Origin of the sequence: Clostridium sp. J1101437_171009_A5, from assembly GCF_015547905.1 — a bacterium.
In the GTDB taxonomy this organism is placed as follows: Bacteria; Bacillota; Clostridia; order Oscillospirales; family Oscillospiraceae; genus Pseudoflavonifractor_A; species Pseudoflavonifractor_A gallinarum.
In genome coordinates, this window is sequence record NZ_JADMVY010000002.1 from 283,240 (window position 1) to 339,013 (window position 55,774).

Consider the following 55,774-nt stretch of genomic DNA (forward strand, 5'->3'; position numbering starts at 1 on the left):
ATGAGGAACTGCACCTCGTCCATGCCGGTCTCATCCATGCCAAACTCCCCGCCCTTGGGGGAAAAGTCCACCTGAAAGCGGACCTTGGGCATGTCCAGCTGGCGCAGCTCGGACTGGATGCGCTCCCGCAGGGCCCCGGCCGCCTCCCGCCGCCGGGCCGAGAGGGCCTCGGCCTGGGTCTTGGCCTTGGCCAGGACGGCCGCCTTCCGCTGCTCCAGCTTGGCGATGGTGTCGCTGGAGTACTCGATCTCGGAGAGCTCGGCCCGGCATTTCTCCAGATAGGCCAGCATCTCGCCCACGCTGTTGCCGTACTTCTTCTTGAGCCGGTAGAGCACGTCCAGACGGCTCTCGATCTCGTCCAGCTCCCCCGGCTCAAAGGAAAAGGACTCCCGCAGGTCCCGGACCAGCTCGGCCGCGTCCTCGGCAGCGGAGCGCAGCTCCACCAGGCGCTCGGTCACCCCGGCGATCTCCTCGCTCATCCCGGACACACTGGAGAGGGAGCCCTCGGCAGCGGCGATGAGGGAGGCCGCTCCCTCCCGCTCGTCGTCCCCGGAGAGGGCGAAATGGGCCCCCTCCACGGCGGAGATGAGCCGCTCGGCGTTGCGCAGCAGGGTGCGCCGCTCGGTGAGGCTCTCCTCCTCGCCCTCCTTCAGGTCGGCCCGCTCCAGCTCGCCGATCTGGAAGTGGAGGCTGTCCATCCGCCGGGACTTGACCGCGTCGTCCATCTGGAGGGAGGCGATCTCCCGGCGGATGGCGGTCAGCTCCCGAAAGGTCTCCTGATAGGGGGTCAGAAGGGCTTCGGTCTCCCCGAAGCTGTCCAGATAGGACAGGTGGCAGCTCTCATCCAGCAGCTGCTGTCCGTCGTGCTGGCCGTGGATGTTGACCAGCTGCTGCCCCAGCTCCCGCAGCTGGCTCACATTGAGGAGCCGCCCGTTGACCCGGCAGATATTCTTTCCGTCGCTCTGGATCTCCCGCTGGATGACAAGGCTCCCGCTCCCATCCAGGGAGAGGCCGTTCTCCTCCAGCCAGGGCATGGGCTGGACCTGGGTGAACTGGGCCTCCACCCGGGCGCTCTTGGCCCCGGTGCGGATGAGATCCCGGCTGGTCCGGGCGCCGATGATGGCGCTGATGGCGTCGATCACAATGGATTTACCCGCGCCGGTCTCGCCGGTGAGGACATTGAAGCCGGAATCGAACTGGATATCCACCGACTCAATGACCGCAATATTCTCGATGTGAAGCAGAGAGAGCATGGCATACCTCCAAAGGGATGGCGGCGGATTTATTTCAGCATCTTGTGGATCTCGTCGCAGAATTCGATGGCCGACTCGTTGGTGCGCATGATGAGGATGGCGGTGTCGTCGCCCGCCAGGCTGCCCACCAGATCGGCGATCTCCATTCCGTCGATGGCCGCCGCCGCCGCCGAGGCGAGACCCGGCATAGTCTTGAGCACCACGATGTTCTGCGCCACATCAAAGGAGGTCACGCCCTCCTTGAAGATGGTGCGCAGGCGTCCGGCCAGGTTCAGGGACACCTTGCGCTCGGACACGGCATAGCGGTAAGTACCAAAGCCGGTCAGCTCCTTGATGAGATGGAGCTCCTTGATGTCCCGGGAGATGGTGGCCTGGGTGGACTGCACCCCCCGCGCCCTCAGCTCGGCCAGAAGCTGGTCCTGGGTCTCTACGTCGTGCTCTTCAATGATACGAAGGATCTCCTGTTGACGCTTTCCCTTCATATTACATCCTCCCCAGTTTCTGCGTGATGATTTCGTAAAAGCTCCGGCCGGTCAGCCGGACCAGGTTGGTCTTGGTGTCAGCCTGCCGGATGTGCATGATGTCGCCCCCGTTGAGCTTGAAGGCCTTTCCGCCGTCCACCGAGAGATAGGCGGTCTTGCGGCTCATGCAGCGCATCCGGACGGTCACGGCCCGGCGGTGGTCCAGCACGAAGGAGCGGGCGTTGACCACGTGGGGGCAGATGGGCGTGACGATGATGTTTTCCGCCGTGGGCTCCACGATGGGTCCCCCAGCGGACATGGAGTAAGCGGTGGAGCCGGTAGGCGTGCTGATGATGACGCCGTCCCCCGAGAAGGCGGTGATGGGCACCTTGTCGCTGCGCACCTCCATCTCCACCACCCGGGCCACCGCGCCTTTGGTGATGACCGCGTCGTTGAGGGCCAGGTCGGAGAAGACGGTCTTTCCGTCCCGGCGGATCTCCACCGTGAGCATCATACGGGACTCCACGGTGTATTTTCCCACCGCCAGTTTGGAAAGAAGGGAGAGCTCGCTCTGCTCCACCTCGGCCATGAAGCCCACGCTTCCCATGTTGACCCCCAGGATGGGGATGCCGAAGGCGTTGGCGTCCTTGGCGGCGTGGAGGATGGTCCCGTCCCCGCCGAAGCAGATGAGGATATCGGCGTCGGGCAGCTCCTTCTGCATGTCGCAGCACTCCACCTGCCGGGGAAATTTGATGTCGGTCCCCTCGGTGGAGAAGGGCAGGCAGATCCGGGTATCCACCCCGGCGTTGTTGAGAATGCGGGCGGCAGACTGGGCCGCTTTCAATCCCTTATCCCGGAATGGATTGGGGCTGAGTACAATCTTCACGGCGTATGCTCCTCCAATGTCTCATGAGATTCGGCCACCAGAGCCTTCAGATCTCCGCTCCAGTCCTCACCCGCGCCCACCGTCAGATAGCCCAGATATTCGATGTTCCCCTCCGGTCCCTTGATGGGAGAGTAGGTCATGTCCCGCACGGTGAAATCCGCCTCTCTGGCGTGCTCCAGAAAGTGCTCCAGGACCTCCAGGTGGACCTTGGGGTCCCGGACGACCCCCTTCTTGCCCACCTTGTCCCGGCCGGCCTCAAACTGGGGCTTGACCAGGCAGACCACGGAGCCGTCCTCCTTCAGGACCCCCCGCAGGGCGGGCAGGATCAGGCGCAGGGAGATGAAGGACACATCCACCGAGGCAAAGTCCAGCTCGTCGGGCACCTGCTCATGAGTCAGATACCGGGCGTTGGTCCGCTCCAGCGCCACCACCCTGGGGTCGCTGCGGATCTTCCAGTCCAGCTTTCCATACCCGGTGTCCACCGCATAGACCTTGGCCGCGCCGTTTTGCAGCATACAGTCGGAAAAGCCGCCGGTGGACGCGCCGATGTCGGCACAGATCTTGCCGTCCAGGCGGACGGGAAAGACCTTCATGGCCTTCTCCAGCTTCAGCCCGCCCCGGCTCACATAGGGGATGGCCTTCCCCCGCACTTCGATCTGGGCATCCTCCGCAATGGAGGCCCCCGCCTTGTCCACCCGCTGGCCGTTGACAAAGACCAGGCCGCTCATGATGGTGGCCTGCGCCTTCTGCCGGCTCTCAAAATATCCCTGTTCCGTCAGCAGCACATCAAGTCTCTTTTTTGCCATGCCGCAGAACCTCCTCCGCACGTTTTGTCAGTTGTTCCGCCCGCAGTCCGCACAGCTCGCGCAGCTGTTCCACGGTGCCGTGGGGAATGAATCGGTTGCCAAGATTCTGCAAAGCAATTCCCTTTACAGGTATGTTTTGCAGCAGCAGATCGGCCGCCAGACGCTGGCCGATGCAGTTGGAGGCATTGCTCTCCTCCGCCACCAGAAGGTAGCCGGTTTTCCGGACGGAATCCAGGATGGGAGTGGGGTCAAACGGTGTAATGCGTCCTACCTTTACAACCTCTGCTTCTATGCCCAATTCCGCCAGCTGCGCGGCGCTCTGGAGCACCTCGTTGATGAGGGTGCCGTACCCCACCAGCGTGAGGTCCCCGCCGGTGCGCAGGATCGCGGTCTCTGGTCCGGCGTCGCCCCGGTACTCCCCTTCGCCGCCCCGGGGATAGCGCAGAGCCACCGGGCCGGTACACTGGAAGAGGGCGTAGCGGAGCATGGAAGAGACCTCCGCAAAGCTGGCCGGGCACAGTACCGTCATCCCGGGGATGGTGTCCAGGAAGGCGGGGTCCAGAGTGCCGTGGTGGGTCTCGCCGTCGGCGCCCACCAGGCCGGCCCGGTCCACCCCAAAGACCACATGGAGGCCCTGGATGCCCACATCGTGGACCAGCATGTCATAGGCCCGCTGCAGGAAGGAGGAGTAGACGGCAAAGACCGGAAGCATCCCCTGCTTGGCCATGCCGGCCGCCATGGAGACCGCATGTCCCTCCGCGATCCCCACGTCAAAGGAGCGCTCCGGAAAACGTTCAAAGAAGTCGTGGAGCCCGGTCCCGGGGACCATGGCGGCCGAGATGGCGCATACCCGCTCATCCTCTTCCGCCAGGGCGCACATGGCCTCCCCAAAGGCCTTGGAGAAGTCACGTTTGGAGGGCTGGACCGGCTCACCGGTCTCCAGACAGAACCGGCTCACGCCGTGGAACCGGTCCGGATTGCGCTCGGCAGGTGCATAGCCTTTCCCCTTTACAGTTCTGATGTGGAGCAGGACTGGACCGTCGATGTCCTTGGCGTACTGGAGCAGACGGGTGAGCCTGCGCACATCGTGGCCGTCCACCGGCCCCAGATAGGTGAAGCCCATCTCCTCGAACATACTGCACGGGAGGAGGGTGCCCTTGATGGCCGTCTTGAGCTTGTGGGTGAACCGGTAGATATGCCCTCCGCCGGGCAGCTTCCCCATCAGCTTCCGGTACCCCTTTTTAAAGCGCAGGTACTGAGGCTTGAGCCGCTGGCGGGCCAGGTGCTCGGCCACGCCGCCCACGTTTTTCGTGATGGACATGCCGTTGTCGTTGAGGATCACGATGAGGGGCTCCTTGCTGTCCCCGGCGTTGGAGAGGCCCTCATAGGCCAGTCCTCCCGTGAGCGCGCCGTCGCCGATGAGGGCCAGGACATGGTACTTCTCCCCCATCCGCGTCCGGGCATGGGCCATGCCCACCGCCACCGACACGGAGTCGGAGGCATGTCCCGCGATGAATGCGTCGTGGACGCTCTCCGACGGCTTGGGAAAACCGGCCAGACCGCCAAAGGTACGCAGGGTCTTCATGGCCTCCCTGCGGCCGGTCAGCATCTTATGGATGTAGCACTGGTGTCCCACATCGAACAGGATGCGGTCCCGGCTGGTGTCAAAGACCCGGTGGATGGCCACTGTGATCTCCACTGCACCCAGGTTGGAGCCCAGGTGTCCTCCGGTCTGTGAGACGATTTGCAGCAGATCCCCCCGAAGACGGGCGCACAGCGCCTCGGCCTCGGCATCGCTGATATGATGCAGATCGGGAATGTTATCCTCGAATGTAATGATACTACCGCCTCCATATGCTCGGTGTGAGATCCACCGCGCTCTATTACTCAACAAAAATTTTCTTTTGTGGAGTAATTCGGTCAACCCCACAGCCAGACGCCGCCCAGACCGATGGCAATGCCCAGCAATCCGCCCATCAGTACCTGGAACGGCGTATGTCCCAGCAGCTCCTTGAGTTCTTTACCGAAAAACTCCGGCCGCATTTCCTTCCAATGATCCATCATGTAGTTGAGGATCTTGGCCTGCTCTCCCGCGGCCCGCCGGACGTTGGACGCGTCATACATCACGACGATGGCCACCACCGCGGCAATGGCAAAGGTGACGGTGCTGAAGCCCTCCACCATGCCCACCGAGGCCGCGCAGGAACAGACAAAGGCCGAATGGGAGCTGGGCATCCCTCCGCTGGAGAGGATGTGGCGCCAGTCCCAGCGGTGCTTGGTAATGAGCACCGTCAGGACCTTCAGCACCTGCGCCATCGCCCAGGCCAGGATGGAGAGATTCAGGATCAGATTTCCGGTCAGAACATCGGTCACATTCTTTACGTTCATGGACAGCGCCCCGTTTCTCAGTTCTTGCGTCCCACCAGGGACTCCGCCAGCCAGCACAGGAAAGACGGATCGGGGAAGGCAGAGAGCGCCTCCATCGCCTCCTGTGTCAGCTTTGCCACCAGCTCCCGGCAGGTCTCGACTCCCTTGAGGGTGACAAAGGTGGTCTTTTCATTCTCCTGATCGGAACCGAGGGGCTTGCCCATCAGGGTCTCGTCCCCCTCCACGTCCAGAATGTCGTCCTGGATCTGGAAAGCAAGGCCCAGCTTCTGGGCGTAGCGGCGGACCGCGGCGCGCTGGTCCTCGCTGCCACCGGCCAGGATGCAGCCCATCTCGGCGGCCGCGGAGATGAGCGCGCCCGTCTTGAGCTGCTGCAGCTCCTCCACTTCCGCCAGGGCCAGGGCATGTCCCTCGCCGGCCATGTCCAGCACCTGTCCGCCCACCATGCCCCGGGCACCTGCGGCGCGGGCCAGACAGCCCGCGGCGGCCACGATACGCTCGGCAGGCAGGTCCACCTGGGCCTCCAGCATGGTCTCAAAGCAGGCGGTGAGGAGCCCGTCTCCGGCCAGCACCGCCGTGGCCTCACCGTAGACCTTGTGGTTGGTGGGCCGGCCCCGGCGCAGATCGTCATTGTCCATGCAGGGCAGGTCGTCGTGAATGAGAGAATAGGTGTGAAGCATTTCCACTGCACAGGCAAAGGGCAGCACCGCTTCCGCGTCGCCGCCGCACATCCGGCAGGTCTCCAGAAGCAGGATGGGGCGCAGCCGCTTCCCGCCCGCCAGGAGACTGTACTCCATGGCGTCGTAAATATCTCCATGGGGCTCTCGTCCCGCAAAGCACTGCCGGAGCCAACGCTCCACCTGTTCCCGGTCCTGCTGCATTCTCTCTGCGTGGGTCATACCGTCCCCTCCTTGTCCATAGGCTCCTCCACCGGAGCGCCGTCCGGCCCGGCGGTCAGCTTGCGGACCTTCTGCTCCGCCCGGTCCAGCATGGTGGTACATTTTTTCATGAGCGCCGTTCCCTCTTCAAAGAGGGTCATGGATTCCTCCAGCGGCGCGTCGCCCTGCTCCAGCTGGCGGACGATCTCCTCCAGCCGGGCGGCAGCCTGTTCAAAGGTCAGCTTTTTTTCCGCCATTGCGATACTCCTTTTGTATGCGTCGTCTGCTCTACCCGGCAGTCGATGGAACCGTCCGCCACCGTCAGCGACAGCCGCTGCCCGGGCTCTACCGCCCGGCTGGAGCGCAGGATATGCCCGTCCTCCGTCTTGGGGATGGCATAGCCCCGGCCCAGCACCTTCAGCGGGCTCATGGCGTCCAGGGCGGCGGCCAGCCGGGCCAGGCGCTCCCGCTCCCCACTCAGGGCGGCAGAGAGACCGTGCCCCAGCCGCTCTCCCTGATAGCTAAGCCAGGTCCGGCGGTCCATAATCTGCGCCATGGGATCCCGGAGGACCCGGCGTTCAGCCATGCGCTCCAGCCGGGTGCGGGAGAGCTCCAGCTTGCGCTCCATGGCGCGGTTCATGCGCCGCTCCAGCTGAAAGAGGGCGGCGTACACGTCGTTTTGATCGGGGACGGCCAGCTCCGCCCCGTTGGAGGGCGTGGCTGCCCGCACATCGGCCACAAAGTCGGCGATGGTCACGTCGGGCTCATGCCCCACGGCAGAGATCACCGGAATCTCCGAGGCGAAAATGCTCCGGGCCACGTCCTCGTCGTTGAAGGCCCACAGGTCCTCCATGGACCCGCCGCCCCGTCCGGTGATGATGAGGTCGGCCACCCGGTGGCGGTTGGCCCAGGCCAGGGCGGCGCAGAGCTCGCCTGGGGCCTCGCTCCCCTGCACCCGCACCGGGATGACCACCACCTCGGCCATGGGCCAGCGGGCGTTCAGGATGCGCAGCATATCCCGCACCGCCGCCCCGGCAGGCGAGGTGATGAGGGCGATTTTCCCGGGAAATTTGGGCAGCGGCTTTTTCCGGGCAGGGTCAAAGAGTCCCTCCCGGTAGAGCTTTTCCTTGCACTGCTCAAAGGCCAGATGGAGGTCGCCGATGCCGTCGGCCGTCAGCTGGCTGCAATAGAGCTGGTACTGCCCGTCCCGGGGGAATACCGTGATGCGGCCGTAGGCGATGACCTTCATGCCGTTCTGGGGGCGGAAGCGCAGGTTGACCGCCTCCCGCCGGAAGAGGACGCACCGGATGGCTCCCTCCGCGTCCTTCATGGAAAAATAGTGGTGTCCCGAGGGGTAGAGCTTGTAGTTGGAGATCTCCCCCCGAATAAAAACGCCGGACAAAAGCTTGTCGCCGTCCAGCATGCTCTTGATATACTGGTTGACCTGGGTCACGGTATAGACCGGCGTCCCGCTCACGGCGTATCCCCTCCGTTCCGCAGCCGGTGGGCCAGGATGGCCACGCCCATGGCGTTGTCGGTGGAATAGCGGGGCTCAGCAAAGGCGGCCTGGCAGGCGCGGGTCATCACGTCCCGCAGGATGCGGTTGGAGGCCACCCCGCCCGAGCAGAGCACGGGCAGGCCGGGATAGGCCTTCTGGGCCTCCAGCGTTGCCCGGCGCACCACGTCGGAGACGGTGTTCAGGACAAAGCGGGCGATGTCGGCCCCCTCTCTCCCCTGCTCCGCCATGGCGCGGCTCTTGTTCTCCATCCCCGAGAGGGAGAAGGTCAGGCCGTTCAGGCGCACGGGGAACCGCTCCTTGCTCTCCGAGGCGGCGGCCAGGGCGTCCAGCCCCTTCCCCGCCGGGAAGGGAATGCCCAGCAGGACCCCGGTCCGGTCAATGAGCTGTCCGGCCGAGATGTCGCTGGTGCCCCCCAGCTTTTCCGCGTGGACGTTCACCCCATCGGGGGTCACATGGAGCAGCTCCGTGGTGCCGCCCGACAGGTGCCACGCCAGGAAGGGCTTGTCCAGCAGCTCCATCCGCCCGGCCGACCACGCGGCGGCCGCCAGGTGCCCCTGCTGGTGGGAGACGGCATAGAACGGGACCCCCAGCGTATCCGCCAGGGCCCGCCCCTGTCCCTCTCCAGCCAGGAAGCAGGGCATGTAGGAGCCCTCTACCGCCCGGGGGCGGGTACTGGCCGCCACGGCGGCGATGTCGTGCAGCTCCCCCTGCTCCCGCAGGGCGGCAAAGAGGGCGGGCAGACGCTTGACATGCTGAAAGAGCGCGTCGCTCTGCCGCAGGCCCAGAGAGCCCTCCGCCACCTCCAAAAGCCGTCCGGCATTGGTGCCGCTTGTCCCGTCAAAGACGGCCACTGAGGTGGTATAGTTGCTGGTATCCAGCCCTAGGCAGCGCAGCGTGCTCATCCTTCCGCGCCGTTCTGCTTGGCGGGAGCGGCCCCCCGCTCGGGCGGGCACTCGTTGCGGACAAAGGAGCCCAGGATGCCGTTGACAAAGGAGACCACCTCGGGCTCCAGATAGTGCTTGGCCATCTGCACGGCCTCGTTGATGGCCGCAGCGTTGGGGATATCCTGCATATAGAGGATCTCATACATGGCCACGCGCATGATGGAGACGGCCACGCGGGGGATGCGGGCGTACTTCCAGCCGATGGCATAGCGGGAGATATACTCGTCCAGCTCGGGGCAGTGGTCGTATACGCCCTTCACCAGCGTGCGGATGTAGGCCTGCTGCTTGTCGTCGGGAAACTCCGCATAGAGCGGCTCTTCCTCCCCGATCTGAGCAAAGACCGGACGGGTCAGCATGTGTTCCAGCAGCCCATCGGCGGTCTCGTTGGAAAATCCAAGCTCAAAGGAGAAGTGCACCGCGATTTCCCGGGCATTGGTTCTGGTCATTCGTGATTCCTCCAATCCGGGCGCCTGGCCCGGTCAATAAAATTTCGGTTCATATCCATAATATCCACTCTATTATACACAGGAACCCTCAAAAAGAAAACCCTTTCTTTTCCTCCGGCGCAGAAAAACACGCGGAAGAGATCCTGGGATCTCACCCGCGTGTCTTTGCTCTGGATATTTAGGCCTTTTTCAGCTCCCGCTCGAAGGCGATGCCGCCCACATTGATATTCACGCACTCCACATGCAGTCCGCTGGTATTTCCAATGGCGCTGAACACAGCCTCCTGTACGGCCTTGGCCACCTCGGGGATGGTATAGCCGTATTTCAGGAAGATGGAGACCTCTACACTGACACTGGACTCATTCACAGCGATATGGACACCCTTGGACAGATTCTTTTTGCCCAGAAGCTCCGCCAAGTCGGAGCCCAGATTGGGGGCCAGGCTGGCCACGCCCTCGGTCTCCAGGGCGGCGGCGGCGGCAATGACAGCCAGGACTTCCTCCGATATATGGATATTTCCCAGCTCGTCCGGACGGGAAACGTATTCTCTTGCATCGGCCATTGCAGGTCACGCTCCTTTTTTGTACAACTCCAAAGTTGCTGCTCTTTTTGGTATTGTACCACAGAAGCCGGAAAATACCAACAGATTTTTTTGAAACTGTGCCGGTGCCTTAGGGTTCGGCCTCGATGATCTTGATCTGGCTGGCCGCCAGACCGGTCTCTCCGGTGACGATCTCGGTGATCCGGGCCACGTCGGCGTCGGTGAGGCCCTCCTCGGTGGCGGCCACGACGATGCTGGCGCTGTTCTCGTTGAGGAAGGCCACGCAGTCGGTATACCCCTTGGCGGTGACCAGATTCTCCACCTGGGCCTCGGAGACCGTGAAGTCTGCCATGGTCTCAATGGCGGCGGTCATCTCCTGCTTCATGGTCTCGTCCGCGGTCTCACTCTCGGCCGACTGCTGGAGGATGGACAGCGCGCTGTCCCGGGCCTGCTGGCGGTTGAGCCGGGCGGAGGCGAAATACCCGCTCTCCTCCTCACTCACGGTGGGGGCGGCGCTGGCGCTGGGGGCGGGAGAGACGCTGTGCTCGGCGGTCTCCCCCTCGGTTCCGGCTGAGAGGAGCGGGTCGTTGGTCTGTCCGCCCACCAGAGCCGCCTGTCCCAGCACCTTCCCCGTGTCGGCGCTCTCCTGATTATAGGACCAGTTCAGATAGACCGCCACACACACAAAGAGGACGATGGCGGCCACCACCGCATTGCGTTTCCACAGCTTCATACTCATTTTCCTCACTTTCCATTACAAATCGAAATTTTATCGGAACCCAGCCCCGTCAGGGCGGAAACCGCCTCCACCAGGGAGAGGCGCACCTCTGGATCCCCGCCCCCTGAGCATACCACCAGCGCGCCCCGGAATCGGGGCGAAATCTGCTGTACCGGGACGGCCTCCTCGCTCCCGCTGCCCCGGGAGAGGACCACGGTGCTCTCCTCCTCGCTTCGGGATTGGGCGTCCACCTCGGATTTCCGGTCTTCCGCCCAGATCTGCTTGGTCCCGGCCTCCACCGAGAGCACCACGGTCACCTCTCCCGCCCCTTCGATCTGGGAGAGGGCCTGCTCCAGCTTGTGCTCCAGCTCCGCGGTGGTATCCAGGCTCGCAGTCACCCCCGCACCGGAGGTGGGCACGCTCTCCTTCTCCTCCCCGCCGGGCAGAAGCAAAAGCAGCACGCCCGCCAGGATCACCAGCAGCACATAGCGGTATTTGCTCAGCAGGCCGGGAATCCGCTTCCCCCAGCCCGCAAGATCCAGCTCTCTCATGTCACTCCCTCCGCTTTCTGGTAGATCTGGCGCTCTGCCGGGATGGCAAAGTCCGCCTCGATGCGCCGGGTCAGCGCCTGGCGCTGCTGCTGGCTGAGCGCTCCCGCCACGGTGACCTGATAGGGGACGGGATAGCCGTCCTCCCCCGCCCGGGTCTCCACGGCGACGGAGCATGCGATGCCCAGGTCCTCCGCCTTGTCCGAAATATATGCGACCGCCTTCTCCTCTATGAGTGCTTGGAGCACATCGGCGCTGTTGTTCTGAAAGGCCTCCACCTCCTCCACCGGGAGATGGTATTCGCTCAGCGCCCGGGAGAGGGCGTCCTGGTCCAGCGTCAGCACCGGACCCAGGGCGGCCAGCAGCAGGACCAGTCCGCCGGTGAGCCGTCCCACCCGGCGGACGGCGCCGCCGGGCATCAGGCTCTGGGCCGCCGCCACCAGCAGGGCCGCGGCGGTGATACCCAGAAGCCAGGCTTTGATCCATGCCAGCACCGCTATCCACCTCCCATCGTAACGGTGATGGCCGAGACCAGCGACACCAGCAGCAAGAGTGCGCTGGCTCCGGTCATCCCCAGCACCAGTCCAAAAGCGCCGCCGATCCGGTCGATGAGCGCGGACATCCGTCCGCCCGACACGGTAGCGGCCAGCGCCGCCGTCAGTTTGTAGACCAGGTAGTGGACCCCCAGCTGCAAAAAGGGCACCACGCACAGGGCCAGCACCCCCAGCATCCCGAAGATCCCCACCGTATTGCGCAAAATACCCGCCCCGGCCAAAACCGTCTCGGCCGCGTCGGAGAGGATGCCCCCCACCACCGGCACCATGCCGGAGATGGTCAGCTTGGCCGCCTTGAGGGTCATGGCGTCGGCACTTCCGGCGATGACGCCGCTCACGGTCAGATAGCCCACAAAGGTCAGCAGCACCCCGGTCAGAATGGACCGCACCGCCCATTTCAGAAGGTCGGCCACCCGTTTGAGCCCCTCGTTCCCCAGGGCGGCATAGGCGGTGCAGGCCGCCACATAGGCGTATACCATGGGCAGCAGGAGCCGCTCGATCAGGGTGAGGAGCACATCGGAGAAGAGCATGGTGGCCAGCTGCCGGGCGGCTGCACCGCTCGGTGCGCCGCTGGCGGCCGCGGCCGCCGTGATGGTGGGGAGCAGCACCTTGGAAAAGCCCCCCATCTGCTCCAGCGCCTCCCGGCCCATGCCCACCAGGGCGTGAACGTCGGCCACCGCCACCGCGGTCACCGCCAGAGCGCCCACCAGGGCCCCGGCATCCAGCTCGCCCGATGCGCCCACGCTCTTGGAGAGCTCCTCCACCAGGGCACACAGCACCACCACCGCCAGCAGCAGCACGCCGCTGCGCACCGCCTTGCGGAGAATGCCGGGCACCGCGCCGCTCCCGGTATCCAGGATTTTCGTCAGCCCCTCATTGAGGTCCACCCCCTCCGAGAGATCCAGGCCGGAGAGCTCGGAGGACGCGGCGTCCTGGAGCTCGTCCAGCTCCAGTGCGGCCGCCTGCTGCTCCAGCACCTCCTCCGTGTCGGCCGCCCGGGCCGCCGGAAGCAGGGAGAACAGTAGGGTCAGACAGAACACCGTCACCAGCAGCTTTAAAAGAGCCCGCTCAGCGTGTCCAGCACGGAGCGCAGCAGCGGGACCGACACGCACAGGGCCATGGCGGCCCCCGCCGTCTCCACAAAGGAGGCGATGCCCCCCTCCCCCGCGTCCCGGCAGAGCTCGGCGGTGATCTTGGTGAGAATGGAGATCCCCACCGTCTTGAGCACCGGGGAGAGCACCGCCGGAGAGAGCCCGGCCAGCTCGCTCAGGCTGTCCAGCAGCATCCCCAGGCCGGACAGCGCCCGGAAGGCCATCCCCAGAATGAGGGCGCCCGCCGCCAGAGCCAGGACCAGCCCAAGCTCCCGCACCTGCTTTTTGACCACGCAGGCGCACAGGGCAGCCGTGATGGCCAGGGCTGCCACCTTTACCATATCGTCCATGGGCCATCACAGTCCAAACAGGGTCTTGACCAGGTCGAAGAGGGCGCTGATCTGCTGCACCACCAGCATCAGCACCACCACCAGACCGGTCAGGGTCACCATAGTCGCCTGCTCGTCCCGCCCGGAGCGGATGAGCACCTGGTTGAGCACCGACACCAGAATGCCGATGGCCGCGATTTTAAAGATCAAATCCACATCCATGCAGTTCTACTTCCTCTCTCCCCGTCAAAGCAGCAGGATGACAAAAAAGGCTCCCGCCGTCACCCCCAACGCTCCATAGAGCCTCCCGTGGCTGTCCCGCTCCCGTTCCGCGCCCTCCAGCTGATGGGAAAGGCGCAGGCGGGCCTGTCCCACGGCCTGCCCCTGTCCATCTCCATCAAAACGGCCCAGCACCTGGCCCAGCTCGGCCAGGATGGCCCGGTCCTCTCCCCGCAGGTCGGGAAGGCTCTCCTCCACCGCGGCGGTCCAGATCTGCCCCAGACTCTCCTCGCCCAGGCGGTCCAGGCCCCCGAGGCACCGGGCGAACAGGGGCCGGGCCGGGAGGGGCGTGCGCCGGGACAGCTCGTCCAGCAGCTCCGGGATGGGGGTCAGGCGGAAGGAGAGCTCCCGCTCCATCAGCTCCAGCGCCGTGACCATGGCCCGCAGCTCCCCCACCCGTCGGCCCAGCTGAGCCGCCGCCCCAAAGCCGATGGCCCCGGTCCCTGCGGTCACCAGCGCCGCGCCCAACAGGCTCAGCATAGCCCGTCCCCCAGGGGGAGCACCTCGTAGCTACGCCCCGACCCATTGCGCCGGATCAAAATGACCTGCGAAAAAATGTTCCGCTCCAGCATCTCCCGGTAGAGAGGGCGGCGGCGCAGATCCTCCAACCCGCTGCCGTGGGCAGTGGCCAGGAGGGACACGCCGCAGTTGGCCGCGTGCTCCAGGGCCGCCACATCGGCGGGGGCGGTGATCTCATCCACCGCCAGCACCTGGGGATTCATCCCCCGCAGGAGCATCATCAGAGCCTCGGCCTTGGGGCATCCCTCCAGTACATCGGTGCGGAGGCCCACATCCAGCTGGGGGATCCCCTCCCACAGGGCGGCCAGCTCGCTGCGCTCGTCGGCCACACCCACCCGGATTGCCGTGCCGCCCTCCCCGTCGGAGAGGGCGCGGATCAGGTCCCGGAGCAGGGTGGTCTTTCCGCCCCCGGGGGGCGAGAGGATGAGGGTCCCCTTCACACCCTGCCCGTCCCGTACCTGCCCCAGTACCTCCCGCGCCGCGCCGGGGACCGACCGGGCCACCCGGATACACAGGGAGGAGAGCTGCCGCAGATTATGTACTGCTCCCTCCCGGAGAACCGCCGTCCCGCACAGGCCGATGCGGTGGCCCCCGCGGACGGTGACGAATCCGTTCTGGACCCGGTCCAGGGCCGTGTGGGCCGAGGCTCGGGTCGCTACTTCCAGAATAAGGGAGAGGTCCGCCGGACGGACCGCCTCCTCCGCGCCCGGGACGCCGTGCTCCCCGGCGGGACCGGAGACCGTCACCGGCTGTCCCGCCCGGAGGCGGATCTCCTCAATGCGGGCCTGCTCGCTGCGGGGCAGGCGCTCCAGGGGAGTGCGCAGCCACGCCGGAAGCAGCGCCGCTGTCTGCCCAAACCGCTCGGCGGGGTCCTGCTGATGCTGTGCCGCCATCTTGTTCACGCTCCTTGTCTTTGGAATGGAGTTCTGGCACATTCTATGAGGGGGAGCGGACCAGTATGACAGCCTGTCCGGATTTTTTGTTTCTCTGCGCGCTCCTCTCCAGAGGGGAAAAATAGAAACAAACCGTAAATTTTCCGGAATGGAGGTGTCAGCCCCGCTAAAATATGGTATGATAAAGTGCTGATCTCTGTGAGAGCCTAAGAGGAAGACGGGAATCTCCCGCCGCGCCTCTCTCCGGCTCCCAAAGAAAGGAATGGTGGCCTATGGCCGAATTGACACGAAGTGAACTCTTTTCCGGCGTCCATCTGACGGCGGTCCATACCGAAAAATTCAAATCCTGCGTGCTGGGGGCGTCCTTCCTGGCCCCGCTGGACCGGACCAAGGCGGCCTGCAACGCGCTGGTCCCCTCGGTCCTCCGCCGGGGCACTCAGGAGCACCCGGACATGGAATCCCTTTCTTCTGCACTGGACGAGCTGTACGGCGGCTCCATCGAGCCGGTGGTGCGCACCCGGGGCGAGACCCAGTGCGTGGGCTTCCTGGGGAGCTTCTTGGACGACGCCTACACCCTGGACGGCTCGGCCATCCTGGAGAAGGCCGCCGGTCTGCTGGGGGAGCTCCTCCTCCGTCCCTGCACGGAACAGGGGGTGTTCCGCCGGGACTATACCGACAGTGAGCGGCAGAACCTGATCGACCGTATCCGCGCCCAGGTCAACGACAAGCGCAGCTATGCCCTTCTTCGCCTCAAGCGGGAGATGTGTGCCGGGGAGCCCTTCGGCGTGGACCGCCTGGGTGACGAATCCTCTGCCCGGGCCATCACGCCGGAGAGCCTCTGGGCGCGCTACCAGGACCTGCTGCGCACCGCGCCCATGGAGCTCTATTACTGCGGCTCGGCCAAGCCGGAGCGTGTGGCTGACGCCCTGCGCGCCGCTCTCTCCCAGCTCCCCACCGACGGAGTGCGCACTCCCCTGCCCCGACCCGCCGCCAAGGAGGCCCCCGCGCAGCCCCGCGAGGTGGTGGAGTCCCTGGACGTCACCCAGGGCAAGCTGACCATGGGCCTGCGTACCGGCTCCACCGTGTGGAGCGAGGACTACCCCGCCCTGCTGCTGGCCAACGCCATTTTCGGCGGCACCACCACCTCCCGTCTCTTCCTGCATGTGCGGGAAAAGCTCTCCCTGTGCTACTACGCCAGCTCCCAGCTGGAGAAGCTCAAGGGCGTGATGCTGGTCTCCTCCGGCGTGGAGTTTGACAAGGTGGGCGAGGCACGGGCCGAGATCCTCTCCCAGCTGGAGGCCTGCCGGAAGGGCGCATTTGAGGACTGGGAGCTGGAGGGTGCCCGCCGCTCGGTGGTCAGCGCCCTCCACAGCGCCATGGACGCCCAGGCCCGGCTGGAGGATTTCTGGCTGGGACAGGCGGTGGCCGATCTCACCGAGGACCCGGAGGCCCTGGCCCGCCGGGTGGAGGAAGTCACCCGGGAGCAGGTGGTGGCGGCCTTCTCCTCCCTTCAGCTGGACACCATCTATTTCCTGAAAGGAAGAGAGGCGTGATGCACATGGAAAAAACGATCTATTCCCGGGTGGGAGAGACCCTCTTCCACACCCGGCTCGAGAATGGCCTGCCCATTTACGTCAATGTAAAGCCCGGCTTCCGCAAGGCCTTCGCCTTCTTCGCCACCAACTACGGCGGGATGGATATGCGCTTTCAGCTGGATGGGACCTGGCAGGAGACCCCCGCCGGTGTGGCCCATTTTTTGGAGCACAAGATGTTCGACACCAAGGAGGGCAACGCCCTTCAGGATCTGGCGGCCAACGGCGCCTCCCCCAACGCCTTCACCAGCTCGGCCATCACCGGGTACTATTTTGAGTGCACCGAGAAGTTTGAGGAGAATCTGAAGACCCTCCTCTCCTTTGTCTCAGTCCCCTGGTTCACCCCCGAGAGCGTGGAGAAGGAGCAGGGCATCATCGGCCAGGAGATCCAGATGATCGAGGACGACCCCGAGTGGCAGGTCTTCATCCACCTGCTCTCCGGCCTGTATGAGCACCATCCCATCCGCTTCTCGGTGGCGGGCAGCCGGGAGTCCATCTCCCACATCACCGCCGACACCCTCTATGCCTGCCACAAGGCCTTCTACAATCCCGCCAACATGGTGCTGTGCGTGGCGGGCGATGTGGACCCGGAGCAGGTGGAGCGGCTCGCCCGGGAGATCCTCCCCAAAGATGGTCTCTCCGACATCCCCCGGGATTACGGCGGACCGGAGCCCACCCACGCGGCCCACAGTGTGCAGGAGCTGCGTATGGAGGTCTCCACCCCCATCTTCCAGCTGGGCTTTAAGGCCGACCCCCTCCCCCAGGGGCCGGAGCACCTCAGGGGGGAGCTGATCGGCACTCTGGTCAGCGAGGTCCTGGCCGGTTCCTCCAGCCCCCTCTATGCCCGGCTCTACCGGGAGGGGCTCATCAACAAGAATTTCGGCAGCAGCTTTGAGGCCTATCCGGGCTGCGCCTTCCTGGCCGCGGGCGGCGAGAGCCGCTCTCCCGAGGCCGTGCGGGACGCCCTTCTGGAGGAGGCCCGCCGCCTGAGCGAGGAGGGGGTGGACGAGGCCCTCTTCCTGCGGCTGAAAAAGGCTCTCTACGGCGCCATGGTCCGGAGCCTCAACTCCTTTGAGCACGTCTGCATCGAGCAGGCCCAGAGCCACTTTGCGGGCGTGGATTACCTGGACTTCCCCGCTGTGTTTGACTCCATCGGCAAGGCCGACGTGGAGGAGGCGCTGCGCACCTGGTGCGTCCCTGCCCGCTCCACCCTGGCCGTGGTCCGGCCCAAGGAGGAAGCGCAGGCATGAGTCAGATCGTCACATTCCCGGGATTGGGGCTCTCCTTTGACCTCAATCCCATCCCCTTCTCCATCTTTGGCTGGCCCATCCACTGGTACGGGATCATCATCGCCGCGGGCTTTCTCCTGGCGGTGGCCTACTGTACCCGGGCCAGCAAGCGCTTCGGCATCCAGGAGGACGACCTGCTGGACATGCTGTTCTTTGCCGTTCCCCTGGGCATCCTGGGGGCGCGGCTCTACTACATCATCTTCTATCTGGACCTGTTCCGCACCGCCGACGGCTCCCTGGACTTTGCCAAAATGGTCCGGATCTGGGATGGAGGCCTGGCCATCTACGGCGGCGTGATCGCGTCGGCCCTCACCCTCCTGGTCTTCTGCAAGAAACGGCACATCCCCTTCCTGGCCTTTGCCGACCTGGGCGTGTTCGGCCTTCTGATCGGGCAGGCGGTGGGCCGCTGGGGCAACTTCGTCAACGTGGAGGCCTACGGCGGCGAGACCACCCTTCCCTGGCGCATGGGGATCACCGAGGTGGTCAATGGCGTGGAGGTCTACAAGGAGGTCCACCCCACTTTCCTCTATGAGTCCCTCTGGAATCTGGTGGGACTGGTCCTGCTCATTCTCATTGCCCGGAATTGGCGCAAGTTTGACGGACAGATGTTTTACAGCTACCTGGCCTGGTACGGCGTGGGCCGCGGCATGATCGAGGGCCTGCGCACCGACAGCCTCTATTTCTTCGGTACCGGTATCCGGGTCTCCCAGATGCTGGGCTTTGCCTCGGCGCTGGTGGGTATCGCCCTGCTGGTCTGGAATCTGAAGGTGCGCCCCCATACCCCGGAGGAGCTGTGGGTCAACCGCTCCGCCGCGGTCAAGGCCGCCGGGGAGGGCGAACATGGCGGAGATTGACCGAAACGCTGCCGCCCGGGAAGTCCTCTCCTGGGTGCGCGGGGAAGCCGGACGCCTGGAAGTCCGGCCGGGTCTGGCCCTCCTCCTGGTGGAGGACGGATGGGACAGCCGCGCCTTCTCCGCCCAGCTGGAGCGAGAGGGTGAGGAATGCGGCATCTACTGCGAAGCGTACACCTTCCCCGCCCCGCTGCGGGAGGAGGCCGAGGAGCTTCTCCCCCTCCTGGAGACCCGGGGCGACCTCCACTGGGCGGTGCTCCTCCGGCGGGATGGACTGGATCTGAGCGGTCACCTCTCCGCCTCCCTTCTGGAGCGGCTGGAGGGCTGGGGCATCCTGCCCGAGACCATCGCCCGCCTGACCCCGGAAGAGGCGCTCTTCCGCGCCCTTCTGCTGGCCGGGGCCGTGGAGCGCGCCGGACAGGGTGACTGAGAAATACAAATCCATAAGATAAGGGAGCGGCACGGTTGAATCAACCGTGCCGCTCCCTTTTTCCGCGCTGTATAGGGGCCGTGGGCCCCATTATTTTTTTCCGGGATTCTGTTCAAAGAGGACCAGATTCAAAGCCGGATCACAGAGGGCCAGAAACACATCCTTGGCCGAGTGTATCCGGCGCTCCTTCAACTGTTTTTCCAGCCAGGTCAGATTCAGCCCCATGCGTTTCAGGTTGCCCTCCAGAATTCGGCCATCCATGATGAGCTCGGTAAAGAGCTGCTCCTGCTTTGGGGACAGGTTCATGTCGTTTGGCGTGGCCGGGCGCTGGCTGCTCACCGGCAGGATAGTGAGCTTTCCATTGTACTCAAACACCGCGGTTTGGATGCTCGTAAGGTCAAAGTATCCCTGCTGGCGGCACATGACCATGAATTCGCTCAGATCCAGCTTGGCCTTCTTCAGATTCTCACGGTAGAGCTTTCCGCGATCCATCAGAATGGTGGGCGTGCCGTTGAGGTACTTCCGGGCCCTGGGAAGGCGGTTGGACAGAATGCTCAGCAGCACGGTCACCCCTCCGTACAGGAGCATGGCAACCAGCGGCTTCCACGGCTCTTCCAGCTCGGTGGCCATCTCGGCCGCGATGGACCCGACCGTGATTCCGGTGATATAGTCAAAAAAATCCAGCTGGGCGATCTGCTTGTGTCCGATCAGCTTGGCAATCAGAAACAGTGCGCCGAACGATCCGAGCGAGGTGAGGCAGAGAACCAAGAAGCGCATAACATTCCCCCTTTGGGGTAGTTTGCCCACAGCTTCTGCCAATACCCGTTCCAAATGCTCCCACCGATCGGTTAACTTGCGTACAGATCACAGATGATGCTGACACACTTGTCGATCCCAATTTTTCCGCTGTCCAGACACAGCTGATAGCTGTCGGCATTGCCCCACTCGGTACCCGTGTAGAGCTCGTAATAGGCTTTCCGCTTCCGGTCCTTTTCGTGGAGACGCTGGGCGGGAGACTCCTCTCTCTGCCCATAGACCGACACGATGCGCGCGGCCCGCTGCTCATCCGAGGCGTGGATGAACACGGTCAGGCAATCGGCAAGATCCTGCAAAATGGAATCGGCGCAGCGTCCCACAATGACGCAGGGACCCTTTTCGGCCAGATCGGTAATGACTTCCTTCTGGGCCAGCCAGATCTTATCCATAGCGGACTGCCCGTCCCGGCCGCGGCTGGACAGGGCGTTTTCATAGAGCTTATCCGACAGGGCGTACTCACCGTATTTTTCCACGAACTCCTTTGCCAGACCGCTCTGCGCCGCGATTTTGTCGATCAGCTCACTGTCATAGCAGGGAATGCCCAGGGTTTCGGCCACCTTTTTGCCGACCGTTCTGCCGCCGCTGCCAAACTCCCGGCTGATGGTGACGATCCGGCTGCCGGATACCGGCGCGGCGGCGGGGGCCTGCTGGTGCATGACCTCCTGCATCACCGATTGCTTGAACCGGGCATACAGGGCCATTGCGATCAGGCAGGAGGCGGTATCGGTGATGGCCTGCACCCACATCAGGCCGTTGACCCCGAAGAGCGCATCCATCAGGAAGCACAGCACGGAGAAGATCACACCCAGCCGGAGCACGGCCAGAAACAGAGAGGTCTTCCACTTGCCCACCGCCTGGAAAATGGAGTTGTACATATTGAAGAGGCTCATGCCCACCACACACCAGGACCAGCGGGCCAGGAAGACTCCGCCCACCTCGATGGTCTGGGCATCCGGGGTAAAGATCCGCACGATGGTCTCGGGCATGACCTGCACCAGCGCCAGGAAAATCAGGGAGAAGACCAGCAGGATCCGGAAAGAGAGATTGCAGACCTGATGGACCCGCTTGTGGTTCTTTGCCCCGTAGTTATAGCCGATCAGAGGCATCACGCCCTGGGCAATGCCGATGCTGATGTGCAGGGCGATGGTACCGCACTTGGAGGCCACACCATAGGAGGCCGAGAGGATATTGCCGCCCTCATGGCTGAGGAGCAGTCCGTTGAGCAGGGAGATGGAGACCGACACCAACAGCACCGAAATGGCCGCCGGGAAGCCAACCGCCAGGGACGCCCAGCAGACATTTTTCTCCAGAGAAACATATTTGGGCGAGATGGTCAGGACCGTTGTCTTTCGGATCTTGACCAGTACGGCAAAGAAATACAGCATGGAGATCGTGTTGGAGAGCATGGTAGCCAGCGCCGCGCCGGCCACATCCATCTGAAAGACAAAAATAAAGACCGGGTCCAGGATGATGTTCATGACCCCGCCCAGGGTGAGCCCGATACTGGCCTCTTTGGTCTTGCCGACGGCGCGCACCAGATGTCCCAGCACCAGGCCGGCCACCGTGGGAATGCCGCCTATGACAAAGACCCAGCCCAGATAATCGCTGGTGTAGCCAAAGGTCAGGTTATCCGCGCCAAAGAAAAAGAGGACCGGCCGCATGAAAATGGCCAGCAGAATGGACAAAACGGCGGTCAGTGCGAGAGAGCCCCAAAAGCTGAAGGAGGACGCCTTCTTCGCCGTGGCCTCATCGTTTTGGCCCATGCTGCGGGCAATGACGCTGTTGGCGCCGATGCCGAACAGATTGGCGACCGCCGTGAGCAGCGTATAGATGGGAAAGGTGATCGAGAGAGCGGCCAGCTGGTTGGGGTCTCCGATCTGTCCAATAAAGAAGGTATCCGCCAGCGAGTAGAGGATAACGATGATCTGGCTGACCACCGTAGGTACGGCCAGCTTGGCCACTGCCCTGCCTACCGGCATGGTGGTAAAGAGTTCCTTATCTTTTTTCATCGCTTATCTTCCTCCGGACGGCTGTGCCTGGCGGACACGGTTCATGTTCTCCAGAGCGATGTCCAGCAGGCGGATGAATTCCTCCTGCTCCGCCTCACTCATCCCCTCCACCAGGGACTGCTGGGTCTCCAGGGCGATCTCTTTCAGGGGCATCTCCAGGGCCAGCCCCTGGTCCGTGGGCGTCAGGATGGCTTTCCGCGCATCCTCCTGATCTGCCTTTTTCTCGATCAGGCCCTTGCCCTCCAGCCGGGAAAGAATGCCGGCCACCGTGGACTGGGAGAGCTGGAGCTGCTCTTTCAGACGGGCGGCGGTGATCCCCGGGTTCCGTAAGGCGGCGATCAGGGCGTCACTCTGCACGGAGGTGAGCCCGATGTGCTCCATCTTCAGGTTTCGATAATAGGTCACGGCGTTCCCCAGCTGTACGATCAGAGAAGCCACGCGGAATTGTGTATTCTGAATCATATTCTCCCTCTATATTGAATCGCATAAGATGCATCGTATGCGATTTAATATACCCCTTTTTCCGAGGAAAGTCAACGGTCTTTCCTTCGAAAAAGGAAAAGGATATCCATTCCGTAAACGTTGGACAGAGAAAAGCATTACACATGTGAATCTTTACCGGAGAGTAAATATTTTCTTGATTTTTGTGATATTGCGGCGATATATGCAGAATTTTTGTAACAGCTTTTGATATTTTTCCATCTTGTTTGGTTACAAAAATTTTATTAAAATGAATAAAATAACGATTATTGTTACTTTCTGTGTGTGTAAAAAGGAGGAACTCTATGAAAAAACGGCTGCTCAGCACGGCGTGTGTCGTGCCCCTGTGTCTGACCATGCTTCCGGCTACGGCACTTGCGGAGGATTTGGACAATCCCCCTATTCTGTCTGAAGAAAATAGTCCCCAGACCAATGAAAACGCCGCCCTTTCCGCAGAAAACGCTCTCGCAGGAGATGAAAGCGTTGAGGTATCTGAAGAGACGCCTGCTGTCTCCGACGATTGGAAGGACAACGCCGATGTAGCTTGGTTTACCGGGTCCGAGACTCAGTACATTCTCTCTACCCCTGAGGAACTTGCCGGATTGGCCCAGTTGGTCAATCAGGGGGAAAGCTTTCAGGGTAAGACTATCCTGTTAGGCGCTGATATGAATCTGGGCAACCGGGAGTGGACTCCCATTGGCGGAGGCGGATCTGGAAAGCAGTTTCAAGGTACCTTTGATGGAGATGGTCATACCATTTCCAACCTGAAGATTACCCGCGGACTGTCTTATACAGATAAGAATATTAGCATCGGATTTTTTGGTGCCACCCAGAGCGGCGTAGTGAAAAACTTCACGCTGCACAACGTGGATGTGACTGGCAGCGGCCGTGTAGCCGCAGTGGTAGGCGGGGATGCAAATGTAGAGTCCAAGATCACCAATGTCCATGTTACCGGCAGCATACAGATCTCTGGCTACTGGTATGTAGGGGCTATTTTAGGCAACGGCTATACTTCCATCTCGGACTGCTCCGTGGTGGGAGATGGCGCTGAAACCTCCTTTGTTTCCATCACCGGCGGATATGCCGGAGGAATTGTAGGTTTTATGGGGGAAGGAAACTGTGTTACTTCCGGCTGTACGGTCCGGGACCTTACGGTCCAGGGCGCCCATAACGGTATCGGCGGTGTCAGCGGCATCCTCCACTATGGCAACACCATCCAGGACTGCACTGCAGAAAATGTAGTGGTGTGGCAGACCGTCACCCCCGAGGAGGATGGCCGCATCTATGCCGGCGCCTTTGCCGGCACCTTTTTGGACAACGGCGGCAAAACTCCGCCCACCCTGGAGAACTGCGAATTCACCGGCGAAATTTACAGTGGCCCGGACCGGCAGGATATTCTGGAGGCAGAGCGCTATGTCGGCAGCCTGTGGTATGGCGCCCACCCCCCTGCCACGGTAAATATTGCGGGCTGCACCATCCATATGCCTGCTGTGGCCCAGGTCAACGGTTAGTCCTACTCTGATCTGAGCCGAGCCGCCGAGGCTGCCAAGCCCGGCGATACCATTTCTCTGCTGCGGGACATCACTTCCAGTACTTGGAGTACCATCCGCAATCTCTCCGGCATCACGCTGGAGGGCAATGGCCATGTACTGACCCTCAACACCCAGGCATTCCAATCCAATGGCGGCAACACCTTCCGCAATTTTACATTGGACCTTACCGGCAGTGCGGACGGGTACGGCATCGGCGCAGCTTCCGGCGACGTCTTCCAGAACGTGTCCCTTTTGAGCGGCAAAGATCTCTCGTATGGCATTTTTATCAGTGGTACCGACAACGACCATGAGACCGTCACAGTGGACAACTGTACCTTTGACGGCATGTCCCATGCCATTTATGATGATAAAGAGGGAAAACTGGAGTCCCTCATCGTCACCAACTCCACGTTGAAGGGCGGTGCCTGCCTGATCCTCTGCGCTCCCCAGGGCCAGTTCACCGGCAACACCCTGGACGGGACCAAGTTGAGTATCGCAGGCAATGACCAGACCGTCACCGGCAACACCCTCCGCAACGGCAGCAGCATTTCCTTCTATCAGGACGGCTCTATTTTTACCGGAAACCATATCCTGTCCGGCAGCTATCTGGAGTTTGTCCAGGACAACGACCAGAACTGGGACCTCCGGGACAATGACTTCGGCGAGGAGATCATCCTCACCACAGAAGTCGAGACGGTCTCTGTGATCCTCCCCACTCTGGAGAAAACGGGCTACACTTTTGCCGGTTGGCGTGAGGGAGAGACCACTTTCCTGGGGGGCGTCCCCTGCTCCCTCACCCAAAGTATGACGCTCACTGCCCAGTGGGAAAAGACCTCCTCTGCTGGGTCCGGCGGGGGCTCCAGCAGCGGGACTTCCGGCTCGGACCATAAGACAGAAACCACGGTCCATCCCGATGGCTCCATCACCACGATCGTGACCCAGCCCAACGGTACCGTCACCGAGACCACGACCGATCCCCAGGGCAACAAGACTCAGACCGTCACCAAGCCGGACGGGTCCAGCCAGACAACGGTATCCAATCAAAACGGTGCTTCCTCTGTGGTCACCACCGATAAAACCGGCCAGGTGGATGCCCAGGTGACCCTGCCCTCTACCGTGGTGGAGGATGCCGCCCAGATGGGGGAAGCCGTTGCGCTTCCCATGCCCGGCGTATCCGCCACCAACGACCGTGAGAATGCCCCCACGGTATCCGTGATTCTGCCATCCGGCACCGCGGCTAAGGTGGAGATCCCCGTCTCCAACGTGACCCCCGGAACAGTGGCCATCATCATCAAGGAAGATGGGACTGAGGAGATTGTGAAAAACTCCATCCCCACCCAGACCGGTGTGACCATCACTCTGGAAAATGGGGAGACCGTAAAAATCGTGGATAACAGCAAGCGTTTTGAGGATGTAGAGGACAGCTATTGGGGCAGTGCGTACATTGACTTTACTTCTAGCCGGGAGATCTTCTCCGGTACCAGCCAGACTACTTTTACCCCTGAGCAGCCCATGACCCGGGCTATGCTCGTCACTGTGCTGGCCGCCTACGATGGCGCGGATATCTCTGTTTCTTCGGGCAGTTGGTATGAGGCCGGACAGCAGTGGGCTGTGGAGAATGGTATCTCCGACGGCAGCGATATGGAAAAGATCCTTACCCGAGAGCAGCTGGCCGTGATGCTGTGGAACTATGCGGGCAAGCCTGCATCCAGCGGCGATGTGAGTGCCTATGCCGATGGCAGCGACACCAGTGCCTGGGCGACACAAGCTATGGCTTGGGCTGTGGAGCAGGAGTTGATCTCCGGTATGGGCAACGGAAGCCTGGCACCTCAGGGCAGCGCTACTCGCGTCCAAGTGGCGGCTATCCTCTATCATTTCATCAGCCGCATGGGCTGATTGATTCCATTCAAGCCACATACGATTTGAAACAGAATTTATGACAAAAAAGAGAGCGAACTGACCAAGCAAAATCAGTTCGCTCTCTTTTTATGAATCATGAAAAGAGGTTGCCAAATCGTTGCCACAGAGGGCATCCGGCCTCAGAAAACCAGTGTCTTCCGGTTGCCTGGGTTACTCCCATTCGATGGTCCCGCTGGGCTTCGGCGTCAGATCGTAGAGCACCCGGTTGACCCCCTTGACCTCGGAGGTGATGCGCTGGGTGATCTTCTGCAGCAGAGCAAAGGGCACATCCTCCACGGTGGCGGTCATGGCATCCACGGTATTGACCGCACGCAGGATCACCGGCCAGTCAAAGGTGCGCACATTGTCCCGCACGCCCACCGACTTGAAGTCGGGCACCACGGTGAAATACTGCCACACCTTGCCCTGGAGGCCCGCCTGGGCAAACTCCTCCCGCAGGATGGCGTCGCTCTCCCGGACGGCCTCCAGCCTGTCCCGGGTGATGGCGCCCAGGCAGCGCACGCCCAGGCCGGGGCCCGGGAAGGGCTGACGGTATACCATGGAATCGGGCAGACCCAGCGCGGCGCCGCAGGCACGCACCTCGTCCTTGAAGAGCATCTTCAAAGGCTCCACCAGTTCAAACTTCAGGTCCTCCGGCAGTCCGCCCACATTGTGGTGGCTCTTCACCGCCTTCACGGTCTTGGTGCCCGACTCGATGATGTCGGGATAGATGGTGCCCTGGGCCAGGAAGTCGATACCGTCCAGCTTGCGGGCCTCCTCTTCAAAGACCCGGATAAATTCCCCGCCGATGATCTTCCGCTTTTCCTCGGGGTCGGCCACACCGGCCAGCTTGTCCAGGAAGCGATCCACCGCGTCCACATAGATGAGGTTGGCATCCATCTCATCCCGGAACACCTTGACTACCTGCTCGGGCTCCCCCTTGCGCAGCAGGCCGTGGTTCACGTGGACGCAGGTCAGCTGCTTGCCGATGGCCTTGATGAGCAGCGCCGCCACCACCGAGGAGTCCACGCCGCCGGAGAGGGCCAGCAGGACCTTTTTGTCCCCCACCTGCTGGCGGATGAGCTCCACCTGATCGGCGATGAAGTTCTCCATATTCCAGTTGGCCTGAGCGCCGCAGACCCCAAAGACGAAGTTGGAAAGAGCGGCCTTCCGCTCCTCCGGATCGGCGGGCCAGGGGGCGTCTCCCCCGTGATCGGCCAACAGGACCGGGACAGGGGCATTGTAGATCTCTTTGGAGACGTCGATCTCCACGCCGTCCACCACGCGGTTGGGGCCGCCGTTGAGAATGACGCCCTTCACGTTGGGGAGCGCGGCCAGCTCCTCCGCCGTGATGTCATGGGGATGGATCTCACTGTACACGCCAAGGGCACGGATCTCCCGGGCCAGTCGAGGGTTCTCTTCACTGCCCAGATCCAGAATGACGATCACGTCCTGCTTCATCGCAGTCCCTCCTATGTCAGATTCTGGTCTTATCCTACCATACCGGCGCACGGGCCGCAAGAGATTTGGTCGAATTCCGCCGTTATCCCGCCCGGCGTTCCAGTGCCTGACCCACCCGGCGGCCCACCAGTAGGGCCAGGGCGATCTTGATGGCGTCCGGGAGCACAAAGGGCAGCACGCACAGTCCCAGCGCCGCCGAGAGGCTCATGGGGCCGGAGGTCCGGGTATATACCGCCAGGAACCAGGCCGTCCCAAATGCATAGCAGACCACCAGACCCAGCACCATGGACAGCGCCAGGACCCATCCGCGGCGGCCCAGGAGCCGCTCCATCCCCCACACGGTCAGGGCAGAGCCCAGAAAGCCCAGGATATAGCCGCCGGTGGCCCCAAGAAGGACACCGATCCCACCTTTGAATCCCGCAAAGACCGGCAGGCCCACCATGCCCATCAGCAGATAGACGGCCACCGCCGCGCTCCCCCGCTTTCCGCCCAGGATGGCCACTGCCGCGAAAATACCGAAGGTCTGCAAGGTAAAGGGAACCGCCGCGGGAATGGAGATCCAGGCGCACAGCGCGATCACCGCCGCCATCAGTGCACACTCGGCCAGCGCCCGGGTCCTGCCCCGGGAAAGAGTCTTTGTATCCATGTCACATCCTCCTATGTTCGGTATGATTCTGCCTGGAACTTTACCATATCCCGGATTGATTGTCAACCTAATTTTATTACTGGTTTACAATCAAGCGAGAGCGTTGACAATATCGAGGTGCGATATTATAATATCAATAGACGATATCGATTCTTGATATTCGAGGTGAGACTTATGGCAAAGAAAGCTCTGGAGGCCCTGAGCGAGCCCATGTTCTATGTCCTGATGGCCTTTCAGCCCGGGCCCCGCTGCGGCACGGAGATCGCCTCCTCTGTGGAGAAGCGCACCCAGGGGCGGGTGAGGCTGGGCCCGGGCACCCTCTATACCATTCTGGCCAAATTTGAGGAGGAGGGCCTCATCCGGGAGCAGTCCATCCTGGGCCGGAAGCGCACCTATTCCCTCACCGAGCTGGGGGAACAGCGCTACCAGGAGGAGCTCCGCCGCCTGCGCGCCTGCCTGCGGGACGCGGCCGAGACCGAGCGAGAGCTGAGTGCCGCCCCGGTGCCGACGGGAGAGGAGGGGGCGCAATGGGCCTGAGCTCCTCCCGGCGTCCCCGGCTGGTCCCCCGGCTGAACTACGTAGACCCCTGGGACATCCCCGCCATGGAGAGCTGGCTGGTCCAGATGGCCGCCCAGGGGCTCTACTTCGTCCGCTGTTCCAAGGGTCTGCTCTGGTTCCGGCGGGACACCCCCGGGGCGGTCCGCTACCGGCTGGACGCCATCTCTCCGCTCTCCCCCACCCCAGACCTAAATACCTTTCAGCAGGCCCGGGAGATGGGCTGGCTCTATGTGGGAAAGCTGGGGCAGTTCTCCCTCTACCGCTGTGACGACCCGGACGCTCCGGAGCTCCACACCGACTCCCTCACCCAGAGCATGACCCTGGAGCTGCTGGAACAGTCCATCCGGCGGAATGTGAGCCTGTGTACCCCCCTCTTTCTGCTGGGCATTGGTATGATCCTTGCCGGATTTCTGGGCGGCCGCCCTCCCGTGCTTCAGTTGGTGGAGAGCTCCGCCGCCTTCTCCATGCTGGGCTCCCTTCTTCTGGATCTGATCGTCCTCGCCTGGCTGCTCCTCCAGTGCCGCCGGTTCTGCCGTCTGCGCCGCAGCCTCCGGGAGGGCATCCCCATGGAACACCGGACCGGCCGCTTCCGGGGACAGGTGACCCGGAGCCGGTTCCTGATTCTCTTCGCGCTGCTCTTCGCAGTGCTCTCGGCCGGTATCTCCGTCCGCTCTATCTCCGGGCGGGAGCGCTGGAACATCACGCCGGAGCAGCCCTCTCCCCTCTCCTTTCATCTCACCCACATTGAGGCCGATCCCGCCTTCACCTACCGCCACCTCTATCTCTCAGACCGGGACATGGAAAATCACGTACAAGCGGCGTGGTCCCTCTTCGCCCCCGCACAGTATGAGATCGAGGAGGGCGGCGAGGTCCCCGGCCGGAGCTGGCCGGATAATAGCGGGACCTATTCCCCCTCCTTCCGGCTCTCCTACTACCGGCTCTCTCTGCCCTTCCTGGCGGAACCCCTCCTCCGGGCGCTGATCCGGGAGGAGTACGACGACTGGTACGCCTATGAGCTGGAGCATGAGCCGGGGCGCTACCAGTTCCTCCGGGTAGATCAGCCCGGCCTGGACGAGACCGCCCTGGTCTACGACGCGGTGGAAGATACCTGGGAGATGCTCTTTGCCCGGCGGGGCGCCCAGGTGGTCGTCCTGCGCTACTACGGCCTGGAAGATCTGTCCGCCGCACTGCCCGCCCTGGCCCAGGCCCTCACCTGATAATCCACGAAAAGACCGCTGCCTCTCTCCCGGAGGTCGCGGTCTTTTTGTGTTTCTCTTCCGGTACATGGGATTCTGCACAGGTGTTTCTCGGTTTTAGACTCTAAAGTTCAGTCTTTTTTACCAATCCATTTCAGGCAAACAAAGCACTTTGTACAAATTTCAAGATCAAAAAGAATTGCTCTTGTATTTGTGATACAAACAATGTAGAATAATGCCGTAAACTTATAAGGACAGCGTATAACTTATAAGGATTGTGAGGATGTCGGAATGGCTGCAACCAATCTTAGCTCGTATATGGCGGTGAAACGCCGCCTCCTGGACATGTTTCGCAGTGAGACCTTTCCAGGCAACAAACTCCCGCCCGAGGATCAGCTGGCCAAGCGCCTTGGCATCAGTCTGGTCACCCTGCGGGAGGCACTGATGATGCTCACCCTGGAGGGGTATCTCACCAAGCGGCACGGCGTGGGCAATTTCATCCACCCCAGCGCGCTGGACCCCACGAACCGGGTGGACCAGGGTTTCTCCTTTGCCGACACCTTCCGGCGCAACGGCCGCACCCCTGGGATGAAGATGCTCTTCCTGGGGATCGAGCCGGCCTCCCCCGCGCTGGCGGAGCGGCTCCAGGTCCAGCCGGAGAGCCTGCTCCAGCGCTACGAGACCATTTACACGGCCGATGATCACCCGGGCGTCTTTACCATCAGCCGCCTCTCCCTGGATCTGGTCAAGCGCCCCTTCCGTCCGGAGGAGCAGAACTGGTACATCCATGAGTGCATCTGGGACCACTGCGGGAAAAAGCTGGCCCACTCCCTCAACGATTACCAGGCCGTGGCCGCGGACGAAAAGGTCGCCGCCCTCTTTGAGCTCCCCAAGGGAACTCCCCTTCTCTACTGCGAACAGCTCTTCTATGATGTGCAGGATGTGCCCGTCCTGCTCAACGTCCACTACTTCCATCCCCAGCACTATGGGATGCGCGTGCTCCAGAACTGGAACATCGGCGCACAGTCATAACCCAACCGGATTTTGGAGAGAAAGGATGCATTGACGATGCGAGACATTACCCTTCACATCAACGGCACAGACCACGCCCTTCAGATCGAGGACAACTGGACCCTGCTCTATGTACTGCGGGAGGTTTTGAACCTGACCGGCACCAAGTACGGCTGCGGCACCAACGACTGCGGCGCCTGCAAGGTCCTGGTGGACGGCGTGCCCAAGAACTCCTGCGTGCTGCTGGCCCGCAACCTGGAGGGCGCGGACATTCTCACCATCGAGGGCGTCAGCCACGACGGCCACCTCCACCCTGTCCAGCAGGCCTTTGTGGACGCCGGAGCCATCCAGTGCGGCTACTGCACCCCCGGTATGGTCATGACCTCTCTGGCGCTGCTGGCCAACAACCCGGACCCCAGCGAGGATGAGATCCTCACCGCGCTGGAGGGCAACCTGTGCCGCTGCACCGGATACAAGAAGATCGTGGAGGCCGTTCAGCTCACCGCCCGCCGGATGCGGGAGGACGACGGCGCCCAGCAGGGTTAAATGAGGAGGGAACCAGTATTATGAAGTACATCGGACAGCCCACCCCCACCATTGACGCCGTGGCCAAGGTCACCGGCGAGGCCGTTTACACCGACGACCTGCGCTTCCCCGGTATGCTCTGGGGCAAGGTCCTGACCAGCCCCGTGGCTCACGCCCGCATCCGCTCCATCGACACCAGCAAGGCCGAGGCACTGCCCGGCGTGCGGGCCGTCATCACCTATCAGGACTCCCCCAAGACCTGCTTCAACCGCATCATGCGCTGGGCCAAGGACGGCATCCCCGCCACCGAGCGGGTGCTGGACGACGTGGTCCGCTTTGTGGGCGACGAGGTGGCCGCCGTGGCCGCCGACACCGAGGCCATCGCCCAGAAGGCCATCAAGCTCATCGAGGTGGACTATGAGGAGCTCCCCGCTGTCTTTGATCCCGAGGAGGCCCTGAAGGAGGACGCTCCCCGCATCTACCCCGAAGGCAACCTGCTCAAGGCCCAGCGGGCCGAGTGCGGCGACGTGGACGCCGCCCTGGCTGAGGCCGACGTGGTGGTGGAAAACGCCCTCTCCACCCAGATGATCCACCACGGCGCCATTGAGCCCCACCAGTGCATCGCCCGCTGGAACCGGGGCGACTATCTGGAGGTGTGGGAGCCCCAGCAGGGCGTCCACCGGGTCCAGATCATGCTGGGCCAGATCTTCGGCCTGCCCTATACCAAGATCGCCATTCACGGCGGACTCATCGGCGGCACCTTTGGCGGAAAGGACGGCGTCCTGCTGGAGCCCATCGCCCTGCTGCTCTCCAAGAAGGCCGGCGGCAAGGTGGTCAAGATCCGCTACAACCGCACCGAGTCCATGGTCTCCACCTACACCCGCCATGCCATCAAGCTCTACGGCAAGATGGCCGTGCAGAAAGACGGCACCATGACCGGCTTTGAGATCCGCTCCTTCATGAATTCCGGCCCCTACTGCGGCGGCAGCATCAACGTCCAGGCCGCTATGTGCGGAAAGATGTTCAAGGTATACCAGGCCCCCAACCAGCGCTTTGACGGCAAGGCGGCCTATACCAATACCCCTGTGGGCGGCGCCATGCGCGGCTTCGGCTCCCCCAAAGTCTTCACCACCCTGGAGCTTCTGATCAACAAGGCGGCCAAGGCAGTCCATATGGACCCCGTGGATTTCCGCGAGCGCAACCTGGTCCGCCCCTACGGTCTGGACCGGGGTGCCAACGACACCCTGGGCAACGCCCGGGTCCACGACTGTCTGGTCAAGGGCGCAGAGCTCTTCCGCTGGAAGGAGAAGCTGGCCGGCAAGGCCGCCAAGGAGACCGACCGCTATGTCTACGGCTACGGCGTGGCCACCGCCCTGCACGGCAACGGCGTGGCTCCCTTTGCCCCCGACATCACCGTGGCTGAGCTGATGGTCCATGAGGACGGCTCCGTCCTGCTGCGCACCGGCCTCACGGACCACGGCGCGGGCACCTATACTCTGATGAAGCAGATCGTGGCCGAGACCCTGGACATTCCCTTCGATCAGATCGAACTGACCCACTCGGATACCCACAGCTGCCCCTATGACATGGGTTCGGGCGCCAGCCGGAACACCTGGTCGGGCGGCGCCGCGGTGGAGACGGTCTCCCGCCAGATGGAGCAGACCCTCCGCGCTGTGGCCGCCGACGCCCTGGGCTGCCCGGTGGAGCAGGTCCAGCACAGCGACGGCGCCTACTGGACCGAGGGCAGCGACACCCGTCTGACCCGGGCGGACCTGGCCTGCTACGCCTATGACCACCAGAAGCGCAAGCTGCTGGAGACGGTCTCCTACTGCTCCGACCACAACGCCGGCTCTTACGGCGCCCATTTTGCCGAGGTGCGGGTGGATAAGCAGACCGGCGAGGTCAAGGTCACCGACTATCTGGCCGTGTGCGATGTGGGCACTGCCCTCAATCCCATGCTGCTGGAGGGCCAGATCGAGGGCGCCGTCCTGATGGGCATGGGCATGGCACTCTTTGAAGGCCTCCAGCTGGACGAGAAGGGGCGCCCCATCAACGCCAATCTGAAGAAATACCGTCTGCCCCGCTCCACCGACCTGCCCCCCATCTCCATCCACTTCGTGGAGGAGTTCGAGCAGGGCGGCCCCTACGGCGGCAAGAGCATCGGCGAGGCCTCCATCGTCCCGGTGGTCCCCGCCATCGTGGGCGCGGTCAACGACGCCCTGAACGCCGACCTCCACGTGCTGCCCCTGACCCCCGATCGGGTCAAGGCCGCCATGGAAGGCCGTAGCTGATTCCCCACGACTTTGGAGGGCAGAGCTTCCGCCTCTGTGCGGTAAGGCCGTCTTCCGCATCCATTTTCCTCTTGACGGCCCGTCAAAAACATCCTACCATAAAAGGCAGAAAAGAAGGATTTTATCTCGTTGTTTTCTCTGTCAGAATGCCGTCAGGCAGTTTCCCGGTATAGACCGATCAACGAAAGGAGCGCATCTCTCATGGTAAAAATTCTTGGTATCTGTGGTAGCCCCCGCAAAAAATCTGCCTACACCGCCCTGAAGGCCGCTCTCGAGGCCGCCGAGGCCACCGGCGACGTGGAAGTCGAGCTGGTGGAGCTCCGTGGCCGCAAGCTCAATTTCTGCATCCACTGCAACCAGTGCACCAAGCAGGGGGTCACCTACTGCCCCGTCTATAAGGACGACGGCATGACCGAGCTCTATGAAAAGTTCTATAACGCAGACGGGTACATCATCGCCACGCCTGTGTATGAGATGAATATCACCGCCCAGCTGGCCACCTTCTTCAACCGCTTCCGTCCCACCTGGACCATTCTGAAGGATAACCCCGACTTCTTCGCCCGCAAGGTGGGCGGCGCCATCGCCGTGGGCGGTACCCGCAACGGCGGCCAGGAAATGGCCATCAACGGGATCCTGGGCTTCTATCACACCCAGGGCATCACCGTCTGCAACGGCGGCGTCTGCGTCTATGCCGGCGCCAGTCTGTGGAATCCCGGCGACGGCTCGGGCACCATGGACGATCCCGAGGGTCTGGAGAAGGCCCAGGGCATCGGCCGCAAGGTGGCCATGCTCACCAAGCTCCTGGCCCCCGCCAAGGAGTAATACAAGGATGAAATGCCCGGCCTGCACAAGCAGGCCGGGTTTTCTCTTGCCGGCGGGAGGGCGTACAGGACTTGCCGCCCGGTACTCTGCCCATTATAATAGAGGCTGCCGGAGCATTGCGCTTCAGCCCATGCAAGGATGTTCTGTCCGAGCGACAGAGGAAAGGAGCTTTTTATGGCTGACATCATCGACATCACTTCCTTCCGCTCCCCCGCCGCGCCGGAAGAGGAGCGCAGACAGGCCCTTCTCGCCCAGCTGGCCCAGGTAAAGGAGGAAATTGCCCGGCTGGATCTGGAGGAACCGGAGGATATGGAGAGCGAGGCCTATGAGGTCTGGGGCGACCGCCGGGAAGCGCTGGAGGACCAGGCCGACGATCTGATGGACCAGCTGGATGAGCTGGACTCCTGATCCTGTCTCTCATCATATATTGACGTTCTTCTATCTGTATGGTATAATCCGTTTATAACATATCGATATTTTTCTATTTATTCAGGTAAGAGGAGGGCCGTGTATGACCCACGAAGAATTGGCCAAAGTATGCAAAGCGCTGGCTGACCCCAAGCGGCTGCAAATTCTCTCCATGCTCTCCCAGCAGCCCCTGTGCGCCTGCAAGATTCTGGAGGCCTTCTCCATCACACAGCCCACCCTCTCCCACGATATGAAGCTCCTGTGCGGCGCAGGCCTTGCCATCCCGGAGAAGCGGGGTCGCTGGACCCACTACACCCTGAACCGCGACACCCTCCACAGCGTCCGCCAGGCCATCGACGGCCTGATGGACGCCTTGGAGTCGGCCGCATGTCCCGCCGGACCGGAGGCCCCTGCCCCAGGCACCACTTTGAAAGGAGATCCCGCCATGCAGACAGAACACAGCACCAAGCTCTATGTCCTCACCGGCTTCCTCGGCGCCGGAAAAACCACCCTGCTCCTCCGCCTCCTGGACGCGCTCCAGGGCCGCCGCATCGGCGTCATTCAGAACGAATTCGGCAAGCTGGGAATCGACGGCACCATCCTCCGCAATGACAATATCCAGATGGTGGAGGTCAACCGCGGCTCCATCTTCTGCTCCTGTCTCAAGCTCCAGTTTGTCCAGGCGCTGGCCGAGATGGCCGCGCAGAACCTGGAGTACCTCTTTGTGGAGAGCTCCGGTCTGGGCGATCCCTCCAATGTGGAGGAGATTTTGCAGGCGGCCCAGGTGGCGGCCGGCGCATCCTACGAGTTCCGGGGCGTGATCTGTCTGGTGGACGCCGTAAACTTCCTGGAGCAGCGCGGCGACCTGGAGACCGTCAACCGGCAGCTCAAGCACTGCCACCTGGCGGTCATCACCAAGACCGACCTGGTCTCCCCCGCTCAGCTGGAGGAAGTGGTCCGGGCCATCCGGGAGATCAACCCGGTCTGTCCCATCGAGCAGAGCCAGATGGGCTCCCTCTCGCCCCAGTTCCTCCAGGACGACCTGCTCCTCTATCAGTGGGCAGAGGGCGAGGAGACCACCAACTCCGCGGAGACCAAGCCCAAGACCCTCTTCATGGATTTCTCCGGGACCGTGACCCGGGAGCAGCTCACCGCCTTCCTCCGGGAGATCCAGTCCGATCTCTACCGCTGCAAGGGCTTCTTCCACCTGGCAGACGAGGGCTGGAACCAGGTGGACCTGGTGGGCTCCCGCATCGACTGGAAGCCCTGTGAGGAAAAGGAGCTCTCCCAGCTGGTCTTTATTTCCCGGATCGGTCCGGCCGTCATCAAACATATCTTCTCTGCCTGGGAGACCTGTGTCGGGCAGGAGATGAAACTGCGCAACTGATCAGGAGGTCATGGATATGGATATCAAGGTAATCGGTGCCGGATGCGACAAGTGCGGCAAGCTCTACACCAACACGCTGGAGGCCCTGGCCGAGCTGGGCGTGGAGGTCCCGGTGGAAAAGGTGGAGGGACTGATGGAGATCGTGTCCCTGGGCGTGATGTCCTCCCCTTCCCTGATGGTGAACGGTAAGCTTCTCATCGCCGGACGTATCGCCAGCAAGGGCGAGATCGTGGATCTGCTGCGCCCGTATCTGTCGTAAGCCCCCCTTTCACGAACCAATTTATTTCTCACTTTCAAGGCTTTTCGGTTTCTACCGGAAAGCCTTCTTTTTATTTCACCAATTAACCTGCTAAATTGACCTGTATCAATGCATCTGTTCCTAAAAATGGTATAATAAAAGCAAAAACAATTGGGAGGGATGCACATGGATATGAAGGGCTATGTGGCCGATATTCTGCACGTTCCCGCCAGCATTTTAACCGATGATTTGCTCAATGAGATCGAGATCCACGCACTGCCCAAAGGCTCCTTTCTCATCCGTCAGGGAGAGCCTCAAGTCTATGTCTCATTTCTGATCGACGGTATCATCCGCGGATTTTTTCTGGACGCCAACGGCCAGGAGGTCACCGACTGTTTTGCCTTCCGTACCGGGGCGCCTGCCATGCCCGGGCCAGATATTACGGGCCCGTCCCCCATCAGCATCGAGGCCCTGACCGATTCGACGATTTTGACCATTCCGCTCTCCATTGTCTCCTATCACCTGGAGACCAATATGGAGCTGCTGAAATATGCCTACAACCTGCTGATGGAGTCCACAAAAATGCACTGGGAACTAAAAATCGCCATGTATCAGTACACCGCCCGGGAGCGGTATCAGTGGTTCCTGCAGACCTACCCGGGCCTGATCCAAAAGGTCAGCAACAAGTACATTGCCTCGTTTCTGGGCATGAATCCATCCACACTGAGCCGCCAGCGGACCGCGCTGCGTGAAAAACTGGTGTCCGACTCATATCCGGAGCGTTGATCCCTGTGCGGCCCCCGCCGCGGCTCAGTCCCCACGGCCGGCATATTTCATCGCCGTGGGAATCCGGATATGCTGCCCTGACCAGATGCAAGGAGCTGATTGCAAGGTATGATCGCGTCCCCTTCGCATGTCCCATTCTAAACCAGTAAGAGGAGTTGGAGAGATGAAACCACAAAAGACAGATCTCCGAAAGGGACTGGCCTCCCTTCTGACCACAGCCATGCTGGCGGGTATCCTGCCCACCGGCGCCCTGGCGGCGGAAGCGGTCTCCTTTTCGGACATTCAGGGCCACTGGGGCCAGCAGGCCATCACCGATGTGGTCAATGCCGGACTGTTCAGCGGTATCGACGCGGACACTTTTGATCCCGACGGGAGTATGACCCGTGGTATGTTCGTGTCCGTGCTCTACCGTCTCTCGGAAAAGCTGGACGGTCCCGCGCCCACCGGCGCCGATGCCTCCTTCCAGGATGTGAGCGCCGACGCCTGGTATGCCCAGGCCGTCTCCTGGGCCGTCAAGTCCGGCGTCACCGCCGGATACAGCGACACCCGTTTCGCCCCCGATGAGCTGGTCACCCGGGAGCAGATGTGTGCCTTCCTGATTCGTTTCCTGAACTACATGGGCTATGATCTCAGCGGCTATCAGGCCTCCGCCAAGTTCGATGACGACGCCGCCATCAGCGCCTGGGCCAAGGATGCGGTCTATCTGTCCCAGGCCCTCGGTCTGGTCAAGGGCGTGGGCGGCAATGTCTTTAATCCCAGCGCCACCGCCACCCGTGCCTCCGTGGCCGTCATCATGGACGAGCTGATGGACAAGACCGACGAGCTGGTCCAGCCTGCCAAGCCCACACCCACCACCAAGCCCTCCGGCGGCGGCGGTGGAGGCGGCGGCGGAAGCACCACCACTGCCCTGTCCGGCATCTACATCCTGCGCAATGAGGTGGATGTCACCGGCGCTGCCCTGCACTCCGGTGATGAGCTCTACACCTATGTCTCCCCCAAGGATTCGGTCTATTCCATCCGCTGGCTGGTGGGCGGTGTAGAGAAGTCCTCTGAGAACGTCTACACCGTGTCCTCCCTGGATGTGGGCCAGACCATTACCGCTGAGGCCACCGGCACCGGCAGCTACTCCGGCACCGTGACGAGCGCCGCCACCGGCAAGGTGGTCGCGCAGGTGGATCCGGGCGAGACCGATCCCGACAAGTCCCCTGTTGTCGTGGATGAGGGCGCCAAATTCGTCAACGAAAGCGGCGAAACGATCGAAATCCCCGCGGATGCTGTCCTCTCTCTGGATGTCACCCAGTCGGACGAGGCGGTCCCGGAAGAAGAGTCCGTCAAGATCCAGACTGCCATCACCAATGCCTACCCCGAGGCTGAGGTGACCCCCGAACTGGTGACCCTGGATGTGGATCTCTCCATGACCACGGAGGACGGCACCGATCAGAAGGTCCACCCCGTGGGCGAGACCACCGTCACCCTGTCCCGGGAGGCCCTGGGCCTGGCGTCTGACGCCGACCTGAGCCTCTACACCTTCTTCGCCAGCCACACCAATAAAGAAGGAACGGAAGAGGCCGTACCGGGCGAAGTCGTCACCATCGATGGTGCGGAGTATATCCGCTTTACCCTCAATGGCCTGAGCCGGATCTACATCGGCAACGTGCCTCCCCTCACCGTCACCTTTGACACCGACGGCGGCACTGAGATCCCCTCGCAGAAGGTCAAGCTGGGCGGCTATGTGAAGGACGTCCTGCCTCCCGTCAAGGACGGCTGGCTCTTCGCCGGCTGGGACCATGACCTGGCCAAGGAGAACATCATCAAGGACATCAAGGTCACTGCCATCTGGGTCAAGGGCGAGCTGGCCGCCAATGAGCAGCTCTCCGGCACGTGGAGCACCGGCGTGAAGCCCGAGGAGATCGAGGAGCCCACGGTGGCCAACGGCACCGTGACCATCTATGTGGATCCCACTGTGACCTATGCAGCCAATCTCAGCTACACCCTCACCGTTTCCCCGGTGGAGGGCGCGGTCAAGGCCGCTGTGGCTCCCACCGCTGAGGCTGCCATGGCTTCCACCGAGTACAAGGAAGTCTCTGACGCCTTCCCCGGCATCGTGGCCGAGGTGTCCGATGCTGAGGGCAAGCCCCTGACCTCCAACGAGGTCCTCTACATCAAGTGGGCCGACGCCGAGGGCAAGGTCCTTGGTCTCCAGTCCGCCCGCCTGGTGGTGCGCACTGCCCAGGATGTCCCCGGTGACTACGACACCCAGACCCGCCTGGAGACCAAGGACGTCAACCGCGGTCTGGGTACCGTGGAGTACTACCTCACCGGCGGTAAGGCCGGCGAGACCGTTCTGCCCGACTTTGTGGGCACGGTCAACGGCTATCTGAACAGCAACTGGGTCGACGGCGTCGAGACCTACGAACTGCACACCTACGGCAGCTTCTATGACATCTTCCAGGTTTCCGGCAGCAATGTCACCGAAAAGAACTATACCGGCCTCAAGATCGTAGTCACTCCCTTTGCGGGTGAGACCTTCTCCGGCGTGCCCGAGGTATCTGCGGAGATTTATGACAACCAGACCGACGAATATGAGCCATATCCTGTGTCGGCTGCTCTGGAGGATGGCAAGGTAGTTCTCACCGCGGCGAAGCCCGCTTCCGAGGATATCGCCATGGTGGACATCACCCTCACCCTCAACGGGGTAAGCCAGATGCTCAGCGTGGACTTTGGCGGCACCTCCTATACCCGTAAGCACTACAACACCGCCGTGTGGAGCGAGGCATTGGAGATCCTCCGCGGCAACGAGTACACTGCGGTCACCTATACCGGAACGGAGGATGTGGTTCTTACTGAGGACCTTACCCTGCGTCCGGGTCAGTATCTGGATCTCTCCAGTGCTTCCCTGACCGTCTCGGCCCGTCTCACCCTGGAGGGCGACGCCAATCAGGCCGCCAACCTGTCGGTGGACAACGGCTCCCTCATCGTGGCCAAGGGCGGCGTCCTGTCCACCAACAGCCAGAGCGAGCAGCAGAACCGTTATTACAATACCAATGTCAATGCGGAGGATGGCATCACCGTTCGCTCCGGCGGCAAGGTGGAGGTACCTCAGTATGGCTATCTCCGCCTCCACAGCGAAAAGGGCGGTATGCATCTGGACGAGGGCGGCTCCATTTCCAGCGCATGCATGCTCTACCTGGACCGCAATCCGGAGAGCCAGGTTCCCAACGTCTTTGCCGGCACGGTCACCATTTCCGACACAACGAGCCACCAGGCCAGAGTGGAAGTCAACGACGGTCTGACGCTGGAGCCCACCGCCCAGGTCTTCGTAGAGAGCACCTATGCCCGCTTCGATGTCTACGGCGGCATGACTACCCAGCAGGGCGCCGTGGTGGAGAGCAGCGGCCGGGTCAACATCAACGGCCGGAGCGAGAACTACGGCAGCTTCAACGTCAACGGAGGCAGCTTCTCCTATCAGAACACCGGGTACTCGACCTACAACATGGGTACCATCACGGTGGCCTCCAGCGCCCGGCTGGTCGCCTCGGGTACCGTTCTGGTGAACTCCGGCTCCATCACCGGCGGCGGTGTGCTCCAGTGCGGCGAGTTCAATGACGTTTCCAGCTACGATAACGGCATCGAGTATGTGGAGACCGGCTTGGATTGGAATGAGCGGACTCCGGCCAACTACGACCGCTATCAGTTCGTCCGCGATCCCTCCGCCACGGTGGATGTGATCTACTTCATCGGTGAGCTGTCCAATCTCAACGACGGCAGCTGTGACCTGACGATCACCAAGTAAATTCCCACAGCATAACAAAGGGAGGACTGCTTTTCAGCAGTCCTCCCTTATATTTTAAAAATAGTTGCCAAATCGTTGCCGCAAGGGACCTTAAACCCTCAAAAACTCAGTCATATCGGGCTTTTCCGGGTCCCTAAAATTACTCCCACTCGCCGAGTTAAATCCATTTCTAAGCTCTTTTGTATAGAGGATTTAATTTGTCGTGGTTTTATTTGACGCAGATTATCCTTATCCTAAGGTCTATTCGGACTTTTGCTATCCAAAATCTATCTGAATTGTCCTATCAAGGAGCGCACCTTATTTTCAAATCACTGAATCTCGCTGTGTGCAGCTTCATACTCCAAAGCCCATGTTTCAAGCGCCTCCAAAACCGGGACAAACTTTGTTCCAACGGCAGTTAACGAATATTCCACTCTGGGCGGAACTTCACGATAAATTTCCCGATGAATGATTCCATATGCCTCCAGTGTGCGCAGCTCTTTTGTGAGGTTGGCTTCTGTAACTTGAGGCATTTTGCGTTTCAATTCGCTGAATCTCAAAACATGGCTCTCACTCAGGTGATAGATAATCACCATCGTCCATTTACCTCGAATGATTTTCTGCACCTTCCCAATGGGACAGGCTTCCATATTATCTGTATAATCGTTTTTCATAGCTTCTCCAATACTATCATTTTTAATAGTACTTCTATTTTAATATTGTACTTGTATTTTTAATTATAAAGTCTAAGATTAAAATTGTAAACCGTAAAGGGAGATATGTCTATGAATGTGATTATATTTGGGGCAACTGGAGGAATTGGAAAATGGGCCGTCAAGTATGCATTGCAAAGTGGTTATCATGTCACGGCCTATGTGCGCAACGCACAGAAGATAACACAAACGGATGCGCATTTGACGGTCATTCAGGGTGATATTTACGACCAGCAGAAAATGACAAAGGCACTATCCGGGCAAGATGCCGTGGTTTGGTGTGTCGGGATTCCTATGAAAAAAAGCTATCAGAAAATGGAGTCCTTAGAGGGACACAAGGTTTTGATACAAGCCATGGAAGCAAATCAAGTGAAACGATTGGTTGACTGGGGAACACCAAGCGTACATTTTGAACAGGATAAAAAATCATTGATCACCGTAGTTCCTGGAATCATGGCTGGGCTCCTTTTTCCCCAAGCCAAAAAAGAGATGCTGGCAATTGCAAAAGTTCTTCAGGAATCCAATTTAGACTGGACATTGGTGCGGTTTATGGCGCCTCAAAACACATCTTACACAGGAAATGTAAAAGTCGGCTTCGGCGATAGAAAAATGAAGTTTTCCATTTCACGCGAAGACATTGGCGCATTTATGATAAAAATGCTTGATTCGGATACTTATATTCATTCTATGCCCATTATAGGGAGCTGATCATCATTTTGCATCTCTGATAACATGCGAATATGATTGCAGCATTTGCACGATTTTTACTCGCGGGAAAAGCTCGTGTGCCATAAAGCAAACCACACAAGAATTTGATGACAGAAGAACAGAACCCAAAAGAAAAACGGAGCAGACGTTCAATCTGCACCGTTTTTTCTTAACCATTTTGTGCTTTATATCCTTCGCCCCACGTCCACATAGCGTCCAGAATGGGTTTCAGGCTTTTCCCAAGCTCGGTCAAACTGTACTCGACTCGCGGAGGAACTTCGGCATATACTTTTCGACTGACCAGCCCTTTTTCTTCCATATCCCGGAGTTGTGCGGTCAACACTTTCTGCGATACATTTCCAATGGATTTTTTTAGTTCTCCAAACCGTTTTGTACCAGGCATGAGGTCCCGCAGAATCAGAACTTTCCACTTATCACCAATCAGCATAAGCGTTGTTTCCACCGGACAGGCAGGTAATTCTTTTGTTTGTTGCACGGTATCACTTCTTTCCATTAGTTTCTTTTTAGTAACTATAGCACAATAAAGTGCTTACTTTACAATAGATACTTACAGCATTATTATAATTTTGCAAGATAAAAATTGCAATCCCAAAAAACCAAATTTAAAATTAGGAGGCAGTCATCATGAATGAAGTCGTAACATTTCTGCAGGAAAATCCCGTACAGTATCTGGCTACGGTCGGCCATGACGGCAAAGCCAAGTGCCGCCCCTTTATGTTCGCCGGTGAGATGGACGGCAAGCTGTGGTTCTGCACCAACAACCAGAAGGATGTCTACAAGGATATGCAGGCCAACCCCAACATTGAGGTATCTGTTTCCAGCCCGGCTTATGCTTGGATTCGTCTGAACGGAGAGGCCGTTTTCGAAAATAATATGGCCGCCAAAGAGATGTGTATCCAGAACCCTATCGTCAAGGGACAGTACGGTGAAGCCACTAACCCAATCTTCGAGGTGTTCTATTTGAAGAACGCTCATGCGGTGATCGCCGACTTCTCCGGCAACCCGCCCAGGGAGTACGATCTGTAATATGAGAAAGGCCCTGCTGGTTTACGACCTTGCAGGGCTTTACTCAGTTTGATGGGGAAGATATGAAATGAATATTCAGAAATGTTTTAATTTCATCGTAAACCAAGTTCATTCTGCCGTTTTTGCCACCGTGGACAGTGAGGGGCGGCCCGTCACCTCTGCCATTGATATCATGGACTATGATGAAAATGGTCTTTATTTCCTGACGGCAAAAGGTAAAAATTTCTATGACCGTCTGAAAGCCAATGAACAGGTTGCTTTTACCGCCATGAAGGGAGAAGACACCCTTTCCTGCGTGGCGGTATCGGTACAGGGGAATGCAAAAGAGATCGGCTCAGACAGACTGCCGGATTTGTTTCGTAAAAATCCCTATATGGAGAAAATTTATCCTGATATGTGTTCCCGCAGCACCCTCACTGTGTTTCAAATCTATGAGGGAACCGGCGAATGGTTCGACCTCTCCAGACTTCCGATCGAACGAGCCAGCTTTTCCTTCGGCGGTGCACAGGCAAAAGAAACCGGCTACTTTGTGACCGGCAAATGTATCGGCTGCAAATTGTGTTATCCCAAATGTCCGCAGAAGTGTATTGATATCATGCAGAAACCGGTGGTCATCCAGCAGGAGCACTGTCTGCGCTGCGGGAACTGCTTTGAAATTTGCCCTGCAAGGGCCATTGAACGGAGGCAGTGATATGACGCAGGAACAACGGGTGGACTATCTGATCCACTATCTGTTGAATGAAAGAGAAGAATATCAGAATATCGCACTGCCTTCCGGCCTAGCAGAAAAGAGATGGCTTCTGCGCAGCCTGATGAACATCCGCCCTCCTATCCCAATCAGTGCGGATTTCTTGAGCGTGCAGGACGCTTATCTTAGGGATTGCCTGGCCGAACGGGGTGTGACAAACCTGAATGACCTGACCCCAGTGCGCCCTGGCCTGTATCTCTGGCAAGGTGATATTACCACGCTGGCGGTTGATGCGATTGTCAACGCGGCCAACAGCCAAATGCTGGGCTGCTTTGTCCCCTGCCACGGCTGCATTGACAACGCGATCCACACCTATGCAGGGGTACAGCTGCGTTTGGAGTGCGCCCGCATCATGGCCGAACAAAAGGGGCCGGAACCCACTGGGAAGGCAAAAATTACGAAAGCCTATCATCTGCGCTGTCGCTATGTGCTGCACACCGTCGGCCCAATTATCAATGGGGCCGTTACCCAAACAGACCGGGAACTGCTGGCCAGCTGCTACCGCTCCTGTCTGGAACTGGCGGCAGACAACGACCTGCACAGCGTAGCGTTCTGCTGCATCTCCACAGGAGAGTTCCATTTTCCAAATGTGCTGGCGGCGGAAATTGCCATCCAGACGGTACAGACATGGCAGCAGCAAAATTCAAGTCAAATCGAGGTTATTTTCAATGTGTTCAAGGACAACGACTATGCAATCTACAAGCGACTGCTGGGATAACATCGCGCAGCTCAAACAGGAACTGGAGACGGCGGATGCGGTTGTGGTCGGCGCTGGAGCGGGCCTTTCCACTTCCGCCGGATTGTCCTATACTGGAGAACGCTTCCAACAGTATTTCGGGGATTTTATCGCAAAATATGGCTTCCGCGATATGTATTCCGGCGGTTTCTATCCCTTTGTCACATTAGAAGAACGATGGGCGTACTGGAGCCGGTATATCTACATCAACCGCTATCTGGATGCACCAAAGCCGGTTTACCAGAATCTTTTGGAGTTGGTGCAGCATAAAGACTATTTTGTGCTGACTACCAATGTGGACCACTGTTTCCAGAAGGCCGGATTTGACAAAAAGCGGCTGTTCTACACCCAGGGTGACTACGGCCTGTGGCAGTGTTCCAGGCCCTGCCACCAAAAGACCTATGACAACGAAACCGTCATTAAAAAGATGGTTGCTGAACAAAAGGACAGGAAAGTTCCCACCGAACTGGTACCCCACTGTCCCGTCTGCGGCGCCCCCATGTCCATGAATCTGAGGTCGGATGATACCTTTGTGGAAGATGAAGGTTGGCATGAGGCGGCTCGACGCTATAAGGATTTTCTCCATCGCTACGAGGGACGGCATATTCTCTTCCTGGAATTGGGTGTAGGCGGCAATACGCCGGTCATTATCAAATATTCATTTTGGAGAATGACCCTTCAAAACCCCAAGGCAACTTACGCTTGTATTAACTTGGGCGCAGCATACTGTCCAAGAGAAGTTCAAACGCAGGCAATTTGTATTGACGGAGATATTGGAGAAATTTTGACTTCACTTCTATAAAAGGCGGCCTTTTATTCTTCGCCTGTGTCAATTAAATTGCTGGTATATTTGGTTTTTCCAGATAATACATCGTCATAGTAGTGTTGCTTCCAATCAATGTATGCAATATCTTCTTGCAAATTTTCTATTTTTTTCAGGAGAAAATCACGTTGCTTTTTCAGGATTTCTTTTCTTTCAGGAATGGTGGATTTTCCCCCTAAGCAAAGAGCGAGATAGCGCTTCATATCCTCCAGGCTCATTCCACAACGTTTTAAGCAGATCAGTCCTTTGATCCACTCGATATCGCGTTCGTCAAATACCCTGTAATTATTTTTGTCACGTTTCACATTGGGAACTAATCCTTGATTGCAATAGAATTTTAATGCCTCATAGGTCATCCCCACTTGCTGACAAGTCTGTTTCATACTGTATTGCATAGAAAGCACCTCAAAGCTTCTTAAACTTTTCAAAATAACTATTGACCGGTAGTTACAACCGGGTGTTACACTCTGTATGTTAACACAAAAGACCTGAAACAACAATTCTTTCGTCAAACAAATAGAAGCGGAGGTAGTAATGATGGAACAGATCACTTTATATAATGGAGTAAAAATGCCGATCGTAGGGTATGGTGTCTATCAAGTATCAAAAGAAGAATGCGAAAGCTGTGTACTGGATGCACTTGCTGTTGGGTATCGCTCAATCGACACAGCACAAAGCTATTTCAACGAGGAGCAGGTTGGAAATGCCATTGTCAAATCCGGTATCCCCAGAGAAGATATTTTTCTTACGACCAAGGTTTGGGTCGAACATTATGGTTATGAGAACGCCAAAAAATCTGTTCTGGAATCCATGCGGAAACTGCGCACAGATTATCTTGATTTGGTTCTTCTTCATCAACCATTTTCGGATTACTATGGGGCATACCGGGCACTGGAAGAGCTCTATGCGCAAGGAAAATTGCGCGCAATCGGTGTTTCAAATTTTTATCCGGACAGACTGGTAGACATAGCGTCCTTCAGCCGTGTGAAACCTATGGTCAACCAAGTAGAAACCCACCCGTTTCATCAACAGATAGAGGCGAAAAAATGGATGGATAAGTATGGAATCCAAATGGAAGCCTGGGCACCGTTTGGAGAGGGGCGCGGAGGCTTGTTCGAAAATCCTGTACTTATCCAAATCGCCGGGAAGTACAAAAAAACAACAGCACAGGTCATTTTGCGCTGGCATATTCAGCGAGGGGGTGTTGTCATCCCAAAATCCACCCATAAAACACGCATGGCAGAAAACTTGAATGTTTTTGACTTTGTATTGGAACAGGCAGACATGAATTTGATTTCCACATTGGATAAAAAGCAAAGTTCCTTCTTTTCCCACAGTGATCCAGCCATGGTTGAATGGTTTGTTCGGATGGTTGAGGAGAGAAAAGAAAAACAGTAACCGGCAACGCAAAAACCTAGAAGATTACATCGGCAGACCCTAAGAGAGCAAAAAAAGAGCTAACTGACAAATCAAAATCAGTTAGCTCTCTTTTTATGAGCAGTGAAAAAATATTGCCAAATTGTTGCCACAAGGGACCTTAAGCCCTCAAAAACTCAGTCATTTTGAGCTTTTCCGGGTCCCTAAAATTACTCCCACTCGACAAATCCTATTATATGGGGCTGTATTTCCTATACTTTAACAGGCATAACATTCGCAAATTTGTTAATATTTTACCTGTTATTTTTGGCCGCTAATTTTCTTAGTATCAAAATAGTATCACAAAAAGCAGGAGAATACAACTACCTTTTACACCGTTTCCCAGGCTATTCAGCAATAGAAAACACCCTGATATATCGGAAGTTCTCTTTTATTGCGCTCGACGCATTTCGTTCCGGTAGAAGCCGTCACCCTTGGACACTGTAATCAGTTCCCCTTGGGTTTCCATAGCTTGAATACGCTTGGCAATCCACCAGTCGCCGATACCCAATTGATACCGCCCCAATACATCACCGATGAGATGAGCCACCCGGAAAATTCCATCAGGGATTTGGGCACGAATGAATGGATCGTAGAAATCCTCCCCTACACTGCGCAAACGGCCATTGACAACAGCACGCAAGGGTGAATTTTCCTCTCGAAGCTGTGACCACTCCATAGCGATAGCTCTGCGGACATTTTTAGGGATTTCCCGCTCCAGCGGCAGATACGCCGCCCAGTCCCCCGGAGATAGTTCCCCCCAGTTCAAACAGGACTGCACCGTATTATCTTCCAGCGGCATCCACCGGGGCATCTCTAAAGCGGTCACGGGACAATCGCAGTCCCGCAGTTGCCAAAGCACATCATAAAATCCGCACAGGGAGTAAGGCGCATTGCTGTACCAAATGCGCACAGCCTCGCCATGTTTTCCGCCCTCCAAAAGCCGCTCTCTGTCCCGCTGGCGTTGTTCCCAAAGCATATCCCGCTGGGCATAATCGTCTGGGTCGCAATCTGGGAGTGGGAAATCGCCCCCCAGCCAAGCGGTAAGCAAATCAAACCGGGCCTTCTCCACATCAGGGCCGCTTATGGGGCCGATGTCCAGCCCAACAGACGGGCATAGCACATCTCCAGGATTGCCGCCCACAGGTCGTGCCCGGCGGTTCTCTTTCTCCCTCTGGGCCTTGAATTGGGCTATAGCTTGGTTTTTTTCTTCCTGCGTGGGTTCCTTCTCTCCCTCGCCGAAAATAACTCCAATCACCCCAACATCCCAACTGGACGACCCCCAATGCGTGGCCATCTTCAATGTCCCACATTCACTGTCGGAAAAAACTATTTGTAGCATGGTAAAAACTCCGTTTCCAATTCCTTTTTATCGCCCTTATTATAGCAGTAAAATCACCCGCTGACAAGTACAAAACGGGAGGGCACTCATTGGAGCGCCCTCCCACTGTTCGTTACCTCGCCCCCCGGCTGAATTTCCGCTTTGCTTTCCTCTGCTCCCGCTCTTGCGCTTCCCTGCGCTTTGCGTCCTCTACAGCCCGTTCCACTTCTTCTGGGCCGAAAGCCCTCTTGACCCGCTCAAAGTCGGCAACTGTCCCCCGCAGGGCCTTGTTCTCCAACTTCGTTTCCTGCAAGCGGTCGGACAACCGCTCGTTTCCTTCCCTGGCCCGTCCATAGTCCCCCTGCAACCGCTCATACTTCCTCTTCAACTCGACATAGGCCCGGTACAGGGAACGCAGCACCTTGACGATCTGCGCCAACAGGGGCTTGGCTTTCTTCTCCCGGTAGGACTTGGCACTCTCCAGCGGCCCAGGCTCCGGCAATATCCGCTCCGGGTCGTCGGAGAACTGCGCCGCCAACTGCTCCATGTTCCTCACAGCCGGGGCCAGCTCCTTTAGACGCTGCTCCTGCTGTTTCACCTGTCCCTGCTTCTTGGCCTTGACCGCCTCCAGCTCGGCAATCTCTTTCGCCCTCTGCTCCTTTTTGAAGTCCAGTACAGGCAGGTGCTTGTCATGGGTGCCCTTGTCCTCCCACTCAATACCATGGCGCTCCATCACAGCGGCAAGCTGTTCCTTTTCGGAGCGTACCCACTGGCTCCACTCCGTGTCGCCCCTGGTGCCGCCCTTAAAGCCCTGGGCCGCTAACGCCTGTTTGAGAGATACCCTTGTGTCCAGGCCCCGCTTGCTCCCCGTGGTGAACGGTACGAAGTCGATGTGCAGATGGGGCGTGGCCTCGTCCATGTGGAGGTGGGCGGAGAACACCCGGAGCTGGGGGTTGCGCTCCTGGAACCCTCTCATGTACTCGTCCAGCACCGCCGCCGCAAGCTGGCCGTCCTCGCCCTCGGCACTCATGTCGTCCTTGTTCCCCACTTGCAGGATGATTTCATGGAACGGCTTTTCCTGCTTGCTGGAACGTATCTTCTCATAGTAGTCCTCAATCTTGCGGTCTGCCCTGGTCTGCTTGTCGTTGTACCGCTTGAGGGCCTCGTCAAACAGCTCATGGAAAACTGCCTTGATATTTTCGTGGCAGTAGGTTATATTCAAGTGGGAGCGTTCCGGGTCGGTGTTCTTGGCGTTGAACGCCCTGCTGTTGTGGTTCACCGAACCTTGCCCCATCATCGCACTAATCGTCCTTTTCAAATCAACACTCCTTTCGCCGCGCCAGCGGCGGCCTTTGTTACTTTCTGCGAAAGTAACGCAAAAGCACTTTTGACGGCCTTGCGGCCATCAAAAGCGCATTTGCGCCCTACGGGGTGGAGTGGGGGCGTTGCCCCCGCCGTCTGCGGACGGCTCCCCCAGCAGGGCCGCCCTTTGAAAAGGGCACCCTGCACCCCGCCTAAACTTTGACACTCGCCGTTGGGCAGGGGGAAAGGCACAGCCTTTCCCCCTCCCGGCCAGTGTTCTCCGTGGGCCAAAAGTCAAGGGGTTCGGGTTGTATTGCCTTGCGGCAATCTCCACCCCCAGGTATGGCCCCTTGACTTTTGGCCCCGCTCCCCGTGACGGCCGTGACGACCGTGACGATGTTTTACACACCGCCCCCGCTCTCAAAAAAGCCGTCACAGCCGTCACGGTCGTCACGCCTGGGGCGGTTCCAGGGTGAGGGTGATACTTCTCCCGGCGTGGCTTCTGCTGTTCTCATAGCGGATATGGTACTCCGCCGCCAGCCTCCCGGCCCGGACGTTCAGCCGCATAGCCAGGGCGTTGGGCTTCATGTCGGTCTGGATAGCCGCCGCCAGCTCCGTGGCGGTGCCGCCCCAGGCGGGCCTGTCCGCTGTCACAAGGGCGGCAACGGCCTCCAATACCGGGTCAGGCGGTTCCACCCACGGCTCCGTTTCCAGCCGCTCCAGCTCCCACACAAGGCGCTCCTTGTCCTTGGTGAGATACATCCGCTGGTCTTGCTGGTCACGCCCGGCCACGTCCAGAATGGCGCTGCCGTCCGTCCGCTTCTCCTTTTGAAGAAGAAAGGCCCCGTCCGCAGCTCCCAACAGGCCGTTGGTGCCGGAAATCATATCAAACTTATCGTCTGCCTGTTGCTTTCGGGTGTGGTGTACCAGCAGGAGGCATATACCGCAATCGTCAGCAAGGCGTTTCAGCTTGCCCACCACCTCGTAGTCGTTGGCATAGCTGTACTTGTCCCCGCCGACCTCCCGGACTTTCTGGAGGGTGTCAATGATAATCAGTTTGGTGTCGGGGTGCTGACGGACGAATTTCTTTAGCTGTTCCTCCAGGCCCAGGCCGAGCTGTTTGGCGTAGATCGCAAAGAGCAGGTCGTTGGTGCCGTCCATGCCGAACATCCGATACAGCCGCCCCTGCAAGCGGCGGTGGTCGTCCTCCAACGCCAGATAGAGGACGGTGCCCTTGTGGACGGGGTAGCCCCACAGGGGGAGGCCCATGCTCACATGGTAGGCAAGCTGGGCCATCAGGAATGACTTGCCCACCTTGGGCGCTCCCGCAAAGAGGTACGTCCCAGGATAGAGCAGACCGTCAATGATTGGCGGTCTGCTCTGGTAGACATTCTGGTAAAGCTCGTTCATGGAAACCGTGTGGAGGTAGGCCGGGTCGCTTGTCCGTTGAAGCTCCCGAAGAATATCCTCCATACTTTCATCCTGGGGGTTGTTTTCGGTAGCCGCTTCTGATATACTGGCCGTGGTACATATTTTTGAATTGGGCTGTTCCCCGTCTGCGCCAACAGACGGAACCGGGACAGTCCTTTTCGTTTCTCTGGAATCCATCAATCTATCAATCCTCCTTCATGCCGTCCAGCGTCACGGTGATAAGGCGGATGGTGGCAAGAAGTTCATCATCCACCCCACCCCCGGCCTCCATGCGCCGCAGCTCCCCCAGGACGGCGGCGAGCTGGTCGCGCAGGGCTTTGTAGACCCTGGGATTGCCCTGCACCACAATGTCCCGGTTCAGCAGCCGCCGGGTGATGTAGTCCTGCTTGGTCAGCCCGGACAGGCGCACATAGGTGTCCAATAAATCGGCCTCCTCCGGCGACAGCCTGAACGCCACCTGACGATTTCTCCAACGGTTGTAGTTGTCGAGATTTTTCGCAGACATGATTTAAGCCCCCTTTCGCTCCATGTTCAGCTTGTCCGCCATCTCCGCCTGCCGGGTGGGGAACAGGTGAGCGTAGCGGTAGGTGATGTCAATGCTTTCATGCCCCACTCGGTCAGCGATTGCCAGGGCCGTAAAGCCCATGTCAATCAGCAGGGAAATGTGGCTGTGCCTCAAATCGTGAATCCTGATCCGCTTTACCCCCGCCTCTTTCGCTCCCCTGTCCATCTCATGGTGGAGGTAGCTTTTCGTAACGGTGAAAATGCGGTCTGTCGGCTCCACGGCGTACAGGCTCTTGATGTAGTCCTCCATTTCCTCACAGAGGAAAGCGGGCATTTGAATGACCCGGTTGCTCTTGGCCGTCTTGGGGTCGGTGATAACGTCCTGGCCCTTGATACGCTGGTAGGATTTCGAGATGGAAACCGTCTGCTTCTCAAAGTCGAAGTCTGCCGGGGTGAGGGCCAGCAGCTCCCCCTCCCGAATACCGCACCAGTAGAGCATTTCAAAGGCGTAGTAGGAGAGGGGCTTGTCCATCATGGCGTCAGCGAATTTCAGATACTCCGCTTTCGTCCAGAACAGCATTTCCCGGCCCTTGGCCTTGCCCATGTTGCCCACCTGGGCGGCGGGGTTGGCTTTCAGATTGTAGTGCTTCACCGCATGATTGAAAACGGCGCTCAACTGATTGTGGAGCGTTTTCAGGTACACGGGGGAGTAAGGCTTGCCGTTTTTGTCCCGGTAGTTCAGCATTTCACTCTGCCACGCCATGACCTCTTTGGAATGAATTTCGCTCATTTTCCGCTTTCCGAAGTAAGGCACCAGCTTCTTGTAGAGGATATGCTCTTTCGTCCCCCAGGTGTTCTCCTTGATACGGCCTTTCATGTCCGCAGCGTAGAGCGCCACGAAGCTCTCAAAGGTCATATCCAGGTCGGCGGTCTGCTGTTGCAGGAACGTCCGTTCCCACTCCAGCGCCTCCCGCTTGGTCTTGAAGCCCCGCTTCATCTTCTTTTCCTTTTTCCCTGTCCAGTTCTCGAAGTAAAAGGACGCATACCATGTTCCCTTGGCCTTGTCTTTGTACGCTGGCATTTTCTTCCCTCCTTACTGATTTTCCCGCAGTCCATAGAACTTTTCCTCGAAGTAGCGCCTGCTCACCCGTCCGGGGATGGTGAGGAAACCTTTCTGCTTCAGCTCCTCGTTCATCTCCCGCACCAGCTTGTAGGCGTAGGGCTTGGAGATACCCAGCGCCCCGGCCACTTCCTCGGCCCGTACAAACAGCTCTTTGCTCAAATACAACACCTCCTTATTCCTTGTTCGCAAAATTGTTAATGCTGACATCCTTATTATACATTCGCGTGGTTGTTAATGTCAAGAGTTTATTTCGCAATTTTGTTAATTTTCTTCTTGCATATTTCGCTTATTTGCGCTATACTATTTTCAAAGGCGGTGGAACATATGACAGTAGGAGAAAAAATCAAGAAAATCCGCACATTTCGGGGTATGACGCAAAAGGAATTGGGGCTGGCTATCGGCTTTGAGGAAAAGGGAGCGGATAACCGTATTGCCCAGTACGAAACGAATTACCGTGTGCCAAAAAGGGAGCTGCTGGACAAGATTGCCCAGGCCCTGCGGGTAGACCGCCAGAACTTCTATACGGTTCAACCTGGCTGTGCCGAGGACTTCATGCGGACGTTCTTCTGGCTGGACGAGGACAGCCCCGGCTCTATCCGCCTGTTTCAGCTCGTCCGCAACCCTGGCAAGATAGGGGCCTCCGATGATACCGCCGTCCGATACAACGACACAGACGACTGGCCCACTCAACCTCCCGTGGGTATCTACTTCAACTATGGCCTTGTAGACGAGTTTATGAGGGAATGGCTCTTGCGCCAGCAGGAGCTACACGCCGGGGAGATTACCAGGGAAGAATACTTTGAATGGAAGCTCAACTGGCCGTGTACCTGTGATGACAGCAAACGGTTTGACAACTATGTACCCTGGAGAAAAGAAAAATAGGACAAGCAAAACCGCCCTGCTGAATTTGTCGTTCAGCAGGGCGGTTCGCTTGCCCTTTGCAATCATTCTCTTGTGTGACCGGGTTGAAACGAATAGTATCAATCCAGTATCACAAGGCAAAGTGACAGGTCAAAAACCCTGTATTCATGCGGGTTTGCGCCGTTTTGACGGTCATTCCCATTCGATGGTGGCCGGGGGCTTACTCGTAATGTCGTAGCAGATGCGGTTGATGCCGGGCACCTCGTTGACGATGCGCACGCTGATCTTGTCCAGCACCTCATAGGGGATGCGGGCCCAGTCAGCGGTCATGAAGTCGGAAGTGGTCACGGCGCGCAGAGCCAGAGTATAGTCGTAGGTGCGTCCGTCGCCCATAACGCCCACGCTGCGGGTGTTGGTGAGCACGGCGAAATACTGGTTGATGGAGGTATCCAGTCCCGCGTTTGCGATCTCCTCCCGGTAGATGGCGTCGGCATCCCGCAGGGTGTCCAGTTTCTCCTTGGTCAGGTCGCCGATAACACGGATGGCCAGGCCAGGTCCGGGGAAGGGCTGGCGCATGACCAGATACTCGGGTAGCCCCAGCTCCCGGCCCAGCTGACGGACCTCGTCCTTGAAGAGCAGGCGCAGAGGCTCGATGATCTCCTTGAAGTCCACATAGTCGGGCAGACCGCCCACGTTGTGGTGGCTCTTGATGACCGCCGCATCGCCCGCGCCCGACTCGATGACGTCGGGATAGATGGTGCCCTGGGCCAGGAAATCCACGGTTCCGATCTTCTTGGCCTCTTCCTCAAAGACGCGGATGAACTCCTCACCGATGATCTTGCGCTTGCGCTCTGGCTCATCCACACCGGCCAGCTTCTCCAGGAAGCGGGCCTCGGCATCCACCCGCACGAAGTTCATGGCCCACTTGGAGAAAGCAGCCTCCACCTCGTCGCCCTCGTTCTTGCGCATCAGGCCGTGGTCCACGAACACGCAGGTGAGCTGCTCCCCAACGGCCTCGGCCAGCAGGGCCGCGCACACGGAGGAGTCCACGCCGCCGGAGAGGGCCAGCAGGACCTTGCCGCTGCCCACCTTCTCCCGGATCTGGGTGATGGCGGTGCGCTTATAGTCGTCCATGGTCCAGTCGCCCACCGCACCGCACACCTCATAGAGGAAGTTGCGGATCATCTTCACGCCGTTCTCGGAGTGGTTGACCTCGGGGTGGTACTGCACGCCGTAGAAGCCCCGCTTCTCGTCCGCGATGGCCACGTTGGGGCAGTTGTCGGAATGGGCCACCAGAGCAAATCCCTCGGGCACCTTTTCCATATAGTCCCCGTGGCTCATCCAGGAGATGCCCCGCTCGGGGAGGCCCTGGAAGAGCTTGCAGGACGTGTCATAGTAGGTCTCCGTCTTGCCGTACTCGCGGGCCGAGTCGTCCTGAGCGGCGGTCACCCGTCCACCCAGAGTATGGGCCATGAGCTGGCAGCCGTAGCAGATGCCCAGCACGGGCACCCCCATCTCAAAGATGGCAGGGTCCACATGGGGCGCCTTCTCCTCATAGACCGAGTTGGGGCCGCCGGTAAAGATGAATCCGATGGGCTGCTGGGCCTTGAGCTCTTCCAGCGGCGTGGTGTAGGGCTTTACCTCGCAGTACACGCCGCACTCACGGACACGGCGGGCAATGAGCTGATTGTACTGGCCGCCGAAATCCAGTACGATGACAAGCTGATGGGACATACGCACTTCCCTTTCTGGATATAAGTTTTGAAGCATTTACGTTTTATTTTACCTCATATCCGCCGTCCTGACAAGTTCTTCGGCTTGTCTTTCTCCTCGGCTGGCCCATTTTTGTGTGCTTGTGCAAAGCGCACAGGGATATAAAGTACACCACTCGGTCATACTGATAGGGATTTCAGGAGAGGAGGATGCGCTTTGGTCATTACCTTTCTGCGTACCATTATCCTATATCTGCTCATCATCATCGGCATCCGCCTG

At 59.5% G+C, this 55,774-nt stretch carries 60 protein-coding genes (2 of these 60 running past the window's edge); 25 read left to right on the forward strand and 35 right to left on the reverse strand.

Annotated elements, in window-relative coordinates; translation table 11 throughout:
* The 20 genes from recN to I2C21_RS05045 all read right to left on the reverse strand — a co-directional run.
* A protein-coding gene (gene recN / locus I2C21_RS04950; protein ID WP_195278674.1) for a DNA repair protein RecN crosses the window boundary here: on the reverse strand, positions 1–1,253 show its 5' portion. It extends 448 nt beyond the left edge of the window; 1,253 of the gene's 1,701 nt are visible here — the first part of the coding sequence; it begins with the start codon at positions 1,251–1,253; its stop codon lies beyond the left edge, outside the window.
* A gap of 29 nt (positions 1,254–1,282) precedes the next feature.
* Positions 1,283–1,735: an arginine repressor gene (locus tag I2C21_RS04955; protein ID WP_193536635.1), complete on the reverse strand. Its 453-nt coding sequence runs from the start codon at positions 1,733–1,735 to the stop codon at positions 1,283–1,285.
* A gap of 1 nt (position 1,736) precedes the next feature.
* A complete protein-coding gene (locus tag I2C21_RS04960; protein ID WP_186964282.1) occupies positions 1,737–2,600 on the reverse strand; it encodes an NAD(+)/NADH kinase in 864 nt (287 codons plus the stop codon).
* Positions 2,597–3,406 (reverse strand): TlyA family RNA methyltransferase, encoded by an 810-nt coding sequence (locus I2C21_RS04965; RefSeq protein WP_101693049.1) that lies wholly within the window; start codon positions 3,404–3,406, stop codon positions 2,597–2,599. Before I2C21_RS04965 ends, I2C21_RS04960 begins: the two co-directional genes overlap by 4 nt.
* Complete coding sequence (gene dxs / locus I2C21_RS04970) at positions 3,387–5,297, reverse strand: 1-deoxy-D-xylulose-5-phosphate synthase (RefSeq protein ID WP_286167207.1); 1,911 nt, start codon at positions 5,295–5,297, stop codon at positions 3,387–3,389. The genes I2C21_RS04965 and dxs overlap by 20 nt, the downstream gene beginning before the upstream one ends.
* A 29-nt stretch (positions 5,298–5,326) precedes the next feature.
* The gene (locus tag I2C21_RS04975; protein ID WP_101693048.1) at positions 5,327–5,794 is read right to left on the reverse strand and encodes a divergent PAP2 family protein; all 468 of its coding nucleotides are present in this window, start codon (positions 5,792–5,794) and stop codon (positions 5,327–5,329) included.
* 17 nt (positions 5,795–5,811) lie between these two features.
* Complete coding sequence (locus I2C21_RS04980) at positions 5,812–6,690, reverse strand: polyprenyl synthetase family protein (protein WP_193536633.1); 879 nt, start codon at positions 6,688–6,690, stop codon at positions 5,812–5,814.
* The gene (gene xseB, locus I2C21_RS04985; protein WP_101693046.1) at positions 6,687–6,926 is read right to left on the reverse strand and encodes an exodeoxyribonuclease VII small subunit; all 240 of its coding nucleotides are present in this window, start codon (positions 6,924–6,926) and stop codon (positions 6,687–6,689) included. The genes I2C21_RS04980 and xseB overlap by 4 nt, the downstream gene beginning before the upstream one ends.
* Positions 6,908–8,146 carry an exodeoxyribonuclease VII large subunit gene (xseA, locus tag I2C21_RS04990; RefSeq protein ID WP_193536631.1) on the reverse strand — a complete coding sequence of 413 codons (1,239 nt, stop codon included), beginning with the start codon at positions 8,144–8,146 and terminating at the stop codon, positions 6,908–6,910. The genes xseB and xseA overlap by 19 nt, the downstream gene beginning before the upstream one ends.
* Positions 8,143–9,090 (reverse strand): Kae1-like domain-containing protein, encoded by a 948-nt coding sequence (locus I2C21_RS04995; protein ID WP_286167208.1) that lies wholly within the window; start codon positions 9,088–9,090, stop codon positions 8,143–8,145. Before I2C21_RS04995 ends, xseA begins: the two co-directional genes overlap by 4 nt.
* The gene (nusB, locus tag I2C21_RS05000) at positions 9,087–9,578 is read right to left on the reverse strand and encodes a transcription antitermination factor NusB (RefSeq protein WP_195278675.1); all 492 of its coding nucleotides are present in this window, start codon (positions 9,576–9,578) and stop codon (positions 9,087–9,089) included. Before nusB ends, I2C21_RS04995 begins: the two co-directional genes overlap by 4 nt.
* Positions 9,579–9,756: 178 nt before the next feature.
* Entirely contained in the window at positions 9,757–10,140 is a 384-nt protein-coding gene (locus tag I2C21_RS05005) for an Asp23/Gls24 family envelope stress response protein (RefSeq protein WP_101693043.1), read from the reverse strand.
* Between the two features lie 109 nt (positions 10,141–10,249).
* Positions 10,250–10,852 (reverse strand): SpoIIIAH-like family protein, encoded by a 603-nt coding sequence (locus I2C21_RS05010; protein ID WP_186964280.1) that lies wholly within the window; start codon positions 10,850–10,852, stop codon positions 10,250–10,252.
* Between the two features lie 11 nt (positions 10,853–10,863).
* On the reverse strand, positions 10,864–11,388 hold the full coding sequence (locus I2C21_RS05015) for a SpoIIIAG-related protein (RefSeq protein ID WP_186964279.1): 525 nt from the start codon (positions 11,386–11,388) through the stop codon (positions 10,864–10,866).
* Complete coding sequence (locus I2C21_RS05020) at positions 11,385–11,879, reverse strand: stage III sporulation protein AF (protein ID WP_101693040.1); 495 nt, start codon at positions 11,877–11,879, stop codon at positions 11,385–11,387. Before I2C21_RS05020 ends, I2C21_RS05015 begins: the two co-directional genes overlap by 4 nt.
* A 2-nt stretch (positions 11,880–11,881) precedes the next feature.
* Positions 11,882–12,985: a stage III sporulation protein AE gene (locus tag I2C21_RS05025; protein WP_353654779.1), complete on the reverse strand. Its 1,104-nt coding sequence runs from the start codon at positions 12,983–12,985 to the stop codon at positions 11,882–11,884.
* Between the two features lie 8 nt (positions 12,986–12,993).
* Positions 12,994–13,380 (reverse strand): SpoIIIAC/SpoIIIAD family protein, encoded by a 387-nt coding sequence (locus tag I2C21_RS05030; RefSeq protein WP_195278676.1) that lies wholly within the window; start codon positions 13,378–13,380, stop codon positions 12,994–12,996.
* A gap of 6 nt (positions 13,381–13,386) precedes the next feature.
* A complete protein-coding gene (spoIIIAC, locus tag I2C21_RS05035) occupies positions 13,387–13,581 on the reverse strand; it encodes a stage III sporulation protein AC (protein ID WP_101693038.1) in 195 nt (64 codons plus the stop codon).
* A 24-nt stretch (positions 13,582–13,605) separates the two neighbouring features.
* Positions 13,606–14,118, reverse strand: a complete 513-nt coding sequence (gene spoIIIAB / locus I2C21_RS05040) for a stage III sporulation protein AB (protein ID WP_101693037.1) — start codon at positions 14,116–14,118, stop codon at positions 13,606–13,608.
* A complete protein-coding gene (locus I2C21_RS05045) occupies positions 14,112–15,050 on the reverse strand; it encodes an AAA ATPase domain-containing protein (protein WP_195278677.1) in 939 nt (312 codons plus the stop codon). The genes spoIIIAB and I2C21_RS05045 overlap by 7 nt, the downstream gene beginning before the upstream one ends.
* Before the next feature lie 272 nt (positions 15,051–15,322).
* On the opposite strand from I2C21_RS05045, the gene yfmF reads away from it, so the two are divergent.
* From yfmF to I2C21_RS05065, 4 genes are read left to right on the forward strand one after another with little or no spacing between them, the layout of a single operon-like run.
* Entirely contained in the window at positions 15,323–16,603 is a 1,281-nt protein-coding gene (gene yfmF / locus I2C21_RS05050) for an EF-P 5-aminopentanol modification-associated protein YfmF (RefSeq protein ID WP_195278678.1), read from the forward strand.
* 5 nt (positions 16,604–16,608) lie between these two features.
* Positions 16,609–17,892, forward strand: a complete 1,284-nt coding sequence (gene yfmH / locus I2C21_RS05055) for an EF-P 5-aminopentanol modification-associated protein YfmH (RefSeq protein WP_101693974.1) — start codon at positions 16,609–16,611, stop codon at positions 17,890–17,892.
* Positions 17,889–18,785, forward strand: a complete 897-nt coding sequence (gene lgt / locus I2C21_RS05060; protein WP_101693034.1) for a prolipoprotein diacylglyceryl transferase — start codon at positions 17,889–17,891, stop codon at positions 18,783–18,785. Before yfmH ends, lgt begins: the two co-directional genes overlap by 4 nt.
* The gene (locus I2C21_RS05065) at positions 18,772–19,212 is read left to right on the forward strand and encodes a hypothetical protein (RefSeq protein WP_193536619.1); all 441 of its coding nucleotides are present in this window, start codon (positions 18,772–18,774) and stop codon (positions 19,210–19,212) included. The genes lgt and I2C21_RS05065 overlap by 14 nt, the downstream gene beginning before the upstream one ends.
* 90 nt (positions 19,213–19,302) lie before the next feature.
* On the opposite strand, the gene I2C21_RS05070 is transcribed toward I2C21_RS05065, so the two are convergent.
* From I2C21_RS05070 to I2C21_RS05080, 3 genes are all read right to left on the reverse strand, one after another.
* Positions 19,303–19,989 carry a DUF421 domain-containing protein gene (locus I2C21_RS05070; RefSeq protein ID WP_195278679.1) on the reverse strand — a complete coding sequence of 229 codons (687 nt, stop codon included), beginning with the start codon at positions 19,987–19,989 and terminating at the stop codon, positions 19,303–19,305.
* A 71-nt stretch (positions 19,990–20,060) separates the two neighbouring features.
* Positions 20,061–22,037 (reverse strand): MATE family efflux transporter, encoded by a 1,977-nt coding sequence (locus tag I2C21_RS05075; RefSeq protein ID WP_195278680.1) that lies wholly within the window; start codon positions 22,035–22,037, stop codon positions 20,061–20,063.
* 3 nt (positions 22,038–22,040) lie between these two features.
* Entirely contained in the window at positions 22,041–22,499 is a 459-nt protein-coding gene (locus I2C21_RS05080; RefSeq protein ID WP_101693030.1) for a MarR family winged helix-turn-helix transcriptional regulator, read from the reverse strand.
* Positions 22,500–22,822: 323 nt separating this feature from the next.
* Between I2C21_RS05080 and I2C21_RS05085 the strand changes: the two genes are divergently transcribed.
* Both I2C21_RS05085 and I2C21_RS05090 read left to right on the forward strand, forming a co-directional pair.
* Positions 22,823–24,028, forward strand: coding sequence for a M26 family metallopeptidase (locus I2C21_RS05085; RefSeq protein ID WP_195278681.1), 1,206 nt, complete (start codon positions 22,823–22,825; stop codon positions 24,026–24,028).
* Between the two features lie 198 nt (positions 24,029–24,226).
* A complete protein-coding gene (locus I2C21_RS05090) occupies positions 24,227–25,945 on the forward strand; it encodes an S-layer homology domain-containing protein (RefSeq protein WP_195278682.1) in 1,719 nt (572 codons plus the stop codon).
* Between the two features lie 174 nt (positions 25,946–26,119).
* On the opposite strand, the gene guaA (I2C21_RS05095) is transcribed toward I2C21_RS05090, so the two are convergent.
* Positions 26,120–27,409, reverse strand: coding sequence for a glutamine-hydrolyzing GMP synthase (gene guaA / locus I2C21_RS05095; RefSeq protein WP_195278683.1), 1,290 nt, complete (start codon positions 27,407–27,409; stop codon positions 26,120–26,122).
* 82 nt (positions 27,410–27,491) lie between these two features.
* Positions 27,492–28,055 (reverse strand): biotin transporter BioY, encoded by a 564-nt coding sequence (locus tag I2C21_RS05100; protein ID WP_101693026.1) that lies wholly within the window; start codon positions 28,053–28,055, stop codon positions 27,492–27,494.
* A 174-nt stretch (positions 28,056–28,229) separates the two neighbouring features.
* Here I2C21_RS05100 and I2C21_RS05105 point away from each other — a divergent pair, with 174 nt between their 5' ends.
* The 11 genes from I2C21_RS05105 (at position 28,230) to I2C21_RS05160 (ending at position 41,070) form a co-directional block, all read left to right on the forward strand.
* Complete coding sequence (locus tag I2C21_RS05105; RefSeq protein WP_195278684.1) at positions 28,230–28,592, forward strand: PadR family transcriptional regulator; 363 nt, start codon at positions 28,230–28,232, stop codon at positions 28,590–28,592.
* Positions 28,583–29,830, forward strand: coding sequence for a DUF2812 domain-containing protein (locus I2C21_RS05110; RefSeq protein ID WP_195278685.1), 1,248 nt, complete (start codon positions 28,583–28,585; stop codon positions 29,828–29,830). The genes I2C21_RS05105 and I2C21_RS05110 overlap by 10 nt, the downstream gene beginning before the upstream one ends.
* Positions 29,831–30,127: 297 nt before the next feature.
* Entirely contained in the window at positions 30,128–30,841 is a 714-nt protein-coding gene (locus tag I2C21_RS05115; RefSeq protein ID WP_186964269.1) for a GntR family transcriptional regulator, read from the forward strand.
* Positions 30,842–30,877: 36 nt separating this feature from the next.
* Complete coding sequence (locus tag I2C21_RS05120; protein ID WP_101693022.1) at positions 30,878–31,366, forward strand: (2Fe-2S)-binding protein; 489 nt, start codon at positions 30,878–30,880, stop codon at positions 31,364–31,366.
* Positions 31,367–31,386: 20 nt separating this feature from the next.
* Positions 31,387–33,636 (forward strand): xanthine dehydrogenase family protein molybdopterin-binding subunit, encoded by a 2,250-nt coding sequence (locus tag I2C21_RS05125; protein WP_195278686.1) that lies wholly within the window; start codon positions 31,387–31,389, stop codon positions 33,634–33,636.
* A 201-nt stretch (positions 33,637–33,837) separates the two neighbouring features.
* Positions 33,838–34,458 carry a flavodoxin family protein gene (locus tag I2C21_RS05130; protein WP_101693020.1) on the forward strand — a complete coding sequence of 207 codons (621 nt, stop codon included), beginning with the start codon at positions 33,838–33,840 and terminating at the stop codon, positions 34,456–34,458.
* Between the two features lie 174 nt (positions 34,459–34,632).
* Positions 34,633–34,866, forward strand: coding sequence for a hypothetical protein (locus I2C21_RS05135; protein ID WP_101693019.1), 234 nt, complete (start codon positions 34,633–34,635; stop codon positions 34,864–34,866).
* A 103-nt stretch (positions 34,867–34,969) separates the two neighbouring features.
* Positions 34,970–36,253, forward strand: coding sequence for a metalloregulator ArsR/SmtB family transcription factor (locus I2C21_RS05145; protein ID WP_346728014.1), 1,284 nt, complete (start codon positions 34,970–34,972; stop codon positions 36,251–36,253).
* Positions 36,254–36,269: 16 nt separating this feature from the next.
* Positions 36,270–36,512 (forward strand): thioredoxin family protein, encoded by a 243-nt coding sequence (locus I2C21_RS05150; RefSeq protein WP_195278687.1) that lies wholly within the window; start codon positions 36,270–36,272, stop codon positions 36,510–36,512.
* A gap of 165 nt (positions 36,513–36,677) precedes the next feature.
* Positions 36,678–37,277: a Crp/Fnr family transcriptional regulator gene (locus tag I2C21_RS05155; protein ID WP_195278688.1), complete on the forward strand. Its 600-nt coding sequence runs from the start codon at positions 36,678–36,680 to the stop codon at positions 37,275–37,277.
* A 163-nt stretch (positions 37,278–37,440) separates the two neighbouring features.
* Positions 37,441–41,070 carry an S-layer homology domain-containing protein gene (locus I2C21_RS05160; RefSeq protein ID WP_195278689.1) on the forward strand — a complete coding sequence of 1,210 codons (3,630 nt, stop codon included), beginning with the start codon at positions 37,441–37,443 and terminating at the stop codon, positions 41,068–41,070.
* Between the two features lie 308 nt (positions 41,071–41,378).
* Here I2C21_RS05160 and I2C21_RS05165 read toward each other — a convergent pair whose 3' ends face one another.
* Entirely contained in the window at positions 41,379–41,723 is a 345-nt protein-coding gene (locus tag I2C21_RS05165; protein WP_195278690.1) for a winged helix-turn-helix transcriptional regulator, read from the reverse strand.
* A 111-nt stretch (positions 41,724–41,834) separates the two neighbouring features.
* On the opposite strand from I2C21_RS05165, the gene I2C21_RS05170 reads away from it, so the two are divergent.
* Entirely contained in the window at positions 41,835–42,470 is a 636-nt protein-coding gene (locus tag I2C21_RS05170) for an NAD(P)-dependent oxidoreductase (RefSeq protein WP_195278691.1), read from the forward strand.
* A 169-nt stretch (positions 42,471–42,639) separates the two neighbouring features.
* Here the strand turns inward: I2C21_RS05170 and I2C21_RS05175 are convergent, their stop codons facing one another.
* The gene (locus I2C21_RS05175) at positions 42,640–42,984 is read right to left on the reverse strand and encodes a winged helix-turn-helix transcriptional regulator (RefSeq protein ID WP_195278692.1); all 345 of its coding nucleotides are present in this window, start codon (positions 42,982–42,984) and stop codon (positions 42,640–42,642) included.
* 131 nt (positions 42,985–43,115) lie between these two features.
* Here I2C21_RS05175 and I2C21_RS05180 point away from each other — a divergent pair, with 131 nt between their 5' ends.
* The 4 genes from I2C21_RS05180 to I2C21_RS05195 all read left to right on the forward strand — a co-directional run bounded on the left by I2C21_RS05180 (position 43,116) and on the right by I2C21_RS05195 (position 45,803).
* Complete coding sequence (locus I2C21_RS05180) at positions 43,116–43,517, forward strand: pyridoxamine 5'-phosphate oxidase family protein (RefSeq protein ID WP_195278693.1); 402 nt, start codon at positions 43,116–43,118, stop codon at positions 43,515–43,517.
* A 67-nt stretch (positions 43,518–43,584) separates the two neighbouring features.
* On the forward strand, positions 43,585–44,208 hold the full coding sequence (locus I2C21_RS05185; protein ID WP_195278694.1) for a pyridoxamine 5'-phosphate oxidase family protein: 624 nt from the start codon (positions 43,585–43,587) through the stop codon (positions 44,206–44,208).
* Between the two features lies 1 nt (position 44,209).
* Complete coding sequence (locus tag I2C21_RS05190) at positions 44,210–44,983, forward strand: protein-ADP-ribose hydrolase (protein WP_195278695.1); 774 nt, start codon at positions 44,210–44,212, stop codon at positions 44,981–44,983.
* Complete coding sequence (locus I2C21_RS05195) at positions 44,955–45,803, forward strand: SIR2 family NAD-dependent protein deacylase (RefSeq protein ID WP_195278696.1); 849 nt, start codon at positions 44,955–44,957, stop codon at positions 45,801–45,803. The genes I2C21_RS05190 and I2C21_RS05195 overlap by 29 nt, the downstream gene beginning before the upstream one ends.
* A gap of 11 nt (positions 45,804–45,814) precedes the next feature.
* Here the strand turns inward: I2C21_RS05195 and I2C21_RS05200 are convergent, their stop codons facing one another.
* Complete coding sequence (locus tag I2C21_RS05200) at positions 45,815–46,219, reverse strand: MerR family transcriptional regulator (RefSeq protein ID WP_195278697.1); 405 nt, start codon at positions 46,217–46,219, stop codon at positions 45,815–45,817.
* A gap of 142 nt (positions 46,220–46,361) precedes the next feature.
* Here I2C21_RS05200 and I2C21_RS05205 point away from each other — a divergent pair, with 142 nt between their 5' ends.
* Positions 46,362–47,222 (forward strand): aldo/keto reductase, encoded by an 861-nt coding sequence (locus I2C21_RS05205; protein ID WP_195278698.1) that lies wholly within the window; start codon positions 46,362–46,364, stop codon positions 47,220–47,222.
* Positions 47,223–47,631: 409 nt separating this feature from the next.
* Here the strand turns inward: I2C21_RS05205 and I2C21_RS05210 are convergent, their stop codons facing one another.
* The 6 genes from I2C21_RS05210 to I2C21_RS05235 all read right to left on the reverse strand — a co-directional run bounded on the left by I2C21_RS05210 (position 47,632) and on the right by I2C21_RS05235 (position 53,080).
* Positions 47,632–48,582: a DUF3658 domain-containing protein gene (locus I2C21_RS05210; protein WP_023345698.1), complete on the reverse strand. Its 951-nt coding sequence runs from the start codon at positions 48,580–48,582 to the stop codon at positions 47,632–47,634.
* Positions 48,583–48,694: 112 nt separating this feature from the next.
* The gene (locus I2C21_RS05215; protein WP_502709453.1) at positions 48,695–49,879 is read right to left on the reverse strand and encodes a plasmid recombination protein; all 1,185 of its coding nucleotides are present in this window, start codon (positions 49,877–49,879) and stop codon (positions 48,695–48,697) included.
* 434 nt (positions 49,880–50,313) lie between these two features.
* Positions 50,314–51,471, reverse strand: coding sequence for a helicase RepA family protein (locus I2C21_RS05220; protein ID WP_195278699.1), 1,158 nt, complete (start codon positions 51,469–51,471; stop codon positions 50,314–50,316).
* A 7-nt stretch (positions 51,472–51,478) separates the two neighbouring features.
* Positions 51,479–51,799: a plasmid mobilization protein gene (locus I2C21_RS05225; RefSeq protein WP_195278700.1), complete on the reverse strand. Its 321-nt coding sequence runs from the start codon at positions 51,797–51,799 to the stop codon at positions 51,479–51,481.
* A gap of 3 nt (positions 51,800–51,802) precedes the next feature.
* Positions 51,803–52,879, reverse strand: a complete 1,077-nt coding sequence (locus tag I2C21_RS05230; protein ID WP_195278701.1) for a site-specific integrase — start codon at positions 52,877–52,879, stop codon at positions 51,803–51,805.
* Between the two features lie 12 nt (positions 52,880–52,891).
* A complete protein-coding gene (locus I2C21_RS05235) occupies positions 52,892–53,080 on the reverse strand; it encodes a hypothetical protein (protein ID WP_023345703.1) in 189 nt (62 codons plus the stop codon).
* A gap of 165 nt (positions 53,081–53,245) precedes the next feature.
* On the opposite strand from I2C21_RS05235, the gene I2C21_RS05240 reads away from it, so the two are divergent.
* Positions 53,246–53,803, forward strand: coding sequence for a helix-turn-helix domain-containing protein (locus tag I2C21_RS05240; protein ID WP_195278702.1), 558 nt, complete (start codon positions 53,246–53,248; stop codon positions 53,801–53,803).
* Positions 53,804–53,974: 171 nt separating this feature from the next.
* On the opposite strand, the gene guaA (I2C21_RS05245) is transcribed toward I2C21_RS05240, so the two are convergent.
* Positions 53,975–55,516: a glutamine-hydrolyzing GMP synthase gene (guaA, locus tag I2C21_RS05245; RefSeq protein ID WP_101693015.1), complete on the reverse strand. Its 1,542-nt coding sequence runs from the start codon at positions 55,514–55,516 to the stop codon at positions 53,975–53,977.
* Positions 55,517–55,711: 195 nt separating this feature from the next.
* Here guaA (I2C21_RS05245) and I2C21_RS05250 point away from each other — a divergent pair, with 195 nt between their 5' ends.
* Positions 55,712–55,774: the start of a YetF domain-containing protein gene (locus tag I2C21_RS05250; protein ID WP_195278703.1), read on the forward strand. The gene runs 621 nt beyond the window's last position; the window shows 63 of its 684 coding nt (coding positions 1–63); the start codon lies at positions 55,712–55,714; its stop codon lies off the right edge, out of view.

Bases quoted from the DNA above. Each gene is read 5' to 3' on its own strand.
- I2C21_RS04955 (WP_193536635.1), bottom strand. From the start codon at position 1,735: ATGAAGGGAAAGCGTCAACAGGAGATCCTTCGTATCATTGAAGAGCAC.
- I2C21_RS04965 (WP_101693049.1), bottom strand. From the start codon at position 3,406: ATGGCAAAAAAGAGACTTGATGTGCTGCTGACGGAACAGGGATATTTT.
- I2C21_RS04975 (WP_101693048.1), bottom strand. From the start codon at position 5,794: ATGAACGTAAAGAATGTGACCGATGTTCTGACCGGAAATCTGATCCTG.
- I2C21_RS04980 (WP_193536633.1), bottom strand. From the start codon at position 6,690: ATGACCCACGCAGAGAGAATGCAGCAGGACCGGGAACAGGTGGAGCGT.
- xseB (WP_101693046.1), bottom strand. From the start codon at position 6,926: ATGGCGGAAAAAAAGCTGACCTTTGAACAGGCTGCCGCCCGGCTGGAG.
- I2C21_RS04995 (WP_286167208.1), bottom strand. From the start codon at position 9,090: ATGAGCACGCTGCGCTGCCTAGGGCTGGATACCAGCAACTATACCACC.
- nusB (WP_195278675.1), bottom strand. From the start codon at position 9,578: ATGACCAGAACCAATGCCCGGGAAATCGCGGTGCACTTCTCCTTTGAG.
- I2C21_RS05005 (WP_101693043.1), bottom strand. From the start codon at position 10,140: ATGGCCGATGCAAGAGAATACGTTTCCCGTCCGGACGAGCTGGGAAAT.
- I2C21_RS05010 (WP_186964280.1), bottom strand. From the start codon at position 10,852: ATGAAGCTGTGGAAACGCAATGCGGTGGTGGCCGCCATCGTCCTCTTT.
- I2C21_RS05015 (WP_186964279.1), bottom strand. From the start codon at position 11,388: ATGAGAGAGCTGGATCTTGCGGGCTGGGGGAAGCGGATTCCCGGCCTG.
- I2C21_RS05030 (WP_195278676.1), bottom strand. From the start codon at position 13,380: ATGGACGATATGGTAAAGGTGGCAGCCCTGGCCATCACGGCTGCCCTG.
- spoIIIAC (WP_101693038.1), bottom strand. From the start codon at position 13,581: ATGGATGTGGATTTGATCTTTAAAATCGCGGCCATCGGCATTCTGGTG.
- spoIIIAB (WP_101693037.1), bottom strand. From the start codon at position 14,118: ATGCTGAGCCTGTTGGGCGCGGCGCTGGTGACCGCAGGGACCGGGGCC.
- I2C21_RS05045 (WP_195278677.1), bottom strand. From the start codon at position 15,050: ATGGCGGCACAGCATCAGCAGGACCCCGCCGAGCGGTTTGGGCAGACA.
- yfmF (WP_195278678.1), top strand. From the start codon at position 15,323: ATGGCCGAATTGACACGAAGTGAACTCTTTTCCGGCGTCCATCTGACG.
- yfmH (WP_101693974.1), top strand. From the start codon at position 16,609: ATGGAAAAAACGATCTATTCCCGGGTGGGAGAGACCCTCTTCCACACC.
- lgt (WP_101693034.1), top strand. From the start codon at position 17,889: ATGAGTCAGATCGTCACATTCCCGGGATTGGGGCTCTCCTTTGACCTC.
- I2C21_RS05065 (WP_193536619.1), top strand. From the start codon at position 18,772: ATGGCGGAGATTGACCGAAACGCTGCCGCCCGGGAAGTCCTCTCCTGG.
- I2C21_RS05070 (WP_195278679.1), bottom strand. From the start codon at position 19,989: ATGCGCTTCTTGGTTCTCTGCCTCACCTCGCTCGGATCGTTCGGCGCA.
- I2C21_RS05075 (WP_195278680.1), bottom strand. From the start codon at position 22,037: ATGAAAAAAGATAAGGAACTCTTTACCACCATGCCGGTAGGCAGGGCA.
- I2C21_RS05080 (WP_101693030.1), bottom strand. From the start codon at position 22,499: ATGATTCAGAATACACAATTCCGCGTGGCTTCTCTGATCGTACAGCTG.
- I2C21_RS05085 (WP_195278681.1), top strand. From the start codon at position 22,823: ATGAAAAAACGGCTGCTCAGCACGGCGTGTGTCGTGCCCCTGTGTCTG.
- guaA (WP_195278683.1), bottom strand. From the start codon at position 27,409: ATGAAGCAGGACGTGATCGTCATTCTGGATCTGGGCAGTGAAGAGAAC.
- I2C21_RS05100 (WP_101693026.1), bottom strand. From the start codon at position 28,055: ATGGATACAAAGACTCTTTCCCGGGGCAGGACCCGGGCGCTGGCCGAG.
- I2C21_RS05105 (WP_195278684.1), top strand. From the start codon at position 28,230: ATGGCAAAGAAAGCTCTGGAGGCCCTGAGCGAGCCCATGTTCTATGTC.
- I2C21_RS05110 (WP_195278685.1), top strand. From the start codon at position 28,583: ATGGGCCTGAGCTCCTCCCGGCGTCCCCGGCTGGTCCCCCGGCTGAAC.
- I2C21_RS05115 (WP_186964269.1), top strand. From the start codon at position 30,128: ATGGCGGTGAAACGCCGCCTCCTGGACATGTTTCGCAGTGAGACCTTT.
- I2C21_RS05120 (WP_101693022.1), top strand. From the start codon at position 30,878: ATGCGAGACATTACCCTTCACATCAACGGCACAGACCACGCCCTTCAG.
- I2C21_RS05125 (WP_195278686.1), top strand. From the start codon at position 31,387: ATGAAGTACATCGGACAGCCCACCCCCACCATTGACGCCGTGGCCAAG.
- I2C21_RS05130 (WP_101693020.1), top strand. From the start codon at position 33,838: ATGGTAAAAATTCTTGGTATCTGTGGTAGCCCCCGCAAAAAATCTGCC.
- I2C21_RS05135 (WP_101693019.1), top strand. From the start codon at position 34,633: ATGGCTGACATCATCGACATCACTTCCTTCCGCTCCCCCGCCGCGCCG.
- I2C21_RS05145 (WP_346728014.1), top strand. From the start codon at position 34,970: ATGACCCACGAAGAATTGGCCAAAGTATGCAAAGCGCTGGCTGACCCC.
- I2C21_RS05150 (WP_195278687.1), top strand. From the start codon at position 36,270: ATGGATATCAAGGTAATCGGTGCCGGATGCGACAAGTGCGGCAAGCTC.
- I2C21_RS05155 (WP_195278688.1), top strand. From the start codon at position 36,678: ATGGATATGAAGGGCTATGTGGCCGATATTCTGCACGTTCCCGCCAGC.
- I2C21_RS05160 (WP_195278689.1), top strand. From the start codon at position 37,441: ATGAAACCACAAAAGACAGATCTCCGAAAGGGACTGGCCTCCCTTCTG.
- I2C21_RS05165 (WP_195278690.1), bottom strand. From the start codon at position 41,723: ATGAAAAACGATTATACAGATAATATGGAAGCCTGTCCCATTGGGAAG.
- I2C21_RS05170 (WP_195278691.1), top strand. From the start codon at position 41,835: ATGAATGTGATTATATTTGGGGCAACTGGAGGAATTGGAAAATGGGCC.
- I2C21_RS05175 (WP_195278692.1), bottom strand. From the start codon at position 42,984: ATGGAAAGAAGTGATACCGTGCAACAAACAAAAGAATTACCTGCCTGT.
- I2C21_RS05180 (WP_195278693.1), top strand. From the start codon at position 43,116: ATGAATGAAGTCGTAACATTTCTGCAGGAAAATCCCGTACAGTATCTG.
- I2C21_RS05185 (WP_195278694.1), top strand. From the start codon at position 43,585: ATGAATATTCAGAAATGTTTTAATTTCATCGTAAACCAAGTTCATTCT.
- I2C21_RS05190 (WP_195278695.1), top strand. From the start codon at position 44,210: ATGACGCAGGAACAACGGGTGGACTATCTGATCCACTATCTGTTGAAT.
- I2C21_RS05195 (WP_195278696.1), top strand. From the start codon at position 44,955: ATGCAATCTACAAGCGACTGCTGGGATAACATCGCGCAGCTCAAACAG.
- I2C21_RS05200 (WP_195278697.1), bottom strand. From the start codon at position 46,219: ATGCAATACAGTATGAAACAGACTTGTCAGCAAGTGGGGATGACCTAT.
- I2C21_RS05205 (WP_195278698.1), top strand. From the start codon at position 46,362: ATGGAACAGATCACTTTATATAATGGAGTAAAAATGCCGATCGTAGGG.
- I2C21_RS05210 (WP_023345698.1), bottom strand. From the start codon at position 48,582: ATGCTACAAATAGTTTTTTCCGACAGTGAATGTGGGACATTGAAGATG.
- I2C21_RS05220 (WP_195278699.1), bottom strand. From the start codon at position 51,471: ATGGATTCCAGAGAAACGAAAAGGACTGTCCCGGTTCCGTCTGTTGGC.
- I2C21_RS05225 (WP_195278700.1), bottom strand. From the start codon at position 51,799: ATGTCTGCGAAAAATCTCGACAACTACAACCGTTGGAGAAATCGTCAG.
- I2C21_RS05230 (WP_195278701.1), bottom strand. From the start codon at position 52,879: ATGCCAGCGTACAAAGACAAGGCCAAGGGAACATGGTATGCGTCCTTT.
- I2C21_RS05240 (WP_195278702.1), top strand. From the start codon at position 53,246: ATGACAGTAGGAGAAAAAATCAAGAAAATCCGCACATTTCGGGGTATG.
- guaA (WP_101693015.1), bottom strand. From the start codon at position 55,516: ATGTCCCATCAGCTTGTCATCGTACTGGATTTCGGCGGCCAGTACAAT.